The 57,671-nt window shown below is 72.0% G+C and carries 50 protein-coding genes and 1 tRNA gene (2 of these 51 running past the window's edge); 19 read left to right on the top strand and 32 right to left on the bottom strand.

Annotated elements, in window-relative coordinates; all coding sequences use genetic code 11:
• Both ACVKXF_RS11805 and ACVKXF_RS11800 read left to right on the top strand, forming a co-directional pair.
• Positions 1-448, top strand: partial view of an ABC transporter permease gene (locus tag ACVKXF_RS11805; protein ID WP_123313502.1) — the final stretch only. The gene continues 1,109 nt to the left of window position 1, outside the view; only the last 448 of its 1,557 coding nucleotides appear in the window; the start codon falls outside the window, past its left edge; it ends in the stop codon at positions 446-448.
• Between the two features lie 28 nt (positions 449-476).
• Positions 477-767: a hypothetical protein gene (locus tag ACVKXF_RS11800; RefSeq protein ID WP_123313501.1), complete on the top strand. Its 291-nt coding sequence runs from the start codon at positions 477-479 to the stop codon at positions 765-767.
• A gap of 6 nt (positions 768-773) precedes the next feature.
• Here ACVKXF_RS11800 and ACVKXF_RS11795 read toward each other — a convergent pair whose 3' ends face one another.
• Positions 774-1,292 (bottom strand): 8-oxo-dGTP diphosphatase, encoded by a 519-nt coding sequence (locus tag ACVKXF_RS11795; RefSeq protein ID WP_456795817.1) that lies wholly within the window; start codon positions 1,290-1,292, stop codon positions 774-776.
• Between the two features lie 64 nt (positions 1,293-1,356).
• On the opposite strand from ACVKXF_RS11795, the gene ACVKXF_RS11790 reads away from it, so the two are divergent.
• Positions 1,357-1,707 (top strand): tryptophan synthase subunit alpha, encoded by a 351-nt coding sequence (locus ACVKXF_RS11790; protein WP_123313499.1) that lies wholly within the window; start codon positions 1,357-1,359, stop codon positions 1,705-1,707.
• 44 nt (positions 1,708-1,751) lie between these two features.
• Positions 1,752-2,642, top strand: coding sequence for an aminodeoxychorismate lyase (locus ACVKXF_RS11785; RefSeq protein ID WP_456795816.1), 891 nt, complete (start codon positions 1,752-1,754; stop codon positions 2,640-2,642).
• A 110-nt stretch (positions 2,643-2,752) separates the two neighbouring features.
• On the opposite strand, the gene ACVKXF_RS11780 is transcribed toward ACVKXF_RS11785, so the two are convergent.
• The gene (locus ACVKXF_RS11780) at positions 2,753-3,952 is read right to left on the bottom strand and encodes an amidohydrolase (protein WP_456795815.1); all 1,200 of its coding nucleotides are present in this window, start codon (positions 3,950-3,952) and stop codon (positions 2,753-2,755) included.
• A gap of 81 nt (positions 3,953-4,033) precedes the next feature.
• Here ACVKXF_RS11780 and ACVKXF_RS11775 point away from each other — a divergent pair, with 81 nt between their 5' ends.
• Together ACVKXF_RS11775 and ACVKXF_RS11770 are read left to right on the top strand one after the other, a co-directional pair.
• Positions 4,034-5,278, top strand: a complete 1,245-nt coding sequence (locus tag ACVKXF_RS11775; protein ID WP_456795814.1) for a Fic family protein — start codon at positions 4,034-4,036, stop codon at positions 5,276-5,278.
• A 40-nt stretch (positions 5,279-5,318) separates the two neighbouring features.
• A complete protein-coding gene (locus ACVKXF_RS11770; protein ID WP_456795813.1) occupies positions 5,319-7,466 on the top strand; it encodes a S9 family peptidase in 2,148 nt (715 codons plus the stop codon).
• Positions 7,467-7,594: 128 nt separating this feature from the next.
• Here ACVKXF_RS11770 and ACVKXF_RS11765 read toward each other — a convergent pair whose 3' ends face one another.
• The 3 genes from ACVKXF_RS11765 to ACVKXF_RS11755 are packed head-to-tail and all read right to left on the bottom strand — an operon-like array spanning position 7,595 to position 10,301.
• Positions 7,595-9,124, bottom strand: a complete 1,530-nt coding sequence (locus ACVKXF_RS11765) for a CYTH domain-containing protein (RefSeq protein ID WP_340196185.1) — start codon at positions 9,122-9,124, stop codon at positions 7,595-7,597.
• Positions 9,121-9,960: a hypothetical protein gene (locus tag ACVKXF_RS11760; RefSeq protein ID WP_456795812.1), complete on the bottom strand. Its 840-nt coding sequence runs from the start codon at positions 9,958-9,960 to the stop codon at positions 9,121-9,123. Before ACVKXF_RS11760 ends, ACVKXF_RS11765 begins: the two co-directional genes overlap by 4 nt.
• Entirely contained in the window at positions 9,957-10,301 is a 345-nt protein-coding gene (locus ACVKXF_RS11755; protein ID WP_396290689.1) for a PadR family transcriptional regulator, read from the bottom strand. The genes ACVKXF_RS11760 and ACVKXF_RS11755 overlap by 4 nt, the downstream gene beginning before the upstream one ends.
• Before the next feature lie 68 nt (positions 10,302-10,369).
• Between ACVKXF_RS11755 and ACVKXF_RS11750 the strand changes: the two genes are divergently transcribed.
• On the top strand, positions 10,370-10,642 hold the full coding sequence (locus ACVKXF_RS11750) for a mycoredoxin (protein WP_123313492.1): 273 nt from the start codon (positions 10,370-10,372) through the stop codon (positions 10,640-10,642).
• A 130-nt stretch (positions 10,643-10,772) separates the two neighbouring features.
• Here ACVKXF_RS11750 and ACVKXF_RS11745 read toward each other — a convergent pair whose 3' ends face one another.
• Together ACVKXF_RS11745 and ACVKXF_RS11740 are read right to left on the bottom strand one after the other, a co-directional pair.
• Complete coding sequence (locus ACVKXF_RS11745; protein WP_340196182.1) at positions 10,773-12,899, bottom strand: DEAD/DEAH box helicase; 2,127 nt, start codon at positions 12,897-12,899, stop codon at positions 10,773-10,775.
• A 583-nt stretch (positions 12,900-13,482) separates the two neighbouring features.
• Positions 13,483-14,727: a phosphotransferase gene (locus tag ACVKXF_RS11740; RefSeq protein ID WP_456795811.1), complete on the bottom strand. Its 1,245-nt coding sequence runs from the start codon at positions 14,725-14,727 to the stop codon at positions 13,483-13,485.
• An 80-nt stretch (positions 14,728-14,807) separates the two neighbouring features.
• Here ACVKXF_RS11740 and ACVKXF_RS11735 point away from each other — a divergent pair, with 80 nt between their 5' ends.
• Positions 14,808-15,881 (top strand): FUSC family protein, encoded by a 1,074-nt coding sequence (locus tag ACVKXF_RS11735; RefSeq protein WP_456795810.1) that lies wholly within the window; start codon positions 14,808-14,810, stop codon positions 15,879-15,881.
• Positions 15,882-15,894: 13 nt separating this feature from the next.
• On the opposite strand, the gene ACVKXF_RS11730 is transcribed toward ACVKXF_RS11735, so the two are convergent.
• Positions 15,895-16,218 carry a hypothetical protein gene (locus ACVKXF_RS11730; protein WP_456795809.1) on the bottom strand — a complete coding sequence of 108 codons (324 nt, stop codon included), beginning with the start codon at positions 16,216-16,218 and terminating at the stop codon, positions 15,895-15,897.
• 225 nt (positions 16,219-16,443) lie between these two features.
• Between ACVKXF_RS11730 and ACVKXF_RS11725 the strand changes: the two genes are divergently transcribed.
• Together ACVKXF_RS11725 and ACVKXF_RS11720 are read left to right on the top strand one after the other, a co-directional pair.
• On the top strand, positions 16,444-17,121 hold the full coding sequence (locus ACVKXF_RS11725) for a response regulator transcription factor (protein ID WP_123313488.1): 678 nt from the start codon (positions 16,444-16,446) through the stop codon (positions 17,119-17,121).
• Positions 17,118-18,629, top strand: coding sequence for a sensor histidine kinase (locus tag ACVKXF_RS11720; RefSeq protein WP_340196181.1), 1,512 nt, complete (start codon positions 17,118-17,120; stop codon positions 18,627-18,629). Before ACVKXF_RS11725 ends, ACVKXF_RS11720 begins: the two co-directional genes overlap by 4 nt.
• A gap of 34 nt (positions 18,630-18,663) precedes the next feature.
• On the opposite strand, the gene ACVKXF_RS11715 is transcribed toward ACVKXF_RS11720, so the two are convergent.
• The 15 genes from ACVKXF_RS11715 to rplU form a co-directional block, all read right to left on the bottom strand.
• Positions 18,664-22,089 carry an error-prone DNA polymerase gene (locus ACVKXF_RS11715; RefSeq protein WP_456795808.1) on the bottom strand — a complete coding sequence of 1,142 codons (3,426 nt, stop codon included), beginning with the start codon at positions 22,087-22,089 and terminating at the stop codon, positions 18,664-18,666.
• Between the two features lie 22 nt (positions 22,090-22,111).
• On the bottom strand, positions 22,112-23,761 hold the full coding sequence (locus ACVKXF_RS11710; protein WP_340196179.1) for a DNA polymerase Y family protein: 1,650 nt from the start codon (positions 23,759-23,761) through the stop codon (positions 22,112-22,114).
• Between the two features lie 13 nt (positions 23,762-23,774).
• A complete protein-coding gene (locus tag ACVKXF_RS11705; RefSeq protein ID WP_456795807.1) occupies positions 23,775-24,602 on the bottom strand; it encodes a hypothetical protein in 828 nt (275 codons plus the stop codon).
• Positions 24,603-24,668: 66 nt separating this feature from the next.
• On the bottom strand, positions 24,669-26,210 hold the full coding sequence (locus tag ACVKXF_RS11700; RefSeq protein ID WP_456795806.1) for an anthranilate synthase component I family protein: 1,542 nt from the start codon (positions 26,208-26,210) through the stop codon (positions 24,669-24,671).
• Positions 26,189-27,112: an aldose 1-epimerase family protein gene (locus tag ACVKXF_RS11695; RefSeq protein WP_456795805.1), complete on the bottom strand. Its 924-nt coding sequence runs from the start codon at positions 27,110-27,112 to the stop codon at positions 26,189-26,191. Before ACVKXF_RS11695 ends, ACVKXF_RS11700 begins: the two co-directional genes overlap by 22 nt.
• Positions 27,113-27,193: 81 nt before the next feature.
• Positions 27,194-27,266 (bottom strand) — tRNA-Ala (locus ACVKXF_RS11690).
• Positions 27,267-27,373: 107 nt separating this feature from the next.
• Entirely contained in the window at positions 27,374-27,748 is a 375-nt protein-coding gene (gene rsfS, locus ACVKXF_RS11685; RefSeq protein WP_111084542.1) for a ribosome silencing factor, read from the bottom strand.
• 132 nt (positions 27,749-27,880) lie between these two features.
• Positions 27,881-29,368, bottom strand: a complete 1,488-nt coding sequence (locus tag ACVKXF_RS11680; protein ID WP_456795804.1) for a hypothetical protein — start codon at positions 29,366-29,368, stop codon at positions 27,881-27,883.
• Complete coding sequence (gene nadD / locus ACVKXF_RS11675; RefSeq protein WP_111084540.1) at positions 29,365-29,964, bottom strand: nicotinate-nucleotide adenylyltransferase; 600 nt, start codon at positions 29,962-29,964, stop codon at positions 29,365-29,367. The genes ACVKXF_RS11680 and nadD overlap by 4 nt, the downstream gene beginning before the upstream one ends.
• Before the next feature lie 10 nt (positions 29,965-29,974).
• Complete coding sequence (locus tag ACVKXF_RS11670; RefSeq protein WP_111084539.1) at positions 29,975-30,175, bottom strand: hypothetical protein; 201 nt, start codon at positions 30,173-30,175, stop codon at positions 29,975-29,977.
• 41 nt (positions 30,176-30,216) lie between these two features.
• Positions 30,217-31,482 carry a glutamate-5-semialdehyde dehydrogenase gene (locus tag ACVKXF_RS11665; protein ID WP_456795803.1) on the bottom strand — a complete coding sequence of 422 codons (1,266 nt, stop codon included), beginning with the start codon at positions 31,480-31,482 and terminating at the stop codon, positions 30,217-30,219.
• A gap of 76 nt (positions 31,483-31,558) precedes the next feature.
• Positions 31,559-32,377, bottom strand: coding sequence for a glutamate 5-kinase (proB, locus tag ACVKXF_RS11660; protein WP_260233112.1), 819 nt, complete (start codon positions 32,375-32,377; stop codon positions 31,559-31,561).
• Positions 32,378-32,384: 7 nt separating this feature from the next.
• A complete protein-coding gene (obgE, locus tag ACVKXF_RS11655) occupies positions 32,385-33,950 on the bottom strand; it encodes a GTPase ObgE (protein ID WP_123313480.1) in 1,566 nt (521 codons plus the stop codon).
• A 132-nt stretch (positions 33,951-34,082) separates the two neighbouring features.
• Positions 34,083-34,334, bottom strand: a complete 252-nt coding sequence (rpmA, locus tag ACVKXF_RS11650; protein WP_071257351.1) for a 50S ribosomal protein L27 — start codon at positions 34,332-34,334, stop codon at positions 34,083-34,085.
• A gap of 12 nt (positions 34,335-34,346) precedes the next feature.
• Positions 34,347-34,655, bottom strand: a complete 309-nt coding sequence (rplU, locus tag ACVKXF_RS11645) for a 50S ribosomal protein L21 (RefSeq protein ID WP_123313479.1) — start codon at positions 34,653-34,655, stop codon at positions 34,347-34,349.
• A gap of 179 nt (positions 34,656-34,834) precedes the next feature.
• Here rplU and ACVKXF_RS11640 point away from each other — a divergent pair, with 179 nt between their 5' ends.
• Positions 34,835-35,107, top strand: a complete 273-nt coding sequence (locus ACVKXF_RS11640; protein WP_123313478.1) for a DUF4031 domain-containing protein — start codon at positions 34,835-34,837, stop codon at positions 35,105-35,107.
• 301 nt (positions 35,108-35,408) lie between these two features.
• Here ACVKXF_RS11640 and ACVKXF_RS11635 read toward each other — a convergent pair whose 3' ends face one another.
• Positions 35,409-36,359, bottom strand: coding sequence for a hypothetical protein (locus tag ACVKXF_RS11635; protein ID WP_456795802.1), 951 nt, complete (start codon positions 36,357-36,359; stop codon positions 35,409-35,411).
• Between the two features lie 2 nt (positions 36,360-36,361).
• Positions 36,362-39,241: an Rne/Rng family ribonuclease gene (locus ACVKXF_RS11630; RefSeq protein WP_456795801.1), complete on the bottom strand. Its 2,880-nt coding sequence runs from the start codon at positions 39,239-39,241 to the stop codon at positions 36,362-36,364.
• A 349-nt stretch (positions 39,242-39,590) separates the two neighbouring features.
• Here ACVKXF_RS11630 and ACVKXF_RS11625 point away from each other — a divergent pair, with 349 nt between their 5' ends.
• On the top strand, positions 39,591-40,193 hold the full coding sequence (locus ACVKXF_RS11625; RefSeq protein WP_456795800.1) for a vitamin K epoxide reductase family protein: 603 nt from the start codon (positions 39,591-39,593) through the stop codon (positions 40,191-40,193).
• 144 nt (positions 40,194-40,337) lie between these two features.
• Positions 40,338-41,189 carry a DsbA family protein gene (locus ACVKXF_RS11620; RefSeq protein WP_456795799.1) on the top strand — a complete coding sequence of 284 codons (852 nt, stop codon included), beginning with the start codon at positions 40,338-40,340 and terminating at the stop codon, positions 41,187-41,189.
• Positions 41,190-41,263: 74 nt separating this feature from the next.
• On the opposite strand, the gene ACVKXF_RS11615 is transcribed toward ACVKXF_RS11620, so the two are convergent.
• Genes ACVKXF_RS11615 through ileS form a run of 5 tightly spaced genes read right to left on the bottom strand, consistent with a single transcriptional unit; the run spans position 41,264 to position 47,730 of the window.
• Positions 41,264-42,112 carry a DsbA family protein gene (locus tag ACVKXF_RS11615; protein WP_456795798.1) on the bottom strand — a complete coding sequence of 283 codons (849 nt, stop codon included), beginning with the start codon at positions 42,110-42,112 and terminating at the stop codon, positions 41,264-41,266.
• 14 nt (positions 42,113-42,126) lie between these two features.
• Positions 42,127-42,546 carry a nucleoside-diphosphate kinase gene (gene ndk / locus ACVKXF_RS11610; RefSeq protein WP_111084529.1) on the bottom strand — a complete coding sequence of 140 codons (420 nt, stop codon included), beginning with the start codon at positions 42,544-42,546 and terminating at the stop codon, positions 42,127-42,129.
• A gap of 38 nt (positions 42,547-42,584) precedes the next feature.
• Entirely contained in the window at positions 42,585-43,001 is a 417-nt protein-coding gene (locus tag ACVKXF_RS11605; RefSeq protein WP_123313473.1) for a DUF4233 domain-containing protein, read from the bottom strand.
• Positions 42,998-44,464, bottom strand: coding sequence for a bifunctional folylpolyglutamate synthase/dihydrofolate synthase (locus tag ACVKXF_RS11600; protein ID WP_456795797.1), 1,467 nt, complete (start codon positions 44,462-44,464; stop codon positions 42,998-43,000). The genes ACVKXF_RS11605 and ACVKXF_RS11600 overlap by 4 nt, the downstream gene beginning before the upstream one ends.
• A complete protein-coding gene (ileS, locus tag ACVKXF_RS11595; protein ID WP_456795796.1) occupies positions 44,461-47,730 on the bottom strand; it encodes an isoleucine--tRNA ligase in 3,270 nt (1,089 codons plus the stop codon). Before ileS ends, ACVKXF_RS11600 begins: the two co-directional genes overlap by 4 nt.
• Before the next feature lie 249 nt (positions 47,731-47,979).
• Here ileS and ACVKXF_RS11590 point away from each other — a divergent pair, with 249 nt between their 5' ends.
• Positions 47,980-49,014 (top strand): cation diffusion facilitator family transporter, encoded by a 1,035-nt coding sequence (locus ACVKXF_RS11590; protein WP_456795795.1) that lies wholly within the window; start codon positions 47,980-47,982, stop codon positions 49,012-49,014.
• Here the strand turns inward: ACVKXF_RS11590 and ACVKXF_RS11585 are convergent.
• Positions 48,900-49,625, bottom strand: a complete 726-nt coding sequence (locus tag ACVKXF_RS11585; protein WP_456795794.1) for an acyl-CoA-like ligand-binding transcription factor — start codon at positions 49,623-49,625, stop codon at positions 48,900-48,902. The two genes, ACVKXF_RS11590 and ACVKXF_RS11585, sit on opposite strands and share 115 nt — an antisense overlap.
• A gap of 32 nt (positions 49,626-49,657) precedes the next feature.
• Here ACVKXF_RS11585 and ACVKXF_RS11580 point away from each other — a divergent pair, with 32 nt between their 5' ends.
• The 4 genes from ACVKXF_RS11580 to ACVKXF_RS11565 are packed head-to-tail and all read left to right on the top strand — an operon-like array spanning position 49,658 to position 54,913.
• Positions 49,658-51,277: an ABC transporter substrate-binding protein gene (locus tag ACVKXF_RS11580; RefSeq protein ID WP_123313469.1), complete on the top strand. Its 1,620-nt coding sequence runs from the start codon at positions 49,658-49,660 to the stop codon at positions 51,275-51,277.
• Between the two features lie 5 nt (positions 51,278-51,282).
• On the top strand, positions 51,283-52,290 hold the full coding sequence (locus tag ACVKXF_RS11575; protein ID WP_456795793.1) for an ABC transporter permease: 1,008 nt from the start codon (positions 51,283-51,285) through the stop codon (positions 52,288-52,290).
• Entirely contained in the window at positions 52,287-53,186 is a 900-nt protein-coding gene (locus ACVKXF_RS11570; RefSeq protein WP_456795792.1) for an ABC transporter permease, read from the top strand. Before ACVKXF_RS11575 ends, ACVKXF_RS11570 begins: the two co-directional genes overlap by 4 nt.
• A complete protein-coding gene (locus ACVKXF_RS11565; RefSeq protein ID WP_456795791.1) occupies positions 53,183-54,913 on the top strand; it encodes an ATP-binding cassette domain-containing protein in 1,731 nt (576 codons plus the stop codon). The genes ACVKXF_RS11570 and ACVKXF_RS11565 overlap by 4 nt, the downstream gene beginning before the upstream one ends.
• Before the next feature lie 102 nt (positions 54,914-55,015).
• On the opposite strand, the gene proP is transcribed toward ACVKXF_RS11565, so the two are convergent.
• Positions 55,016-56,602, bottom strand: a complete 1,587-nt coding sequence (gene proP, locus ACVKXF_RS11560) for a glycine betaine/L-proline transporter ProP (RefSeq protein WP_260233110.1) — start codon at positions 56,600-56,602, stop codon at positions 55,016-55,018.
• 266 nt (positions 56,603-56,868) lie between these two features.
• Here proP and valS point away from each other — a divergent pair, with 266 nt between their 5' ends.
• Positions 56,869-57,671, top strand: partial view of a valine--tRNA ligase gene (valS, locus tag ACVKXF_RS11555; protein WP_456795790.1) — the beginning only. 1,792 nt of this gene lie beyond the right edge of the window; the window shows 803 of its 2,595 coding nt (coding positions 1-803); its start codon is at positions 56,869-56,871; its stop codon lies off the right edge, out of view.

Genomic DNA, 57,671 nt, shown 5'->3' with positions numbered 1-57,671 from the left:
CTACGCCGCGGCCGGCCTGGTGCTCATGTACTTCGGCAAGAAGTGGTGGGAACGGCGCCGCATCCGCGCCATCGTCACCGGCCGGACCACGATGTTCCAGGACGCCAACACCGCGAACCGCGAGTTCCTCGGCAAGGAGCGCGACGCCGAGCTCGAGCGCCACGGCCTCGAGTCGACGGAGACGGGCACCCTGAGCGTCCTGAGCGACGACGACTGGGAGGACGCCCGCGTCGGCGGCGACGTCTTCACGGGCGGCCGCGACGGCCTCGAGACCGAGACCACCCCCACGGGCCGCATCCCGGTGCAGCGGCCGGGAGGAGCGGGGACCGGACCACGCACCCGTCCCGTCCCACGCACCGAGGGTTCCAGGGCCCCGGTCCGGTCCGACACGTCGGCTCGCGTCGAGGCCACGGACGACCAGCCGCACGGCCGGCACGCCGACCGGTGAGCCACGGCGGCCGGGTATCCTGGGTCGCATGAACCCCCGCATCACCTGGCACCGCGTCCTCGTCACCGTCGTCGTCGTGCTCCTCGTGCTGACGGTCGGCTTCTACGTCGCGAGCATCGTGCTCGCCCCCGCCGACGGCCGGAACACCGCCGGGCTCTTCGTCGGTTGGGCGATGTTCGCCATGGTCGGCGCGATCGTGTTCGGGATCATCGACTTCTTCGTCCGGCCCCTCGGTGGTCGGAGCGGCGACGCCGAGGTCATCGCCGCTGCCGAAGAGGCGCGCACCGGCAGCACCCGCACCCACCAGCAGACCCGCTGACGCGGACTACGCGGGTGTCTCGACGCCCGTCCCGGTGAAGCCCGCGACCGTCGCGTCGTCGTCGGCGAACGTGAAGCGTGCACGCACCGAACCCCCACGCAGCACCCCCGGCAGCCAGTACTTCGCGTCGTCCCACATCGCCCCGAAGGGGACGTCGGCGACGGGGATCCACCGCGGTTCGAGCTCGTCGGAGCCCGACGGGCTGCCCTGCCAGCGGCGGCACACGAAAACGTCCGAGACCTGGGACCAGGACGGTCGGTACGGGAACCGGTAGTCCAACGTGCCACGGGCCTCCAGGTCGACCGCGTCGAGCCGCAGGCCGACCTCTTCACGCACCTCGCGCACGGCGGTCTCGACCGCCGTCTCGCCGGGCTCACGCTTGCCGCCGGGGCCGACCAGTCGGCCCGTGCCGAGGCCGCGGCGCTTCTCGCCCAGCAGCACTTCGGGGCCGTCCGCACCATCACGGAGCAGGTAGACGACGACCACTCGGGGGTGCTGGGACTTGCTCTCGTCGCGCGGGGTCACCCGTCCAGTGTGGCCGAAGAAGTGCCGTACGCTCTTCCCATGGCAGGCGGGCTGCGGGGGCACCATGGCTGAGCCCCGCAGGACCGGGCGCAGCCTCGAAGTGCTGCGCGCCGAGGCGGCCGAGGAGATCTCGATGCTCGTCGAGCACCGGAGCCGACAGGGCGAGGACCCCTGGGAGTTCATGCCCACGCTCCCCACGGTCGACGAGCAGGTCGTGCTGATCCTCCGGGCCGATGCGGTCGACCTCGACGCGGCCATCGGCAAGCGGAACGCGCAGTGGTCGATGCACCCCGCGTCCGGTCAGGGCACGGCCCTCGGCGAGGAGTACCACCGGTTGCGCCGGATCGCGCTGCAGCACCCCGAACTGACGCAGGCGGTGTGGAAGCTCATGGGCGCGCTGCCCGACGCGAGCTGACGGCCGCACACCGCGCACGGACGCCCGTGCGGTTGGATGGGCACATGACCGAAACCGTGCTCGCGATCCTCAACCAGCCCTCCCGCGACGCCGCGCCGCACGACCCCGCAGCGGACGCCTTCACCTGGGCGAAGCCGCTCGAGGAGCACCTGCAGGTCCAGGACCTCGGCATCACCCGGGGCGACGGCGTGTTCGAGACCATCACGGTGGTCGACGGTCGCCCCCAGGCACTCGAGGCGCACCTCGCCCGGTTCGGCCGCTCCGCCGCGATGCTCGACCTGCCCGCGCCGGACCCCGACGCGTGGCGGCAGGCGATCGAGGCCGTCTGCGCCCGGCTCGACCCGGTCCGCGAGGCCTTCGTCAAGACCGTCCTGACCCGTGGTGTCGAGGGCACCGACCGCCCCACCGGGTGGGTGTACGCCGCGCCGTCCGTCGACTCCACCGCGGCGCGCACCGAGGGCATCTCCGTCGTGGTGCTGGACCGCGGGTACCGGCACGACGTCGAGCGCACCTCGCCGTGGCTGCTGCAGGGCGCGAAGACGCTCTCGTACGCCGTCAACATGGCCGCCCTGCGCGAAGCCGCACGCCGCGGGGCCGACGACGCCCTGTTCGTGTCGAGCGACGGCTACGTGCTCGAGGGCACGCGCGCGAACCTGATCCTGAAGGTCGGCGACCGGCTCGTCACGCCGCGCACCGACATCGGGATCCTCGCCGGCACCACGCAGGCCGACGTCTTCCGCTTCGCCGAGCAGGCCGGCATCGAGACCGCCTACGAGCTCGTCACCCTCGCCGACCTGCAGGCCGCCGACGCGCTCTGGCTCGTGTCGAGCGTCCGTCAGGCGGCGCCGATCCGCTCGGTGAACGGCGACACCCGGGCGATCGACGCGGACCTGACGGACCGCATCAACGAGTTCCTGCTGGCGCGCGAGGTCTGAGCCGGCCGGGTCCGCCGACCGTCACCACCCAGCGCCCCGGCGCCACGGACGGGAGGCCCGGATCGCGACGTCCGGGCACGTCGCGATCCGCGCCTCCCGGCTCTCCCCCGCTACCAGCGCGGGGTGGTGACGCCGACGCCGTCCGCCCACTCGAAGACGGGCTCGCCGTCGATCCAGACGCGCGTCGCGCGGCTGGTGGCGTCGAGCGGGTCGCCGTCCCAGAGCACGAGGTCGGCGTCGTAGCCCTCGGCCAGCCGTCCGACGCGGTCGCCGAAGCCCAGGAACTCGGCCGGGTTGACGGTGAGCGCCTCGAGCGCGGTCTGCGCGGGGAGGCCCTCCTTCACCGCGGCCGTCGCCTGGTCGACGAGCATGCCGATCGGCACGACGGGGGCGTCGGTGGTGATCGCGACCCGGACGCCGGCCGCGGCGATGGTGGCGAGGTTCGGGATGCCGCGGTCGCGGAGCTCCACCTTCGATCGGCTCGTGAACAGCGGGCCGTAGATGACCGGGATGTCCTTCTCGGCGAGCAGGCTCGCGATCTTGTGCGCCTCGGTGCCGTGGTTCACGACGAGTCGGTACCCGAACTCCTCGGACAGCCGGATGGCGGTCGCGATGTCGTCGTGGCGGTGGGTGTGCTGGTCCCAGACGAGCTCGCCGTCGAGGACCCGGACCAGGGCCTCCTTCGACAGGTCCCGCGCGAACGGCTCGCCCTTGGCCGCGGCGGCGTCGCGGGCGGCACGGTAGTTCTGCGCCTCGACGAAGGCGTCACGGATGATCTTCGCGACGCCCAGGCGCGTCGACGGCGTCTGGCCCTTGCCGCCGTACACGCGCTTCGGGTTCTCGCCGAGGGCGCTCTTGATGCTCACCGAGTCCGAGATGAGCTGCTCGTCGACGGTCCGGCCGCCCCAGGTCTTGATGGCGACGGTCTGGCCGCCGATCGGGTTGCCCGAGCCGGGCTTCACGACGATGCTCGTGATGCCGCCGGCGAGCGCATCGCGGAAGCCCTCGTCGTCGATGTCGATCGCGTCGATCGCACGGACCCCGGCCATGTTGGGGCCGGTCATCTCGTTCGTGTCGTTGCCGGCCTCGCCGTTCGCCTCCTCGTGGATGCCGACGTGGCCGTGCGACTCGACGAACCCGGGCACGAGCCAGGCGCCGGCTGCGTCCACGACGGTGACTCCCGGTGGCGGTGTGACGTCCGGACCGACCGCCGTGATGCGGCCGTCCTCGACGACGACCGCGCCGCCGTCGAAGGCGGGGGTGGAGACGGGGACGACGTGGGCACCGGTGATCGCGAAGGAGTTGCGCATGCCACCAACGCTACGCGGGCGGCACACACGCGAAATACGAACTCCTGGCGTCGGGCGTCCGGAGGTCTCTACGCTCGCGGCATGGCACATCGGATCGACCCCGCGGACCTCCTCGGCACGTCGCCCGCGCCCGGCAGCTGGCCCGTGCACGGCAGTGCGGAGCGTCCGTGGCGCAGTTCCCGTCGGGGCTCCCGCGACGACCGCATGACGACGTCCGTGCGGGTGTCGCTGCCGCCGCGGATCGCCCGGGTCCGGTGGGTGCCCGGCGATGCCACCGAGGCGCTGCTCGACCGCGCCGCGGCCGCGCTCCGTGCACTCGACGTCCACCACGGTTCCCGACTCACGCCGCTCGGCTCGGTGATCGGCCGGACCGAGGCGGTGGCGTCCTCACGGATCGAGGACGAGTCCGCGTCGCTCGACGACTGCGCGCGAGCGCTCGTGGGCGTCCGCACGAACCCGACTGCGACCGTCGTCGTCCGCGCCGCCGGTGCGATCGAGGGGTTGGTCACAGCAGCGGACACGGGCGTGATCACCGAGGCCGCGCTGCTCGAGGCGCACCGGCTGCTCATGCGCGACGACCCGGTCGACGGGCGGTACGCCGGGCGCTACCGCAGCGTCCAGAACTGGATCGGTGGCGGTGACACCCCGCGGCTGGCGACGTACGTCCCGCCTCCGCCGGAGCTCGTCGCGCCGCTCATGACCGACCTCTTCGCGTTCCTGCACCGGACGGACCTGCACCCGATCGCCCAGGCTGCGATCGGGCACGCCCAGTTCGAGTCGATCCACCCGTTCACCGACGGCAACGGCCGGATCGGACGTGCGTTGATCAGCGCCGTGCTGCGCCGCCGGGGCGTCACGACAACGGTGACGGCACCGATCGCCACCGCGCTCGCAGCGGATCGGGGCCGGTACTTCCGGCACCTCGAGCGGTACCGCGACGGGGTCGTGGACGCCCTCGTGGCAGACGTCGCGATCGCCATCGGTACCGTGTGCGACGAGGCGATCGTGACCGCCCTGCTCCTCGACGAACACGCGGCCGACCGGGCTGCAGGGCCGTGCGCCGACGGGCTGCACGCGGTCGTCGGCCGGGCGCTCTCCGACGATCCGGTCCTGACGGAAGCCCACCTGCACGAGCTCGTCCCGGCCGGGGCCGCTGATGCCGTCGCCGCGGACCTCGTGCGGACCGGGGTGCTGCGTCCGGTCACCGAGCGGCGGCGCGACCGGGCCTGGGTGGTGCCGGCGGTGGTCGACGAGCTCGAGGCCTTCGAGCAGCGCGTGCAGGCTGCGGTCACCGGGCGATCGGACCCGGTCCGTGCGGTGGCATGACGCCCGGCTCGCCGCGGGGCGGTGCGAATAGGGTGGGACGGTGAGCACCGAGCACTCCCAGGCCACCCCTCCCACCGCCGCCAAGCGGCCCGTGACGCGGACCCACCACGGCATCGACTTCGTCGACGACTACGAGTGGCTGCGCGACAAGGAGTCGCCGGACACCCTGGCCTACCTCGAGGCCGAGAACGCGTACACCGACGCCGCGACCGAGCACCTCGCGCCGCTGCGCGACCGCGTCTTCGCCGAGGTCAAGAGCCGCGTCCAGGAGACCGACCTCTCGGTGCCGGTGCGCATGGGCGACTGGTGGTACTTCACCCGCACGGCCGAGGGCAGCCAGTACGGCGTGCACTGCCGCGCGCCGATCGCTGGTCCGGACGACTGGACCCCGCCGGCCGTCGTCGAGGGCGAGTCCACCCTGCCCGGCGAGCAGGTCGTGCTGGACGGCAACGCCCTGGCCGACGGCCACGAGTTCTTCTCGCTCGGCACCTACGACATCAGCGACGACGGCACCCGCCTGGTGTACGGCATCGACGTCGAGGGCGACGAGCGGTACACCCTGCACGTCCGCGACCTGACGACCGGCGCCGACCTCGGCGACGCCATCCCGAACACCGGGGCCGGCGCCACCTTCGACCCCGCCGGCCGGTACGTCTTCTACCCGACGGTCGACGAGTCGTGGCGCCCGGACAAGATCTGGCGGCACGCGGTCGGCGCGGCTGCGTCCGACGACGTCCTGGTGTTCGAGGAACCGGACGACCGCTACTGGGTCGGCGTCGGCGTGACCCGATCGTCGCAGTACATCGTCATCGAGCTCGGGTCGAAGATCACCTCGGAGGCCCTGGTGCTCGACGCAGCCGACCCCACCGGCGAGTTCCAGGTCGTCTGGCCGCGGCGCGACGGTGTCGAGTACGAGATCGAGCACGCCATCGTCGGCGGCAGCGACCGGTTCCTCGTGCTGCACAACGACGGCGCCGAGAACTTCGAGCTCGTCGACGTCCCCGCCGACGACCCGACGTCCGAACGTGATCGCCGCGTGGTCGTGGCGCACGACAGCGAGCGCCGCATCGAGTCCGTCGACGCCTTCGCCGGGCACCTCGCGCTCGAGTACCGATCCGAGGCGCTCCCCCGCATCGCGATCATCCCCATCGAGGGCGACGGGTACGGCGACGCGCACGAGGTCCCGTTCGACGAAGCACTGTTCTCGGCCGGGCTCGGCGGCAACCCCGAGTGGGACCAGCCGACGCTCCGCATCGGGTTCACGTCCTTCGTCACCCCGTCCGAGGTCAGCGACCTCGACCTGGCGACCGGCCAGGTGACGGTCCTCAAGCGCCAGCCCGTGCTCGGCGGCTACGACCCGGCCGACTACGCGCAGGAGCGCGACTGGGCCACCACCTCGGACGGCACCCGCGTCCCGATCTCGCTCGTGTGGCGCCGCGACGCCGTCGACGCGGACACCCCCTCGCCGCTCCACCTGTACGGCTACGGCTCGTACGAGCACTCGATCGACCCCGGCTTCAGCGTCATGCGCCTGTCGATGCTCGACCGCGGTGTCGTCTTCGCGGTCGCCCACGTGCGCGGTGGGGGCGAGATGGGCCGCCACTGGTACGAGAACGGCAAGACCCTGACGAAGAAGAACACGTTCACCGACTTCGTCGCGGTCGCCGACCACCTGATCGCGTCCGGCCGCACCACCGCGGACCGGCTCGTGGCCGAGGGCGGCAGCGCCGGCGGGCTGCTGATGGGTGCGGTGGCGAACATCGCGCCGGACCGGTTCGCCGGGATCGTCGCCGCGGTGCCGTTCGTCGACGCGCTCACGAGCATCCTCGACCCCGACCTGCCGCTGACCGTCATCGAGTGGGACGAGTGGGGCGACCCGCTGCACGACGCCGAGGTCTACCGCTACATGAGCGAGTACACCCCGTACGAGAACGTCCGCGACGACGTGCAGTACCCGCGGATCCTCGCCGTGACGTCGCTCAACGACACCCGTGTGCTGTACGTCGAGCCGGCGAAGTGGACCGCGAAGCTGCGCGAGGTCGGAGCGCCGGTGCTGCTGAAGACCGAGATGTCCGCGGGCCACGGTGGCGTGAGCGGTCGGTACGCCTCGTGGAAGGAGCGGGCGTTCGAGCTGGCCTGGCTGCTGGACGTGCTGGGTCTGGCGGACGAGGCACCTGCCGCGTCCTGACCACTTCGTGAGCAGAAATGGTCGGGTTGCCCGTGGGCACCCGACCATTTCTGCTCACCAAGCGATCCTCCGCGAACGCCCACGGACGCCCGCGAACGCCAGCGGCGCGGCGCGGCGCATCGCACGGCTCACACGCGGTTGAGCGCGTGCACCGCCTCGTCGTAGGACTCCTCGGCCAGCCGCACCCGGTCCCCCGCGAGCACGCCGTACCCGAACGTCCCCTCGCCACCGCGCTCGGCGATCGCCGCGTTGGTCCGCAGTGCGTCGAGGGCGTGCAGCGACCGGACCCGCTCGGTCAGGACGTCGGCCGCGCTGCCGATCCGCTTCCAGAGGGCGTGCGGGAACGCGTCGTCGCCGAGGACGTCCATCGCCATCCGCGCCCGCATCGTGGCCTGCCACGCGGCTTCGGTGGTCGCGCGGTCGGCGGCCTCGCGCTCGGCGGCGGTGTCGGAGGTGTCGTCGGCGACCGCGGCCCGGACGAGCTCCCGGATGTGCGGCTTCACGACCGCCCCGACGTCCTGCGCGACCTTCTTCGGTGAACGGAGCGACCACTCGGTCGGGGCCGGCCGCTCGACCGCGTCGTCGAGCGCGTCGAGCAGCTCGAGGAACGGCTCGCCGTGCACGAACGCGACGACGTCCCGCACCGACTGGTCGCGACGCTCACGGGTCGAGGCCAGGATGCGTTCGCGGGTCATCGAGTCGACGAGGTCGTCCTGCGCCGGGGTCGACGCGCGCGGCAGCCGGTCGATCAGGTACTCGTTCAGGGCGGCACGCGCCGTGACGGCGGCCAGCCCGTCCGCTGCCTCGGCGGCGCGGTCGACGGCGTCGCCGGCGGGGAACGCCGGCCGGTAGGCGCTCAGGATCGCAGCGACCTCGAGGGCGGTCTCGGCCGTCTGACGCAGGTCGGCCGCATCGCCGGAGCGGAGGCGCGATTCCTGGCCGAGCAGCGCAGCGCGCAGCTTCCGCAGCCGCTTCGCCAGGACGCGGGCGGTCGTGCCCTTGTCCGGCTTCTCCTCGGTCTGGAGGCGCGGTGCCGGTGCTCCTGCCAGCCCGCGTGCCAGCTTGGACGCGACGGCGGCGGGGCCGGCGCCGACGGCCGCGAAGCGCCCGTCGAGGGCGGTGAAGAGTTCGTGTGCGACCTGCGGGTCGACACCCGCGACGGCCTCGACCTCGACCTCGCGCCAGGTGCGTGGCGTCTCCGGTGCGTCGTCGTCGAGGCGCTGGGCGGTGACCTGGTCGTCGGCGAGCTCGGCGACCTGGTCGCCGTCCTCGTCGAGCAGGCGGGTGACGGTGCGGGTGGTGGTGATGCGGACCACGGGTCGCAGGCCGCGGCCGCGGCGCTCGGTGAAGAGCGCGGCGAGGACCTCGGTCGGCACCGCGTCGGCGTCGTCGGTCAGCGGGAAGTGCTGCTCGTGGCGGACGGTGTCCGACTCGGAGCGCTTGATGTGCCACCCGGCGTCGGGGCCACCGGTGCGGCGGCGGACCGTGACCCGCGCCGCCACCAGGTCGTACCGTTCGGTGTCCCAGTACGTCGCATCGAGCTCGAACGGCTCCTGGTGCTCGGTGCGGAGGATGCCCCCGGCGCCGACGAGGTCGGGCAGGGCACCGCCCTCTGGCAGGTCGTAGGTGCGCTCGATCTCGAGGTGGGTGTCGCTCACGGGGTCTTGTCTACCAGGGCTTCGCCGTGCGCCTCGACCACCGCGGGCGCATCTGTGGAGAACCGTGACGCCACCACGGCTCCGACGACGGCGACCAGGAACGGGACGAGCTGCCCGGCCCACGACACCAGCGCCATGACGGAGTACGGGATGCCCGTGCCGTTCGCTGCTTCCGTGAGCGGGAACACCAGGATGGCAGCGACGACGGGCAGGAGGAGGAGCGAGTACGTCCATCCCGGCCGGTGGAGCACCACGAGCCAGACCGCGAGCAGCCCAGCCGCGATGACGCCGACCTGGACCGGGGCGTACACGGGGACGTTGAGCGAACCGTTCGTGATCGCCCACCACACGGCGGCGACGGCGAACACGGCGACAGCGCCGAGGACCCGGCGGCGGCGTGCGACGTCCGACACCAGCAGGACACTCGTCGCGACGGCGACTCCCGGCACCACCGCGAGCCCGATCCCCACCATGTCGAAGACAGGACGCGCCTCCGGCAGGCCGTTGTACCGCTGCAGGAGTGCGAGGACGCCCACCGAGACGACGAAGGACAGCACCGCGAACGCGACGAGCACCGGGATCGTGCGGATGGTGTGCGGTGCGGAACGGACGGGCGTCGGCAGTGCGGTCATGGTGTCCTCCCAGGTGGAACGGTGGCCGGCGCGTCGGTGGAACAGCGCCGTGGTGAACGCGCCGAACGCGAGTGCGGTCGGCGAGAGGTCGAGTTCGTGGGCATCGCGGACGTCGGCGAGCCACTGCTCGCGGCGGGCGGCGCGGTGTGCCGCGGGTGAGACCGCGACGGCGACCCCCACGAGCACCCGGTCGAGCGCGCTCACGAGGTCACCGGCCGGGCCGAGCGAGCCGGACGCGCGGGCGTCGCGGCGGACGGCGCGGGCGTCGCGGCGGACGGACGCGCGGCGACGAGGTCGCGTGCGGCGTCGACCCCGTCGGGCGTGAACTCGTAGAGCCGACGACGCGGACCCGGTCGATCGGTCTCGTCGTCCCACGACGACGTGATCCACCCCTGCCGCTCGAGTCGTTCGAGGATCGGGTAGACGGTGCCGGCCTGGCGCCCGGTGGCCTTGATGACGAGCAGCCCCCATGCCGGGCCGTCGACGGTCAGCAGTGCGTCGAGCACGTCGAGCGTCGGGGCGGTGATGCGTTGGATCGGATCCATGCGGCTTAACCTAGCTATATCGGATAAGCGCGTCAAGGGCGTCCAGAAAGCGGGGTTAGCCTGGCGCCATGAGCGACACGATCACGCGCGAGCAGTTCACCCCCGGAGCCGGCGGCGTCACGATGTTCACGACCACGTGGTGCGGCTACTGTGCCCGCCTGAAGAACCAGATGACGAAGGCCGGTGTGCCCTTCACCGAGGTCGACATCGAGCAGACCCCGGGTACGGCGGAACTCGTCGCCGAGGTCAACGGCGGCAACCAGACCGTGCCGACGCTGGTGTTCCCCGACGGCAGCACGGCGACGAACCCGTCCCTGGCCGAGGTGCAGTCCCGCATCTGAGCAGCGGCGCCCCGGCGCCCCCCGGCGCGAAGCCCCACGCAACCAAAGTCCGTCCGAACCGCGTGGTTCGGACGGACTTTGGTTGTGCGAGACGAACTCGCGCCGCGACTCGCGCCGCCGGACCCGGTCGCTAGCCGCCGAGCGCCTCGGTCAGCAGTGCGGCCATCGCGTCGAGCTGGATGTCGCCGGAGTCGACGAGTTCCTCGTCCGACCCGTCGAGCGCGCGGGCGGCCAGGGACGCCTTCGAGTCGATGAGTTCGGCGATCTTCGTGTCGATCGTCTGTGCGGCGATGATGCGCCACGCGGTGACGGGCTCCTCCTGCCCGATGCGGTGCACGCGGTCGATCGCCTGGGTCTGCTCGGCGCTCGTCCACGACAGCTCGGCGAGCACGACGTTGGACGCGACCTGCAGGTTCAGGCCCACGCCGGCCGCGGTGAGCGAGCAGACGATCACGGCGACGTCGGGGTCGTTCACGAACGAGTCGATCTGCGCCGTGCGCTGCGTGGCCGTCTGGTCGCCACGGATCGTGGCGGTGCGCAGGCCCCGACGCGCGAAGACCTCTTCCGCCTGGTCCATGACGTCGAGGTGCTTGGCGAAGAACACGACCTTGCCGACGTTCGACGCGAGCTGCGCGGCGTAGTCCGCGGCGAGCTGGGCCTTGGCACGACCGATGCGGCGGACCATCGAGAACACGTTCTCGCCGGTCGACGAGGCGTCCTGGTCCTCGAGCTCCCAGCGGGCGACCTGCCGCACGAGCTTGTGGTCGATGCCGACGACCGGGTCCTGCCCGGTGCGGGCGTCGAGCGCCTGGTGGTACCGGCGCACCAGCTTCGCGGTGAGCTCCCGCTCGGCGTCGCGGATGGAGCGCCCCTCGTCGCCGTCGAGCTCGACGGGGATGTCGGCGATCCGGCGGGCAGGGATGTCCGCGGCGACGTCGACCTTGCGGCGTCGGACGATGCCCTGGTCGATCACGGCACGACGGGCCTCGACGAAGAAGCCCTGGTCGGCCGGGGTCAGCCCGATCTCCTCGAGCTCGTTCATGAGCTTCGCGCGGGGCTTCTTGTCGTCGATCCAGCCGAGGTACTCCCAGATGGTGCGGAAGTCCTCGACCGAGTTGATCAGCGGGGTACCCGTCAGCGCCATGAGCAGCGGCGCTGCGGTGCGCTGTCGGATGCGGTCGGCGATCTGCAGCACGAACCGGGCGCGCTGCGAGTCCTTGTTCTTGATGAAGTGCGCCTCGTCGACGACCATGCCCTTGAAGCCGAAGCTCCCGAGCCAGCCGGCGTGCCGGTCGAGGATCTCGTAGTTCACGATGATGATGTCGGCGAACCCGTCGAGGTCGTTGCCGTCGCCGTGGATGACGGTGGCGCGGTGGTTCGGCACCCAGCGCTCGGCCTCGCGCGCCCAGTTCGTCTTGACGACGTTCGGCACGACCACGAGCAGCGGGAACGCGTTCGCGGCGTCGGCGGCGAGCAGCGACTGCGCCGTCTTGCCCAGACCCGGCTCGTCGGCGAGCAGGAACGTGCGGTGCCCCTGCGACGCGGCGGCGACCAGTTCGGCTTGGTGCTTCATGAGGGTGGTGCCCGAGCGCGAGTGCAGCGACGTGGGCTCGGGCAACGGCATCGTCGCCGCTCCCCCGCCTGCGCCGTACTCGAACGACTTGAACAGCGGGCCGAAGAGCTCCCAGTTCGCCAGGCGGCGCGGATGCGCGACGGGCTGGTCGGCGAGCGCGAAGTCCGGCGGCAGGAACGGGTTCGCGAGCTGGCGCTGCACGACCGCCTGCGGGGTGACCGCGCGCACCGGGGTCTCGGCGACCGGGGCGGGTTCCGTCGCGATGACGAGGTCCTCCGGCTGCAGCTCCATGCCGCCGGCGATCATCATGTCGCGCTTGACGGCTCGGGTCGCCTCGGAGACCTGGACCTCTTCGGCGAGCAGCTGGATCACGCTGGTGTCGCGCGCCGCCGTCTTCGCCAGGATCGTCGCGACGCCGTCGAGCCGTTTGAGCTGCTCGGCGCGCTGCGAGTCGGTGAGTTCGGTGTCGCCCTTCACCCGTGCGCGCTCTTCGCGCATGAGCAGTGCGACGGCCTGGAACTTCGTCCGGTTCGTCGCCTTGAGCGGTCCACGCTGCGCCGCCGCCTCGACCTCGCGCACTGCGCGGGCGAGGACGGGGATCACGCCATCGTTGTCCAGCGGCCTCGTCCGACGTGACGCGGTCCGCGTCCCGCCGGCAGCTCGCCGGGTGCCTGATCGAGCCAACGCTCCTCCTGTTCCGCCCACGCATCGGGGCGAGCCGCCCGTGGGGCGGAAGTCCTGCACCGGGTCCTGACACGGCTCCGGTTCGGCTGCGGGCCACCGTGGCCCACCGCATCGCCGGTCCCCGCTTCGGGACGTCCGGTGGAGTCCCGCGGTCCGTTCCACCACGAGCGCCTGCTCGGCGCCGGGTGCGACGGTCCGCGCCGGGATCCGGCGTCGTCACACGCACGTGACGCCCCCGCGGGGCGGTCACGGCCCGGTTCCCGCGTCGATCAAGTGATCGACGGCTGCGTCCGGAATCGACGCGGCACGCGGGAACGCGGTGCGTGCGGGGTCAGTTTACTCCCCGACCCCCGACAGCGGCGACTCCGCGTCGCCCGCGCGCGTCGCGTGCCCTGGATCCTGCTGCAGGACGGCCGGGAGGCACGGTGCGGGCCCGCCACGCGCCTCCCGTCCGACGCCGGGCGCGTCCACCCCGCGAAAGCGACAGATCCCGGATCCCCACGCCGACCACCCCGCGAAAGCGACAGATCCACGCCGACCGTCCGCGCAGATGTGTCGCTTTCGCGACCGGGGACGCGAGCCGTCAGACGCGGGGTGCGGACCGCGGGCGGACCAGGCCGGCCGCCGGCGGGACCGGTGCGGCGTCCGCCAGCGCGGCCCGCGTCGCCGCGAGGAGCTGCTCGGCGGTCTGGATCCCGTTCGCGGAGCCGGTGGTCGCCTGGCCACCGGCGTGTGCCAGCAGCTGGGCGCCGATGGCCGGTCCGATGCGGTCGGCCTCGCCGTGGTTGCGGGCGACCCAGTCGCGGGCGATCCCGTCGGCGAGGCGCTCGGCCGCCGCACCCCGCTCGGCGTCGCCGCGCGATCGGTGCCAGAGACCGGTCACGACCAGGTGCGCGACGACCGCGCCGATGTCGCGCACCGGGAAGCCCCAGCCGGCGGTGTCGATGTCCAGGAGCCCGGAGATCCGCCACGGCTCGTCCTCGTCGACGAAGACCTGCTCGAGGTGCAGGTCGCCGTGCACGACCTGCTTCGTCGCGCTCGTCCACCCGATCGACCGCCGGCCGATGGCGTCGTACAGGCGGTCGATCTCCTCGGCGTCCTGGGGCAGCGCGGCGACGAGTGTGCGCCGGTGCCAGTCGGCGTGGTCCATCGCGTCGGCACGAGCCTGCTGGGTCATCGGCACGGTGGCGACCCGACCGCTCAGGGCGGCCAGCGACGCGACGAACCGGGGGTCGTCGGCGATGTCGAGGATGCGGCTGCCGGCCGGCACACCACGGATCCGCTCGAGCACGAGGAGTCCGTCGCCGCGGCTGGACAGCACGCGGGGCACGGGAAGGCCCGCCGCCACGAACTGCTCGTGCGACGTCACGATCGGCGCGACCCGGTGCGGGCGGACGATCTTCAGGAACAGGGTGCGCTCCGGGGCGTCGACGCGCACGACCGCGCGCTTGCCGGGTCGGTAGGCGGCGACCGTGAGCACCGGGTCGGTGACGGGCATGCCGAGCGTCGTCAGGAGCTCGGCGACCGCATCGCGGTAGGTCACCTGCGGCAGCACCGGCAGGCCGGGGTCGTTCGGGTAGGCCCACACCGAGACCGGCTCGCCGGTCGCGGGATCGGTGACGATCGCACTGTTCTGGTCGTGCGTGCCGCCGGTGTCGACGTAGGTCAGGACGGTGGCACGCTGGCCGTTCCGGTCGACCGTGTCGACCTCGTAGCCGTACAGGTAGCCGTTGCCCGAGGGCTCGACGGAGTGCGCCCGTGCGGCCACGACGGAGGTCCCGGAGCCGGCGAAGGCCTGCGGGATGACGCGCTCATGGTTGGGCCACACGACATCAGTCAACCGTGTCCGGGCGTTTTCGTCGCGTTCGTGCACGGCTCGGCGTGCGGGCGATGGCTAGCGTGGTCCGGGTGAACCCGGTCGCGCGTCTCCGCAGCTCGAGTCGCACGCCGTTCCTGCAGGTCGTGAAGACCGCGGTCGCGGTCGTGGCGGCGGTGCTGCTGTGCCGGCTGCTGATCCAGGGGCCGTTCCCGACCTTCGCCGCGATCGCCGCGCTGCTCGTCGTGCAGCCGAGCATCAACCAGTCGTTCGTGAAGGGCCTCGAACGGAGCGCCGGCGTCGTGCTCGGGGTGCTGCTGGCCACCGGGTTCCACCTGTTGCTCGGCGACTCCGTGTGGGTCGTGCTGCTCGTGGTCGTGCTCGCGATCCTGATCGCCTGGGCGCTTCGTCTGACCCCGACCTCGGCCACCCAGGTCAGCATCAGCGGGATGCTCGTGCTCACCGCCGGGGTCGTCACGCCGAACTACTCGGCGGACCGGATCCTCGAGACGGTGATCGGTGCGGTCGTCGCCCTCGTCGTGAACGCGTTGATCATCCCGCCGGTGCTGCTCGAGCCGGCACACCTGGCCGTCGCGCGACTCGCCCGCGACACCGCCGTGGCGTTCGAACGGGTCGCGATCGGCCTGACCGAGGGCTGGGACCACGACCGCTGGCAGGACGCCCTGGTCCGCGCCCGCGCACTCCGGGCGCAGCACGCGAAGACCGAGGCGTCCCTCAACGCGGCCCGCGAGTCCCTGACGATGAACCCGCGCGGCGGACGGCACCGCACGATCCTCGACCGTGACGACGCCATCACCGAGCACCTGCGGGTCCTGGTCACGCGCGTGACCGGCATGACCCGGGCGATCCGCGACAACACCGCGCCCGACCTGCGCGCCGACCCCGTGGTCGGCGGCATCGCGACGGAGGTGGCCCGGATCGGCGCGGACGTCCGCGCCCTGAGCGCCCGGGTCGAGTCGACGCGGCTGGACCCGTCGTCCACCGCGGGTGCCGGCGGCGGCGATGCCGAGGTGTCGACCACCGAACCCGCACTGACCGCGCCGATGGAGATCGTCCGACCGAACTCACGGCACTGGGTGCTCATCGGCGCCCTGCTCGAGGACGTCCGGCGTGTGCGCGAGGAGCTGCTCGGCGAGGACGACTGACGCGGTCCTCGGATCAGCGCGTGGCGCGGGCCGCTTCTGCGGCGGTCTGCACGACGTCCTCCCAGATCACCGCGGCCGGCACGGCGGGGTCCGTCCCGGGCACACCGGCGTCGGCGAACCGGTCGATCTCCGCCACGACGGCTTCGGTGCCGACCTCGCGCGCCGCACGGCTCGCCACGTCGGGCACGGCCGTCCGCAGCTCGGCGACCACGCGGTCGCGGCTGACGACCTCCATCTGGCCGAGGGCACCGATGCCCTTCCACGCGGCATCGAGCTCCGCGCGGAGACGGACGATGGCCGGATGGTCGACAGACGGGTGGTCGGACGGGTCGTTCATGGTGCCCCCTGGTGCAACGGACCGCGCTTCGGGTAAGCGCTGTCCGCTCCGGGAGCCTAGCAACGACGCAAGAAGTCCTCATGTCCCTAGAACGCGGGACAGACCGTTCTGCCCCGTGGACTCGCAGCAGCGGTACCCGCTCCTGTGACGAGATTCAGTGAGTTCGGCCCCGGCATCGGCCCACGGCGCCGGTTCGATGCCACGATGGGTCCGAGGAGGTCCACTATGCGGCTGTTGGTGGTCGAGGACGACGACGAGATGCGTGCCCTGATGGAGCGCGGTCTCGCTGCCGAGGGGTACCGCGTGACGGCGGTGGAGAACGGGGTCGAGGCGCTCATCGCCCTCGGCGAGCAGGCGTTCGACCTGGCCGTCGTGGACGTCATGATGCCCGGCATGTCCGGGTTCGAGCTCGCACGCCGGATCCGCGAACGCGAGGACCCCGTGCGGATCCTGCTCGTCACCGCGCGCGACGCCGTGGACGACCGCGTGTTCGGGCTCGATGCCGGCGCCGACGACTACCTCACCAAGCCGTTCGCGTTCGCCGAGCTCACCGCCCGGCTCCGCGCCCTCGGTCGCCGCGAGTCCGCCGGGGCGCCGCGCACGATCGAGGTCGGCGACGTCTCGATCGACTCCGAGGCCCGCCGCATCTCGATCAAGGGTCAGCGCGTCGCCGTCAGCCCGACCGAGTTCGCGCTGCTCCGACTGCTGGCACGCTCCGCCGGCAGCGTGGTGGACCGTCCGAAGATCCTCGAGGAGGTCTGGGACGGCTCGCAGCACGTCGACCCGAACGTCGTCGAGCAGTACATCTCGTACCTCCGCAAGAAGCTGACCTCGCACGAGGCCACCGTGGCGATCGCCACCGTCCGCGGCCGCGGGTACCGCCTGGATCTGCTCGGGGCGTGAGCAGGGCGTCCGCTCGCCCCGATCCGGACCGCCCACGACGCGGTCTGGTCCGGCCCCTGCGCCTGCTGTCCCTGCGAGCACGGATCACGATCGGTTCGACGGCGATCGCGGCGGTCGTGATCGTGCTGCTGGTGCTGGTGATGCGGTTCCAGGTGGTCAGCGTCGTCGCCAGTGCGACCCGGACCCTGCTCGACGCCGACGCCGACCCGTACGTCGCCACGCTCGAGGTCGACAGCGACCCCGACCTGTCCCCACCGGGCAACGCCCAGCTCGTCGCCGTGGTCTCCCCGTCCGGCGACATCGTGCTGTCGACGATGCCCACCCGGGTGGAGAGCGCCCTCGGCAGCCTGACCTCGACCGCTGCCGGCACCTCGATCATCCGGGTGTCCGGGTCCGAGTACCGCGTGGTCGTCGAACACCCCGTGAACCAGGCCGGACGGTGGACGGTGGTCGCCGCCCGGAACTCGCAGGCCGAGGCGATCGTGGTCGACGACCTCACCTCGACGCTGTCGCTCACGGGCGTCGCGATCCTGCTGGCGTTCGGGATCGCGTCCTGGATCCTGGCGACCGCGGCGCTCCGCCCCGTCAACCGGATGCGCCGCGAAGCCGAGCGGCTGTCCGTCGCGCCCGAACGCGCCGAGCTGCCCGTCGGCCCCGCCCAGGACGAACTCGCGTCCCTCGCCACGACCCTCAACGCGTTCCTCGCCCGCACGCGGCAGGCCACCGAGCGAGAGCGGCAGATGGTGTCGGACGCCAGTCACGAGCTCCGCACCCCGCTCGCCATCCTCACCACGCAGCTCGACCTGGCATCGCTCGACGGTGACGACGCCGCTGCGCTGGCCGCCCACATCGAGCGCGCCAAGCACAGCGTCGCCCGCCTCTCGCGGCTGGCGAACGACCTGCTGGCGCTGTCGCGGATCGAGGAGTCCGAGCGACGGGAGCAGGACGGCGACCAGCGGCCGGAGACCGGCTGGTCCGACCTGGGCGACGAGGTCATGGCCGCCGTCGACCGGGTGCGACTCATCGCGTCGGCCAAGGACGTCACGGTCGACTTCGACCTCGAGGCCCCCGTGGCCGTCGGCGGCTCCGGGCCGGGCATCGGCGGCGGGACCCACGAGCCCCGCTACCGGTTGGACACCGGCGGCATGGCGCAGCTCGTGACGAACATCGCGGGCAACGCGGTGTCGGCGCTCCCCCGCGGTGGCGGCATCTTCGTGTCCTGGCGCAGCACCGGGGGCGAGGGCGTCCTGCAGATCACCGACGACGGCCCCGGTGTCCCCGAGTCGTTCATCCCGGTCGCGTTCGACCGGTTCACCCGACCGGACGAAGCCCGGAAGTCACGCCCGAGCCCCGATCCGGCCACCGGCGCGATCGCGCTGCCCGGCGGGTCCGGACTCGGGCTCGCGATCGTGCGCGCGGTGGCCGAGCGCGCCGGTGGCACGGCGTCGCTGCGGAACGTGCGCTCCGGTGGGCTCGAGGTCACGGTGCGACTGCCCGAGGTCGAGTAGCCGCGCCCGTTCCGCGCCCTTCACCTGCGACCACTCACTGGAAGTCCCGCGACCGCGTGCGCACGGACAGCGACAGGTGCTCGATCCGGTCCGCCACCAGGTTGACCACGCCGTCGGGCGACCGTTCGAGGATGCCCCGGACGATCACCGCCGGGGACTCGCGGGCGACCCGCCGGTAGCGTCCCCAGACGCCGACGCTGCAGATCACGTTGACCAGCCCGGTCTCGTCCTCGACGTTCAGGAACGTGATCCCCGACGCCGTCGCCGGACGCTGCCGGTGCGTGACGATCCCGCCGATCTCGACCCGCCGCCCCGTCTCGGCGGTCGCGGTGTCCTGCACGCTGAGCACCCGGCGGGCGGCGAGCCGGTCGCGCACGTGCCGCACGGGGTGGTCGTCGGTCGTCATCCCCGTCGACCACATGTCGGCGATCAGGACGTCGCCGCTCGTCATCTGCCCGAACAGCGGCGGCTGGACGACGACCTGCGTGTCCGGCAACTGGTCGGCGCGCTCCGCCGCAGCCTGGGCCGCCGACCACATCGCGCCGCGGCGGTCGATGTCGAACGGGGCGAAGGCGTCGGCCGCGGCGAGTGCCTCGAGCTGCGCCGTCGTCAGGCCCACCCGGCGGGCGAGGTCGGACATGTCGGTGAACGGGCCGTTCGCGTCGCGCTCGGCGACGATCTTCTCGGCGCTCTTCCGACTGAGCGAGGCGACCTCGGCCAGCCCGAGCCGGACCGCGAAGGCGCCGTCGCGGCGGTGCCTGGCGGTGTCGTCGGGCAGTGCCTTGTCGAAGGGCAGCACCGGCGGCTGCTCCGTGACCAGGCAGGCGTCGTCGCCGCACGGTGGCAGCACCTGGTCGTCGCCGAGCGGCTCGAGCGTCGCGTCGACGCCCGACCGCAGGATGTCCGGCCGGAGCACCTGGACGCCGTGCCGCCGGGCGTCGGCGACCAGGGTCTGCGGCGAGTAGAACCCCATCGGCTGCGCCCGGAGCAGCGCGGCCAGGAACGCCCCCGGGTAGTGCAGCCGCATCCAGGCACTCGCGTAGACGATCAGGGCGAAGCTGATCGAGTGGCTCTCCGCGAAGCCGAAGTTCGCGAACGCCTGGATCTTCGCGTAGATCGCGTCGGCGTCCTCGCCGTGGATGCCGTTGTCGGACATGCCGGCGTAGAGCTTGTCGCGCAGCCGGTCGATCTTCTCGTGGCCGCGCTTCGAGCCCATCGCCCGCCGCAGCAGGTCGGCGTCGTCGCCCGAGCAGTTGCCGACCGCGATCGCCATCTGCATGAGCTGCTCCTGGAACAGCGGCACCCCGAGGGTCCGTTCGAGCACCGGCTCGAGCGACGGGTGGATGTACGTGATCGGTTCCTCGCCGGTGCGCCGTCGGATGTACGGGTGCACGGCGCCGCCCTGGATCGGACCGGGGCGGACGAGGGCGACCTCGATCACCAGGTCGTAGAAGCGCCGCGGGAGCAGCCGGGGCAGCGTGCCCATCTGCGCGCGGGACTCCACCTGGAACACCCCGATCGTGTCCGCACGGCAGAGCTGGTCGTAGACGCCCTGTTCCTCCTTCGGCATGGAGTGCATCTCCCAGCGCTCCCCGCAGTGTTCCGCCGCCAGGTCGAACGAGTACTGCAGCGCCGCGAGCATGCCGAGGCCGAGCATGTCGAACTTCACGAGCCCCATGAAGGCGCAGTCGTCCTTGTCCCACTGCAGCACCGTGCGGCCGTCCATCCGCGCGTGCTCGATCGGCACGACCTCGCCCACCGGCCGGTCGGTGAGCACCATGCCACCCGAGTGGATCCCTAGGTGGCGCGGGAACCCCAGGACGTCGCTCGCCAACCCGACGACCGCCGGCGGGATGTCGTGGTCCTGGCTCTCGGTCACCGAGCCCCACCGTTCGACCTGCTTCGACCAGGCGTCCTGCTGCCCCGGGCTGTGGCCGAGGGCCTTCGCCATGTCGCGGACGGCGCCCTTCGGCCGGTACGTGATGACGTTCGCGACCTGGGCGGCGTTGTACCGGCCGTACTTCTCGTAGACGTACTGGATCACCTCTTCGCGGCGGTCCGAGTCGAAGTCGACGTCGATGTCGGGTTCCTCGTCACGCATCGCCGACAGGAACCGCTCGAACGGCAGACCGTAGCGGATCGAGTCCACCGCGGTGATCTCGAGCAGGTAGCAGACCGCGGAGTTCGCGGCGGAGCCCCGCCCCTGGCAGAGGATCCCCCGACCACGGGCGTACTGCACCATGTCGCGCACGATCAGGAAGTAGCCGGGGAAGTTCTTGTCCTCGATCACCGCCAGCTCGCGTTCGATGCGCTCGCGCTTCTGCGGGTCCACCCCGTCGGCGCTGCCCGGGTAGAGCCGGCGGGCTCCGGTCCAGGTGAGTTCCCGCAACCAGGACATCGCGGTGTGCCCGTCCGGCACGTCGAGGTCCGGCAGCCCGGGCTTGACCGTACGCAGCCGGAACCCGAGTTCGTCGGCCAGCGTGACGGTGTTCTCGATCGCTCCGGGGTAGCGCCCGAACCGCCGTGTCATCTCGACACCGGAACGCAGGTGCGCGGTGTCGGCGGCCGGCAGCCACCCGTCGATCTCGTCGAGACTGCGCCGGGCTCGGACCGCGGCCAGCGCCGTCGCCACCGGGAACCGGTCCGGGGTGGCGTAGTGGACGTTGCCGGTCGCGACCAGGGGCAGCGCGTACCGCTCGGCGAGGGTCGCGAGCACGTCGTTCCGTGCGCTGTCGAGCGGATCGCCGTGGTCGAGGAGCTCCACCACGACGTTGCCGCGGCCGAAGCGGTCGAGCAGCACGCGCAGGGCGGTCTCCGCCGCGGACTCCCCACCCTGCTCGAGCGCCTGTCGGACGGCGCCCTTCCGGCACCCGGTGAGCACCCGCCAGTGTCCGTCGGCCCGCGCCGCGAGCTCGTCGAGGTCGTAGCGCGGGCTGCCCTTCTCGGACCCGGCCGCGAGGTGCGCGCTCGTCACCGCGCCCGCGAGCCGGTGGTAGCCGTCCTGCCCGTCGGCGAGCAGGAGCAGGTGGGAGCCCTCGGGGTCGGGAACGCCGTTCTGCGGTTCGGTGAGTCCCAGCGAGAGCTCGGTGCCGTAGACGGTCCCGACCTGCGGGTACGCCTCGGCCACCTCGGCCATCCGGGCAGCACCGTAGAAGCCGTCGTGGTCGGTGAGGGCGAGGGCGTGCAGGCGCAGCCGTGCGGCTTCCTCGAACAGCTGCTCGGGCTGGCTCGCACCGTCGAGGAAGCTGAAGGCCGAGTGCGCGTGCAGCTCGGCGTACGGCACCACCGGAGGGCCGTCGTCCGTGGACGCCGGCGGATCCGTGGGGACGTACGGCTCGCGCTTCCGCGACCACGCCGGGCTGTCCCCGCCGTCGCCCGCGTTGCCCGATCCGGGGCTCCGCTTGTCCGACAGGGCGCGCTCGAACTGCGACCACGGGATGGGTGGGTTGCTGTAGCCCATCAGCTCCTGCTCCTGGATCGGTTCACGTGGCGATCGCCTCCGCCCACCACCGGTGGTCGGCCAGCACCAGGTACCAGGCACGGCCCTCGGCGTCGACGAGCTGCAGCCGGTGCAGCCGTCGACCGCCGGACTCCCACCACCGCACGACGAGCGGCCACGGACCGGCCCAGGCGGTGACGGGCGCGAACCCGCCGCCCCGGTCCCCCTCGGCGCGGAAGCCTTCGGGTGCGCCGGACAGCACGCCGCGGTCGTCGACGTCGACGCTCGCGCCGTCGCCGGAGACCACGTCGACGGGACGGGGACGCTCGAGGACGGTGGCGGGCGGCGGCCCGGGCAGCTTGCCGGGCCACGGTCGGTCGCGCACGGTGGCCAGGGCACGTTCGCCGCCGGGCGGGGCGTCGCCCCATGGCACGAGCACCACCCGCTCGGACAGGGTCCGACCACCACCGACGCGCGGGCTCACCACACCGTCGTGTCCGACCATGCCCTGGATCCGCGCCAGCCCGTGGTGCACGCGCTCGTCCGGCCCGGAGCCCCAGAGCCCGCGCTCGTGGTTCGCCATGTCGTCGACGGCGACCGGTTCGAGCACGACCGACGTGACCGGGGCCTCGAGCCCGGTCGGGTCGACCCCGCCGGCGAGCTGCCACCGCACCCGGTCGACGACGTCGGCGGCGTCGAACCAGCGGGGGTGCGCCCACGTGCGTTCGAGCAGGATGTCCCGCTCGTCGACGATCCCCACCCGGATGGTCGTCGCGACCAGCCCGGCAGCGCGGAGGCGTGCGGCGAAGTCGTCGGCGGAGCGCCGGAACGCGAACGCGATCTGGTCGGCGCGGTCGAGCGGGGGCTCGAAGGCGGCCTCGATCCGGAGTTCGGGCGGGATCGCGCGCGCCGAGATCTCCCGCGGGTCGCGGCCGCCCGCCAGCCGGTGCAGGAACGCCCCGGCGACCCCGAACCGGTCGCGGACCTGCTCGTCGCTGAGCGATGCGAACGCGCCCAGCGTGGTGATGCCGAGCCGGTCGAGGACGGTCGCGAGCTCGGGGTCGCCGAGCACACCGAGGGGCAGGTCCGCCAGGAAGTCCGACGAGCCGGAGACCGGCACGATCCGCACCCGTTCACCGGGACGCACCGGCCGGGCCCGTGCTGCCTGCTCCGCCGCGAACGGGGTGTCCGCCACACCGGCCCGCACCGCCGGGGCACCGTGGTCGGCCGCGATCCCCGCCAGGGTCGCCGCGGCTGCCCGCTCGCCGCCGTAGTACCGCGCCGGCCCCCGGGCACGCAGGGCGAGGGTGCCGGGCCGGAGCACCTCGACCCCGGGGACTGCCGCCTCGACCGCGCGGATGACGGGTTCGAACGCACGGTGGTCGAGCGCGTCGTCGTAGGGCTGCACGACGAGCTCCGGACAGCGCGCCTGCGCCTCGCGCACCCGGAGGCCCCGGACGACGCCGTGCTGCCGTGCGGACGCGGAGCTCGCGAACACCAGGCCCTTCGCGACCACGGCGAAGGGCTGCTCCGGCGGCGCACCGGCTGCGCGGGCTGCCGCGATCACCGGCCAGTCCGGGCACCAGAGCACGATGGTGCGGGTCGGTGGCGGCTCGGGCAGCGCACCGCCGCGGGCGATCGCGTCGGCCCGGACACGCCCCGGCGCGATCACGACGCCACCGCCGCGCACCACGACACCACGGCGATCACGACGCCACCGCCACGGGCCGCAGCACCCGGGTGTCGCCGGAGCCCACCTTCGGCACCGGGGCGGCTGCCCGGACCGAGCCGTCGGCCGCCGGCAGCAGCAGCTCGGTGCTCGTGGGGCGCACCGCACCCGCACGACCGGTCGCCGTGACGGTGGCGCGACGCTCGGTCAGGTGCCCGTGGCCCTGTCCGATGCCGCTCCACACCGACGACGTGATCCGCAGCGTGACGTCCGCGCCCGGCCAGGAGCCGAGCGCGACGAGGGCGCCACCGCGTTGCCGGAGCCGTGCCGACAGCCGGGCGACGTCACCCGGCACGACCCGGCCGAGCGGTCGGGTGAGGACGATCTGGGCGACGTCGGCCATCGCCGCGGTCACCGCGAGCCACTGGTCGCCCGGGTCGGGGACGAGCACGAGCCGCTCGAGGTCGATGCCCGCGGCGGCGGCCGCCTCGATCCCGAAGGACGGCACCCCGATGACCGCGCACCACGCACCGGACGCCGAGGCAGCCTGCAGCATGGTGATCGCGAGCAGCACCGACTCGGGGACGGCGTAGGTGCCGCCGACCCGGATCGCCCCGCCGGGCAACAGGGGCTCGAGGGCGGAGGCGGTCGGGAGCCCCGCGGTGTCGACGCGGGTGGACTCCATGTCGGTGACCCGGGACCGCAGGGACGTGATGCGGTCGAGCGCCGCCCGGGCGTCGCCGAGGTGGTCGGCGGCTCCGGCGCCACGCGCAGCACCCCCACGCGCAGCACCGCTCCGCCCGACCCGGTCCGGGCCGGGCGACCGGAGTGCCGCCGCCGTCTGCATGCCCTCATATTCGAACATGTGTTCGATGATGTCAATCGCGTCCGACATCGGTGGACAATCCGATCGAAGACGTGTTCGGTCAGCTCACCACCGGGCCACCGCACCCACCGCCCCGAGCACCGACCGCGTCTTCGTCACGACCTCGTCCGCCTCGTCCGCCGCCACCGACGACCACGTCACCGCTCCCCCGGCCCCGAGCGTCCGCGACCGGACCCGACCCGAGGCGTCCACCACCGTCACCAGTGTCCGGATCACCACCGACAGGTCGACCGCTCCACTCGCCGAGAAGTACCCGATCACGCCCGAGTACACCCCGCGCGGCACTCCCTCGAGCCGGTCGGCGATCGCCATCGCGCTGGTCTTCGGCGCCCCGGTCATCGACCCCGGAGGGAACGCCGCCCGCACCACGTCCGCTCGTGACGTCCCCGACGGCAGCACGGCACCGATCGTGGACACCATCTGGTGCACGCTCGCGTAGGTCTCGACCGCGCACAGCCGGTCGACGTGCACCGACCCGGGGACCGCTGTCCGCAGCAGGTCGTTCCGCAGCAGGTCGACGATCATCACGTTCTCGGCACGGTCCTTGGCGCTCAGCGCGAGTTCGGCCCGCACGGCCGCGTCGGCGGCAGCGTCGGCGAGGCGGCGCCGCGTGCCCTTGATCGGCTCCGCGAGCACGCTCCCGTCCGCGTCGATCCGCAGGAACCGCTCCGGCGACCGGCTCGCCACGCGCAGCGTGCCGAGCCGCAGGTACGCACCGAACGGGACCGGGTCCGACGCCCGCATCCGCATGTAGTCGTACAGGTGCGGGTCGTCCAGGTGCGGATCACTGCCGGGGCCGACCCGGGCCTCCCGGTCCCCGCCCGGCACGGAGAAGGAGGTGGTGAGGCAGACCTGGAACGCGTTCCCCTCGCGGATCTCGGCGCGGCACGCGTCGACCGCGCGTTCGTGGTCGGCACGCGACACGCGTCCGACCGCTGACGACACCCCGGCCGGGAGGCCCGTGGCCGCGTCCGCCACGGCGGCCTGCGACGGAACCCCGGTCACCGTCTCGAGCCACACCCGGTTCCGCGCGCTGGCCGCCGGTTCGGTGTCGGCGACGAGCGTCAGCGCCCAGGCACCGCCGGTGTGGTCGAGGACCACGGCGCGGTCCACGAACCGCAGGTCGGCGTCGGCGTGGCCGTCGGCGGTGCGGTCCGGGCCGTCGGACTCGCGACCGAGCTCGTACCCGAGGAACCCGACCCAGCCGAGCGCGAAGCCGCAGCCGACGATCGGCTCGGGCAGGGGCGGCGTCCGGTCCAGCAGCTCCGCCAGCACGGCGAAGGCCGGACGGCCATCGGTGGACGACGGACCGAACCACCCGGCGGCGGGCGCGGCGACGTCGACGGACGCCTGCCGGTCCTCGTGCCGGAACCGCGCTCGGAACGGCCCGTCCGTCCATGCCAGGACCGACCACCGCGCGCGTGCTCGAGCGGTGTCCGGCGCGCCGTCCGGCAACGCGGAGTCGAGCCACACCAGGTCGCCGCCGGCCTGTGCGGCCAGCACGCCGAGGTCGGGGGCCGGGTCGAGCCGACGGACCTCGATGCGCACGCCGGCCGACGGACCGGTCAGATCGCGGAGATCGTCCATGCGGCGGCGTGGGACGCACCCGGGGCGAGCACCACGAGACCACGGTCGACCCCGTCGTTGAACGCGTCGGGCGCGCACGTCATCGGTTCGACCGCCAGCCCGGCGCGGTGGTACTCGGGGACCACGTGGTCGGCCGTGTGCACCTGCGCCCACGGGCACTCCGGCCCGAAGGCCACGCGGACACCACGGCCGTCCGCGGCGGTCAGCGCGATGGTCGCGGTCCCGTCGGCGTCGCGGTCGAAGCCCGTGAAGGCGTGGTCGATGAACCGGTCGCCGATGAGCGTGGGTGTGCGCAGGTCGAACTCGTCGTGCACGGGGACCAGGTCGGTCGGGACGAGCCGGTCCGGGGTGACCTCGAGCACTTCGGCCGCGGGCAGGGTGAGGGTCCAGTCGTCGACCGTGCCGGTGCCCGCGACCAGGTACGGGTGCGGGCCGGTCCCCCACGGGGCGTCGTCGGCACCGGAGTTCGTGCCGGTGATCGTCGTGTGCAGCCCGGTGGTGTCGAGCCGGTACTCGACCAGCACCTCGACGCGGTACGGGTAGCCCGCCTGGGCCTGCACGGTGGTGGTGAGTGCGACGCGGTCGGGCTCCTGGGCATCGACCCGGAAGTCGGTCCAGGCGACCAGTCCGTGCAGGGCGTGGTGCCGTGCCGGCTCGGTGAGCGCGAGCTCGTGGTCGACGCCCCCGAAGGTGTACTCGCCGTCGACGACGCGGTTCGGCCACGGGGCGAGGACCGCACCGCGGAAGGCCGGGCGGACCTCGTCGGCGTCGAACGGCACGACCAGGTCGCGGCCCTCGTGGCGGAGCGTCCGCAGCGTCGCTCCGACCGTGGCGATGTCGGCCGTGTACCCGGCGGCGGAGATCGTCAGCGGGGTCCCGGACAGCGGCGCATCGTTGCTCATGCGCTCAGCGTATCGGGCGCGTGCGGCCACACGCACCACGAGGAAACCCCCGCCGTTCCGGGGAACGACGGGGGTTGAGGGTGGATCTGAGGGGACTCGAACCCCTGACCCCCTGCATGCCATGCAGGTGCGCTACCAGCTGCGCCACAGACCCAGATGTCTTGCTTTCGTGCTGTCCGGTTCCCCGGAGGCACCATAGAAGCGTACACCATGCGAACGCCGGGCAACGAAATCGAAGCCGTCACCCGGGCGCGTCGCTGATCAGGCGGTGTGGTCCACCGGGAGCTCGAGCGGGATGGTCGGGCAGTCGGCCCAGAGACGCTCGAGCGAGTAGTACTGGCGGTCTTCGTCGTGGAAGACGTGCACCACGATGTCGCCGACGTCGATGAGGACCCAGCGGCCCTCGCTCCGGCCTTCGCGGCGGAGGGTCTTGGCGCCGAGCTCGAGGAGGCGCTCCTCGACCGCATCGGCGATGGACTGCACGTTGCGCTCGTTCCGACCGGTTGCGAGCAGGAACACGTCCGTGAGCTGCAACGGCCCGGTCACATCGAGCGCGACGAGGTCCTCGGCCTGCTTGGCGTCGGCCGCGAGAGCGGCGGCCTGCACGAGTTCCAGTGCGCGAGTGGAGGCGGTCACGGATTCCTTCCGGTCGTCGACCCGGCAGGGAGCCGGATCGCTTGGTGGGTCACGATCATAAGCCACCCCGCCGACAGCGGCCAGGCCAGGGGCGGCGGGGTGGTGCACGACGGACGTCGGGGAGGGCGGCGGTCAGCCGCCCATGTGGGTGGTGAGGAGGGCGGTGATGATGACACCGGCCGCTGCCAGTCCGACCGCACCCACCGTGACACCGAGGATGAGCGGCGTGCGCGACTCCTTCGGCTTCGCGGCGGCGAGGACGACCTGGCGGGTCGAGGTGTGGCTGGACACGGCACGGCTGGCGCGCACCGGGCTGGCGTCGGTCTCCGGCTGCTCGTCGTGCTGCTCGAGCAGGCGGTCGACCTCGGCGCCGTCGATCGGCCGGTGCGACCCGGTCGACGAGAGCGACGCGGGCAGGTCGATCGATCCGGTGAGGATCACCTCGCCCGTCGCGTTCAGCGCACCGGTCGGGTCGGCGAGGGCCGAGTTCGGCAGGATGATCGCGTTGGTGTCGGTGACCGCGATCCGGCGGGTGCCGGTCGAGTCGTCGTGCACCTCGGCGTCGTTCGAGCCGTGCGCCTGCTGCGACCAGTGCCCGACGGGCGGCTCGAAGGCCGTCGTCACGGGCTTCGGCTCGGACGGCCGCTGGAAGGACGCGGGGACCTTCGGGGGCTCGGTCCGTGCGGGTTCCGGGATCGGGACCTCGTTGGTGTCGTCGTCCTCTGGGTCGAGGGACAGCGGGAACACCGCCGGGGTCGACGGCGCGCCGTCCGGGATCCCCGGGAGCGGCGTGGCCGAGGGGTGCTCGAGCGGGGCGACGTCGGCCGGTGTCTCCGCGTCGGTCTGCGCCTCGTCGGCGCCCGTCTCGTCAGAGCCCGTCTCGTCGATGCCCGTCTGGTCGGTGTTCGACTGGTCGCTGGGCGTCCCTGCGGCAACCTCGTCCGTGGACCCAGCTGCGGGCTGTGCGTCGGAAGCGTCGTCGGCGGGCGGTGACCAGGTCGACCGGTGGCGCCGGGGCTCCTCGGCGTGCGCAGCGGCTTCGTCGAGCGGCTCGAGGGCGTCGGGCGACCCGTCGGCCTCGGTGGCCTGGGCGACCGCAGCCTCGTCGAGGACCGTGGGGCCCTCGGGACCGGACGGCTCGTCCGCGGCGCGCGGCGCCGAGGTCGGCTCGATGGTGTCGACGGAGCCGAGGACGTCCTCGACGGTGCGGTCGGAGGACTGCGGCGTCGGGTTCTGCAGCGGTACCGGCAGGACCGCCTGGTTCTCGGCGGCGCGCTGCTGGCGGATCTGGCGGCGGGTCAGACCACCGCTGCCGGGGATGATCTCGGTCGCGGAGGCCGGCGGGAACGGCGACACCCCGGCCGCGGGCACGGAGGTCACCGGCACGGAGGGCGCCGAGGCCGGCGTGCCCGTCGCGGCGGATGCCGGGGCAGCGGACTGGGTCGGACCGCCGGGAGCGGGTGCCACGTGCGAACCGGGCCGAGGACGGGGTTCCGTCGACTCGGCGGGTGCGGCGACGGTCGGTGGCGGCGTCGCGGGCTGCGAACCGGCTGCTGCGGCACGCTCCCGCTCGCGCGCCTGGCGCCGCGACAGGGGCGGCTGCGCGTCGGACGAACTCATGCAACGCTCCGATACAGGTGGTGCTTGGAGATGTACTGGACGACCCCGTCGGGGACCAGGTACCAGACGGGGGAACCACGTCTCACCCGGTCGCGGCAGTCGGTCGACGAGATGGCCAGTGCGGGGACTTCGAGCAAGCTTACGTCTCGCTCGGGGAGTCCACTGATGCTCAGGTCGTGTCCCGGACGCGTCACAGCGACGAAGTGCGCGAGGTCCCAAAGACCATCATGGTCTTTCCAGTCGACAATCTGCTGAACGGCGTCTGCGCCCGAGATGAAGACGAGCTGCGCGTCGGGCCGCTGTTCGTGCAGGTCGCGGAGCGTGTCGACCGTGTACGTCGGGCCGGGGCGGTCGATGTCGACGCGGCTCACCGTGAACATCGGGTTCGATGCGGTCGCGATGACCGTCATCAGGTAGCGGTGCTCGGCATCCGTGACGCCGGACTTCATGTACGGCTGCCCCGTGGGGACGAACACGACCTCGTCGAGGTCGAACGCCCGAGCCACCTCGGACGCCGCGACGAGGTGACCGTGGTGGATGGGGTCGAACGTGCCGCCCATCACCCCGATGCGCGGTCGTCCGGTGCTCTCGAGCATCGAGTGCAGATCAGATCTTGGTGTGGCCGAACTCGTCGACACCCGTCTCGTGGTGGCGGGTCGCCTCGAACTTCTGCGAGTGGCGGTACGCCACGTCGCGGAAGCTCCAGGTGACGAAGCCCAGGAAGACGAAGAACAGCGCACCGACGAGCGGGAACACGAACGCCGGGGCCCCGGAGGCGTGCTCAGCAGCTTCTGCGAGGAAGGTCATCGTTCGGTGCTCCGTTCGGTCGGGGAAAGACGCCGTTCAGTCTAGCCGCGGATCTGGCCGTTCCCGCGCACGATCCACTTGGTGCTCGTGAGCTCCGGCAACCCCATCGGACCACGGGCGTGCAGCTTCTGCGTCGAGATGCCCACCTCGGCGCCGAAGCCGAACTCGCCGCCGTCGGTGAAGCGTGTCGAGGCGTTCACCATCACGACCGCCGAGTCCACCGTCGCCAGGAACCGCTCGGCCGTGTCGACGTCGTTCGTCACGATCGACTCGGTGTGGTGGGTGGACCAGCGCGCGATGTGCGCCATCGCGGCGTCGACGTCCGGCACGACGCGGATCGACAGGTCGAGGTCCATCGACTCGGTCGCCCAGTCCTCGTCGGTGGCGCGGACCACGCCTGGCACGATCGCCCGGGTGGCGTCGTCGCCGCGCAGCGTGACCCCGGAGGCGCGGAGCCGGTCCGCCAGCACGGGCAGGAGCCGCTCGGCCGCCTGCTCGTGCACCAGCAGGGTCTCGAGGGCGTTGCACACGCTCGGCCGCTGCACCTTGCTGTTCAGGACGATGTCGACGGCGCGCTGCTCGGGGGCGGACGCATCGAGGAACACGTGCACGACGCCGGCACCCGTCTCGATCACGGGGACCTGCGACTCGGTGACGACGGTCTGGATGAGCGAGGCGCTGCCACGCGGGATGAGGACGTCGACCAGGCCCCGGGCGCGCATCAGCTCCGTGGCGCCGGCGCGGCCGAACTCGTCGATGGTCTGCACGAGCTCGCGCGGCAGGCCGACCGACTCCACCGCGTCCTGGATGCGGGCCACGAGCACGGCGTTCGTCCGCTGGGCCGCCGATCCACCGCGGAGCACGACGGCGTTGCCGGACTTCAGCGCGAGCGAGGCGATGTCGACCGTGACGTTCGGGCGTGCTTCGTAGATGGCACCGACGACCCCGAACGGTACCCGCACCTGCGTCAGCTGCAGGCCGTTCGGCAGCAGCGAGCCGCGGAGGTGCTCCCCCACCGGGTCCTGCAGACCGACGACGTCCTCGACCGCCCTGGCCAGCGCCTCGATGCGTGCGGGGTCGAGCCGGAGACGGTCGACGAGCCCGGACGACAGGCCGCTCTCCTCGCCCGCGACCAGGTCACCGTGGTTCGCGGCGACGATCTCGTCGGTGGCGGCGCGGACGCCGGCGGCGATCGCCACGAGGGCGGCGTCCTTGACCGCCGTCGTCGCGGTCGCGAGGGCCGACGAAGCGGTGCGGGCCGCCACGAGCGTGTCGGTCAGGGTCGGGGCGGGCGCGATCGACGACATGGACCGATCCTAGGCCCGACGCGATCCCGTGTGACGGACGCGACCCCGGCCTCCCGACCGCTGTGGACGACGCGTGTCAGGAACGGGGCGCCGCGTGGAACCAGGTGCCCACGTGCTCGCCCGACAGGGCGCGGTCGACGAGCGCCGTGGCGGTCACCAGGACCGACGTGCCCGCCTCGGCCGCGAGCCGTGCGGCCGCGACCTTCGTGCCGGCACCCCCGGTCCCCACGCCGGACTTGCCGACGGAGCCGAAGGTGACGCCGGCGAGCTCGTCGCCGAACGGGACCTCGTCGATGCGCTCGGCACCGGGCTGCTCGGGGGGCTTCGTGTACAGGGCCTCGACGTCGGACAGCAGCACCAGGGCGTCCGCACCGAGCAGCCGCGCCACCAGGGCAGCGAGCCGGTCGTTGTCGCCGAAGCGGATCTCGTGCGTGGCGACGGTGTCGTTCTCGTTCACGATCGGCAGCACCCGCAGGGCGAGCAGGCGGTCGACGGCGCGCTGCGCGTTCACCCGGTGCGTCGGGTTCTGCAGGTCACCGGCGGTCAACAGGATCTGCGCCGCGACGACCCGGTGCCGGTCGAGTTCCTTCTGGTACCGGAACATCAGGACGTTCTGGCCGGTGGCCGCGGCGGCCTGCTGCGTGGCGAGGTCGTCCGGACGGCCCTCGAGCCCGAGGAACGGGAACCCGGTGGCGATCGCGCCGGACGACACGAGCACGACCTCGGTGCCCCGGCCGTACGCCGCGGACAGGGCGTCCACCAGTGGTCCGATCTGACCGGCGGCGTCACCACTGACCGACGACGAGCCGACCTTCACCACGATCCGCCGCGCACGCGGGATGTCCTCGCGCCGGGTGACGGGTCCGAGGTCGGTGCGGGCGGTCGTGTCGGTCATGCCGCGGTCAGTCCTTCTGGTCGCTGGTCGTCTCGAGGTCGTCGCTCGTCTCGAGGTCGTCGCTGGTCACGACGTCGTCGTTCACCCAGAGGCCGGCGACGCGCTCCTGCTCGAGCTCGGCACGGGCGGCCGCCTTGGCGTCCATCCGCTCGAAGTACTCCTCGCGACGCTCGTTGCGGGTCGGACGCGACGTCGCGCCGATGCGGGCGTCGGTGCCTCGGGCACTCGTGATGAGCTCCGCCGTCGAGGTGAGCGTCGGCTCCCAGTCGAAGACCATGCCGCCGTCGCCGCCGATCACGACGGTCGAGCCGGCGACGGCGCCGGCCTTGAACAGGCCGTCCTCGACACCGAGCTTCGCGAGCCGGTCGGCCAGGAAGCCGATCGCCTCTTCGTTGGTGAAGTCGGTCTGCTGCACCCACCGCTCGGGCTTCGCACCGCGCACGCGGTAGAAGCGGTGCTCCTCGCCGCCCTCGGCACGGACCGTGAAGCCCTGGTCGTTGACCGCGCGGGGGCGGATGACGATGCGCTCGACGACCGGCTCGGCCGCGCGCTTCGCACGACCCTGCTCGACGACCTCGGCCAGCGCGAACGTCAGCTCACGCAGGCCCTTGTGCGACGCGGTGGAGATCGGGAACACGCGGTAGCCGCGGCCCTCGAGCTCGGCGGTGACGAACTCGGCGAGCTCGGCGGCGTCCGGCACGTCGATCTTGTTGAGCGCGATGAGCTGCGGACGCTCGAGCAGCGGCACCTGGCCCTCGGGGACCGGGTAGCGCTCGAGCTCACCGAGGATGACGTCGAGGTCGCTGATCGGGTCGCGACCCGGGTCCATCGTCGCGCAGTCGATGACGTGCAGCAGGGCTTCGCAGCGCTCGACGTGCCGCAGGAACTCGAGGCCGAGGCCCTTGCCCTCCGACGCGCCCTCGATCAGACCGGGGACGTCGGCGACCGTGAAGCGGCTCTCGCCCGACTCGACGACGCCGAGGTTGGGGGTGAGCGTGGTGAAGGGGTAGTCGGCGATCTTCGGCTTCGCGGCCGAGATCGCCGCGATGAGCGAGGACTTGCCGGCGCTCGGGAACCCGACGAGGGCGACGTCGGCGATGGTCTTCAGCTCGAGGCTGATGTCACCCGCCCAGCCCTCGGTGCCGAGGAGCGCGAAGCCGGGGGCCTTGCGCTTCGTGGTGGAGAGCGCCGCGTTGCCGAGACCGCCCTGCCCACCGGGGGCCACGACGACGCGCATCCCGGGTTCGGTCAGGTCGGCGATGACCTCGCCGGCCTCGTCGTACACGACGGTGCCGATCGGGAGCGGGAGCTCCTGGACCTCGCCGCTCACACCACTGCGGTGGTCACCCATGCCGGGCTGACCGTTCTTGGACGAACGGTGCGGCGAGCGGTGGTAGCCGAGCAGCGTGGTGACCTGCGGGTCGGCCACGAGCACGATGTCGCCGCCGTCACCGCCGTTGCCACCGTCGGGCCCGGCGAGGGGCTTGAACTTCTCACGGCGGACCGAGACGCAACCGTTGCCGCCCTTCCCCGCGCTGAGGTGCAGGGTCACGCGGTCGACGAAGGTCGCCATGGTTCCACTCCTGGAAGGTCGTTGTGCCGACGGGATCCGTCAGCGCGTTGTGCCGACGGCATCCGTCGGCGGGAAAAGCGAAGGAGGGGCGGGCACTCGGCCCGCCCCTCCCGCTGAAGCTGATCGTCGCGACTACGCGTTGACGATGTTGATGACCTTGCGGCCACCCTTGGTGCCGAACTCGACCGAACCGGCCGAGAGGGCGAACAGCGTGTCGTCGCCACCGCGGCCGACGTTGGCGCCCGGGTGGAAGTGGGTCCCACGCTGGCGGATGATGATCTCGCCGGCGTTGACGACCTCGCCACCGAAGCGCTTCACGCCGAGGCGCTGTGCGTTCGAGTCACGACCGTTGCGAGTGGAACTCGCACCCTTCTTGTGTGCCATGAGCTGACTCCCTTACGCGATCTTGGTGATCTTGACGCGGGTCAGTTCAGCGCGGAAACCCTGGCGCTTCTTGTACCCGGTCTTGTTCTTGAACTTCTGGATGATGACCTTCGGACCGCGCAGGTCGTCGAGCACCTCGGCGGTGACGGTCACGTTGGCGAGCTCGGAAGCCGCCGACGTGATCTTGTCACCGTCCACGAGGAGCACGGGGGCGAGGTCGATGTTGCCCTTGTCGTCCGCCTTGACACGGTCGACGGTCAGGATGGTGCCGACCTCGACCTTTTCCTGACGGCCGCCGGCGCGCACTACTGCGTAAACCACGTGGAAATCCTTACGTAACTCTGCTTGAGGGAAGTCTCGGGTGCCCACTTCTGCACGAGCGGCTCCCGGGAGGCCGGGCCCGATCGGCGACGCAGGCAGAACGGCCCGCTGACACCAGGGATCGAGAATACTCGATCCCCATGGGTCCGGTCAAACGGCGACACACGTACGATTGCACGGTGACCGTGTTGATCGACCCACCGACGTGGCCCGCTCACGACACTCTGTGGTCGCACCTCGTCAGTGATGAATCCTACGCGGAACTCCACGCGTTCGCTGCACGTGCCGGTGTGCCGCGTCGTGCGTTCGACCACGACCACTACGACGTGCCGCTCGCGAAGTACGACGAACTCGTCGCCGCGGGGGCGTCGGCGGTGTCCGGACGCGAGCTCGTGCTGCGGCTGATCCGCAGCGGGCTGCGCGTGGCGCAGCGCGACAAGCGCGCGCACTGACGCGGGCCACGTGCGTCCGGCACGCACGGTGCGAGGTTCCCGACTCGGTGCGGCGTGTGGCGGCTCGCACGGTGTCCGGAACCTCGCACGGTGCGCACGTGCCCTGGACGTGGCGCCGCACCGTGCGAGGTGAGGCGCGTGGCGGGCGCACACCGGGCCTCCCGGCCGCACCGTGCGAGGTTCCCCGCAGCGTGCGAGGTTGGTGGCTCGGTGCGGCGCCGGAGGCTTGCACCGAGCCGCGAACGCCGCACCGCCCGGAGAAACTCGCACCGTGCAGCGACCGCGCGTCGACGACCGGGGGTCAGCGGGGCGCTGGACCACCCCACGGCGCGGCCGGTGGCCGCTGCTGGTCCGGACGGGGCTGTGCGCCGTACTGACCGCCGTACTGCCCGTGGGGGTCCGGCTGGACCAGACCCTGTCCGTACGGGCCCTGCTGCGGCTGCTGCGGCCCCGGCTGCACCGTCGCGGGCGGGACGGCGTCTGCGGGCCGCACCGTGCCCGGCAGGCCGGAGGTCGGCGCTGCACCGCGGTTCCGTCGCGGGCGGCCGAGCCAGAGCCACGCGGCGGTGGCGGTCGCCAGGAGCATCACCGTGTACGGCACCCCGTTGCGGAGCGGGTTCGTGACGACGTCGATGACCAGGCGGGACCCGCCCGAGGTGATCGCGCCGAACGCGCCGGTGAAGACCCCGACGAGGGCGAGTGCGATCGTCCCCGCGGCGCCGGCGAGCACCGCTCGGAGCAGCACCGTCGGCAGCGGGCTGCGACGGGCGATCGGCGTCAGGAACGCCAGCGCCAGGAAGGCCCCGGCGTAGAACGGGAACGGCGCGAGGAAGACCCCGGCGATGAAGCTGCCGACGAGGCTCGCACCGGCACCGTAGTGCGCGAACGGGCTGACGACGAGCGACGTCCCGATCAGGCCGACGACGCCGGACACGAACTCGACGAGCACGAGCGACACCACGGCGATGAGCGCCCCGGCCGTGTTGTTCACCGAGGCGCCGGGCGCGAAGGCCCGACGCGGGTCGGCCGGCGTGCGCGGCGGCCGTGGCGGGGCGTACGGCACCCCGGCGGTCGGCTGCGCGCCGTGCGGCGGCTGCCCACCAGGCTGCCCACCGCGCAGCGGCTGCCCTCCAGGCTGCCCACCGTACGGCGGCACGGGACCGGCGGCTCCCCCGGGTCCGGGCGGTGCAGGCTGCTGCCAGCCCGCACCGTAGTACCCACGATCCTGCTGCGGGTCACCGGGGTTCGCCACGCTCAGTTCCCCAGGATGACGGAGCCGTCGGTGTCGTCGCCGGATGCGTCCTCGGTCGTGGCCGGAGCACTGATGCTCGGCGACGACACGCGGCGGGACCGCGAACGGCCCTGGCCCGGCTGCTTCGGCTCCGGCAGCGCCTGGAGCACGGAGTCCAACAGCGACTCGGCGTCCGGGGCGACCTGGCGGGGCTCGCGCTTCGGTGCGGCGTTCAGCGGGATGTCCAGGATCGCGACCGTGTTCTCGGTCGGGGTCACCGTCGCGCTGGAGCTGACCCGACGGCGGGCCGGGGCCTTGGCCTTCGGCTCAGCAGCAGGAGTGGCAGCCGCCGACTGGTCGAGAGCCTGACTCCGCGCGGCCTGCTTCGGCTCGTCGCGCTTCGGCTCGACGACGGGCTCCGGCTCGACCGCGGCGGATGCCGACTCGGTGGATGCCGACTCGGTGGCTTCGGTCGTGGCAGCGTTCGACTGCTCACCGCTCCGTCCGCCACGGCCGCCACGGCGCCGACGCTTCGAGCCGCTGGGCTGTTCGCCGGCGTCTGCGGACTCGGCGGTCCCCGCCGGCGCGTCGGCCGAGGTCGGGGCCGCTGCCGAGGTCGGCGATGCCGGCGACTCCTCGTGCGGGATCGTCGAGGCCGCGATCCGGGACAGCGCGTTCTTCACGTCGTCCGTGATCTGGTGCGCCTGGCTCGACTGCCCGTTCGACGAACCCGAGCCACCGCCGGAGTTGCCCCCGCCGTTGCCGTGCCCGTTGCCGCCGTTGCCGCCGTTCCCGTTGCCGCCGTTGCCGCCGTTCCCGGCCGCACCGCTGCGCCCCTTGCGACGCCCCTTGCTCGGGCCCGGGTCGGCGTTGTTGTCGTTGACCTTCGCGTTGACCTCGTCGAGCGACTCGCGCAGGCCGACACCGATCTTCTTGCGGGTCATCTGCACGAGGCCGAGCGAGGTGACCTCGGCGACCTGGTGCTTCGTGCGGTCGCGGCTCAGGCACTCGATCAGGCGACGGAGCACGAGGTCGCGGTTCTCCTCGAGCACCATGTCGATGAAGTCGACGACGATGATGCCGCCGATGTCGCGCAGGCGGAGCTGGCGGACGAGTTCCTCGGCGGCCTCGAGGTTGTTCTTCGTGACGGTCTCCTCGAGGTTGCCCCCGGAGCCGACGAACTTGCCGGTGTTGACGTCGACGACCGTCATGGCCTCGGTGCGGTCGATCACGAGCGAACCACCGGAGGGCAGCCAGACCTTGCGGTCGAGCGCCTTGTCGATCTGCTCGTTCAGGCGGTACTCCTCGAAGGAGTCCGGGCCCTCGTAGCGGACGACGCGGTCCTTCAGGTCGGGTGCGACGGCCGACAGGTACTCGTCGATGGTGCCGCCGGCAGCCTCGCCGTCGATGATGAGCTTCGTGAAGTCCTCGTTGAAGACGTCGCGCACGATCTTGACGAGCAGGTCGGGCTCCGAGTGCAGCATGACCGGGGCCTGGCCACCGGCGACCTTCTTCTGGATGGCCTCCCACTGGCTGGTCAGGCGCTGCACGTCGCGGGTGAGCTGCTCCTCGGTCGCACCTTCGGCAGCGGTGCGCACGATGACGCCCGCGTGCTCCGGCAGGACCTCCTTCAGGATCTTCTTGAGGCGCGCGCGCTCGGTGTCGGGCAGCTTGCGCGAGATGCCGTTCATGGAGCCGTTCGGCACGTAGACCAGGTAGCGACCGGGCAGCGAGACCTGGCTCGTCAGACGGGCGCCCTTGTGGCCGACCGGGTCCTTGGTGACCTGGACCAGGACCTTGTCGCCCGGCTTGAGCGCGGCCTCGATGCGACGGCCGTGGCTGGTGTCGACGGAGTTCCAGTCGACCTCGCCGGCGTAGAGCACGGCGTTGCGGCCGCGGCCGATGTCGACGAAGGCTGCCTCCATCGAGGGCAGCACGTTCTGCACCTTGCCGAGGTACACGTTGCCGATGAGCGACACGTTCTCGGACTTGGTGATGTAGTGCTCGGCGAGGATGCCGTCCTCGAGCACGCCGATCTCGATCGTCGACGAGCTGGAGCGGACGATCATCTGACGGTCGACGCTCTCGCGGCGGGCGAGGAACTCGTCCTCGCTCACGACCTGGCGACGACGTCCGGCGTCACGGCCGTCGCGGCGACGCTGCTTCTTCGCCTCGAGCCGGGTCGAACCCTTGATGCGCTGCGGCTCGGTGATCAGCTCGGGTTCGCGACGGCGGGGCTCCTGGTGGTCGCGCGGCTCGCGCGGCGCACGGGACTCGCGGTCGGCGCTGCTCCCCCGACGACGCGAACGACGGCGGGAGCCGCCAGGCTCCTCGTCGTGGTCCTCGCGGTCGAACCGGTCCTCGCGCTCGGAACGGTCGAAGCGGTCGTCACGGTCGTCCTCGTCACGCTCGTACCGCGCGGCGCGGCGCGGCAGCTCCGGCAGGACGGGGGCGTGGAAGATCAGGCTGAGCGTGCTCGTCGCCTTCGGGACGAACGGCTCGGCCGGGGCGGCGGGTTCGCTCGCCTCGGTCGTCGGCTCGGTCTCGGTCGGACGGGAGGCACCACTCGCCTCCGTCACGTCGGTCGCGGGCTCGGTCGGCTCGGCCGTGACCACCGGCAGGTCGCCGGTCAGCGTGCTCACGTCGTCCGGCTCGGCGCTCTGGGCGGCGACGGCTTCGACCGCGACGGAGACCGTCTCGGCTCCGGTCGGCTCGGCCGCGTCCGCTGCGTCGGCGGACGAACCGTCCGTCAGCGCGGAGGCCTCGTCGACGGCCGGCACCTGCACGGCACCGGCCTGACCCTGCAGGCCGGACGACCGGGCGCGGCGTCCGCCGAACAGGCGGGTCCGACGCTTCGGGGCGTTCTCGTCGTTGGTCGTGTTGTCGTTGTTCTGCTCCACCATGGACTGGCGCACTCCTCGGCCCCACTCGCACCCTTGTCAGGCGGCGGGAATTCTTTGGTTGTGGCGGTGGCGTCGACGCCCCGCGCTCGCTGTCTTCGTGACCGGTCTGCGTCAACTTCTCGTTGCGTCCGCGGCCGTTCCGGTCCGGGCACCCGGCCCGGGTCGGCTCGGCGTCGGAGTGACGCTGTCCCGACCACGGTGCGCTCTCACCGCACCTGATCGTCCGGACACTGCCCCGTGGGGCACCGCCCGGAAAGCTCTCTTCGGTCTGCGGTTGCCCGCACGACCTCCGGCCAGTATCGCACGCCGCTCCCGGAAAGGACCGGAACCCGCGTGCGATGATGACGGCGTGAGCACGTCAGCGCCTGCCCCCCGTCGTCCGGTCGCGATGGCCGTCTTCCTCTTGATCACCGGGTTCGTCGGCCTCTTCGGGTCGTTCTCCCTGGTGCTCGACGAGTTCAAGAAGTACGCAGACCCGGACACCGTGCTGTCGTGCGACGTGAACCCGTTCATCAGCTGCTCGGACGTCATGGCCAGTTGGCAGGGCCACCTGTTCGGGTTCCCGAACCCGCTGCTCGGCGTGATGGGCTTCGTCGCGCCGATCGCCGTCGCCGCGCTGATGCTCGCGGGCTTCCGGAACGGTTCGCGGTGGTTCTGGATCGCGTTCAACGCCGGCGTGTTCCTGGCGTGGGTCTTCGTGACGTGGCTCTTCACCCAGACCGTGTGGTTCATCGGCGCGCTCTGCCCCTGGTGCATGCTCGTGTGGTCGATGACGATCCCGATGTTCTGGGTGTTCACGATCTGGAACGCCGCGCAGGGTCGCTTCGGTGCGAAGACCCAGCGCGTCGGCCGGGTGCTGCTCCCCTTCTGCTGGGCGTTCCCGCTGGCGAACTACCTGTTCATCATCGTGACGATCATCATCAAGTTCCCGACCATCCTCACGGTCTTCTGATCCACTGCTGGACGTTCCCGATGCGGCGACGATGACGCCTCGATGACGTGTCGATGACGTGTCGATGACGCGTCACCGAATTCCTGGGCGCTTCCCAGGCAGGACGCCCGATCGGCGTCCGGGCAGCACCTACGCTCGATCTCGATGAGCGAGAACGAGAGCAAGAAGGTCCGTCGCGACGCCGCCCGAGAGCGCGCGCGCGAAGCCCGGGTGAAGGAACGGGCGCGACGCCGCCGCAACAAGACGCTCGGCATCAGCGGCATCATCGTCGGCAGCCTGGCGGTCGTCGCCGTGGTCGTCCTGGTGATCGCGAACTCGGTGCAACCCGCCGGGCCGGGGCCGCGCAACATGGCGAGCGACGGCATCCTGTTCACCGGCCAGAGCGGCAAGATCGTGCCCGTCGAGACGAAGGCGACGCCCGACGGCGGCACCCCGACGGCGACGAAGCAGGACGACTCGGTGGCGAACATCACCGTGTACTCGGACTACATGTGCCCGTACTGCAACCAGTTCGAGACGGCGCAGATGGACCAGATCCAGCAATGGGTCGAGGACGGCTCGGCGACCCTCGAACTACACCCGTTCAACCTGCTCGACCGAGTGTCCCTCGGGTCGAAGTACTCGACGCGCTCCGCGGCAGCGGCCGCCTGTGTCGCGAACGACGACCCGGACGCCTTCCTGGCCTACAACACGTCGCTCTACGAGAACCAGCCGTCCGAGAGCACCAAGGGGCTCACGAACGACGAGCTGGCGTCCCTGGCGAAGAAGGCCGGCGCGACGAGCAGCAAGGTCGCCTCGTGCATCACCGGGCAGCACTTCGCCGGGTGGGTCGCCGACGCCACGAACCGGGTGATGAACGACCCGATCCCGAACTCGTCGCTCGACAAGGTGACGAGCACCCCCACGATCATCGTGAACGGGAAGCAGTTCACCGGCTCCCTGACCGACACCGACGCCTTCGCGTCCTTCGTCGAGCAGAACGGTGGCGCCGCCTGACCCGAAGGCGCCCGACACGAGCGAAGGCCCCCGCTTCCGGATGGAAGCGGGGGCCTTCGCTCGTGCGGGTGGCGCTACTTCGCCGCGGCGTCGATCGCGGTGATGACCGTGCTGAGGTTGTCCAGGCGCTTGCCGTTCACGACCACGGTCGGCGTGCCGAAGCCCTGCGTGCCCTGCAGTGCCTCGTCCGCGGTGACGAGCTTCGTGGACTTGGTCACCCAGCCCTTGAACTGCTCGGTCGACAGGCACTCGGAGACGTTCGACCCGGTCGCGCCCCCGGCCTTGACGAGCTTCGCGATCTCGGCGTTCGTCAGGCCCGAGGTGCCTTCGGCGGGCTGGTTGTCGAAGAACTGCGTCTGGACGTCCAGGAACTTGTCCGGCGCGTAGTTCGCGACGCACATCGCGGCGTTCGCGGCCCGGCTGGCGTAGCGCGAGCTCTGGTAGCTGCGGTCGAGGATCGACACCGGCTGGATGGCCAGCGTCGCGTCGCCCGACTTCACCTTGTCCAGGATCTGGTCGGCGTAGGCGGCCTCGAACTGCTTGCAGACCGGGCAGGCCCAGTCGACGTACTCGGTGACCGCCACGGCGCCGTCGGTGTTCGACGTCGGGACCGCCGACGGGGTGCCCTTCGCGGTGACGGCCTTCGTGGTCACCGGGGTGACCTCGCCGCCCTCGCCGGTGAACTGGATCGCACCGGTGGCCATGTTCTTCGGCCCGGCAGCGGACACGGCGGGCGCGTTGTTCACGTTCACCACGACGAGCGTGATGATCGCGGCGATCGCGATGATCCCCAGGCCGATGCCGCCCTGCAGGAACCACTTGTTGCGGCGCTTGCGGCGCTTCTCGGCGTCGGCGCGCTGTCGCGAGACCTCGCGCGCGTGCTGACGACGTTCGTTCTTGGTGGGTCGGTCGTTGTTCGTCATGCTCTCCCCGTCGCTCAGGCGAACCAGAGCGCGAGCTCGCGCGCCGACGACTCGGTGCTGTCGGATCCGTGCACCAGGTTCTGCTGCACCTTGAGACCCCAGTCGCGACCGAGGTCGCCACGGATGGTCCCGGGTGCGGCGCTGGTCGGGTCGGTGGTGCCGGCGAGCGACCGGAAGCCGGCGATCACGCCGTTGCCGGCGACGCGCACGGCGACGACCGGACCGGACTGCATGAACTCGACGAGCGGCTCGAAGAACGGCTTGCCCTGGTGCTCCTCGTAGTGCGCGTCCAGCAGGTCGCGCGGCGCGGTGAGCATCTTCAGGTCGACGATCTCGTAGCCCTTCGACTCGATGCGGCGGAGGATCTCACCGGTGAGCTGGCGGGCGACGCCGTCGGGCTTGACGAGGACGAGGGTCTCTTCGAGGTCGGACACGCAGTACTCCTAGTGTGTTCGCGGGATCGGAGGGGTGGTCAGTCCTCGCCCATGGCGGCCCGGCGCGCGGCGTTCTGACGGTCGAGCTGACCGCCCTTGACGAAGCAGAAGACCCACAGCGCCAGGAACACCACGGCGACCGCGAACATGAACGGTTCGATGAACCCGGTGGCGAGGATGGCCGCCTGCAGCAGCCACCCGAACCATACACCGGCGGGGTTGCCGGTCAGGCGTGAGGCCAGTGCCAGCACGACCATCGCACCGATGCCGCCGCCGAACGCCAGGGCCGGCGGCAGGGTCCCCTTGCCGAACACGACGAGCATCGGGAAGAAGAACATGATCGCCTCGAGCACGAGCGCGATCGACAGCAGGCTCTCCTGTGCCCCGCGGTCGCGTCGCGGCTTCCGGGTGCGCGGTGGACGCCCCGGCCGGGAGGCACGTGGTGCGTCCGTCACTTCGTCTCGCCTTCCCGGTGGACCAGGTCCATGACCGCACCCACCATCACGATGGAGCCCGCGACGAGCACGAGGGCGTCCTCGGCGTCCGCCTCGTCCGCCAGGTCGCGTGCCTGCTGCAGCGCGGCGGCCAGCGACGGTTCGACGACGACACGGTCCGCGCCGATCTCGTCCACGACGACCTTCGCGAAGGCGTCCGCGTCGAGCGCACGGTCCCCCGGCGGCTGCGTGACGACGAAGGTCTCGACGGTGCCCTTCAGCGCGCGGACGAACCCGCGGGCGTCCTTGTCGCCGAGGATCCCCACGACGCCGACGACGTGCTCGGACGGGAACGCCACCGGCAGGGCCTCGGCCAGGGCCTTGGCGCCGTGCGGGTTGTGCGCCGCGTCGACCACGACGGTCGGCTCGGTGGCGATCGGCTGCAGGCGGCCGGGGCTCGTGGCACCGGCGAGGCCCTCGGACAGGACGTCCTCGTCGAGCGCCTGGGTGCCCCGACCGAGGAACGACTCGACAGCGGCGATCGCGACGGCCGCGTTGTGCGCCTGGTGCCGGCCGAACAGCGGCAGGAACAGGTCGTCGTAGCGGCCGGCGATCCCCTGCACGGTGATGAGCTGACCGCCCACGGCCGGGGTGACGTCCACGACGCTGAATCCGGCGCCCTCGACGGCCAGGGTCGACTCGGTCAGCTCGGCGGCCCGCTCGAGTTCGACGAGGGCCTCGGGGACCTGCTCGCTCGACACCACGGCGGACGACGGCTTGATGATCCCGGACTTGGTGCGAGCGATCTCCGCCACGGTGCTGCCGAGCTGCTTCGCGTGGTCGATGGCGATCGGGGTGAACACCGCGACCTGGCTCTGCACGACGTTCGTGGAGTCCCACTCGCCGCCCATGCCGACCTCGATCACGGCGACGTCGACCGGGGCCTCGGCGAAGCAGGCCAGGGCCAGCACGGTCAGTGCCTCGAAGAAGGTGAGCGGGAGCTCGCCCCTGTCGGTGAGCTCCTGGTCGGTCAGCTCGAGGACCGGGGCGATGTCGTCCCAGTTCTCGACGAACCGCTCGGCGGCGATCGGCTGACCGTCGATGACGATGCGCTCCCGGATCGACACCAGGTGCGGGCTCGTCATCAGGCCGGTGCGCAGACCGTGCGCGCGGACGATGCTCTCGGTCGTCCGAGCCGTCGAGGTCTTGCCGTTCGTGCCGGTGATGTGGATCACCGGGTACGCCAGGTGCGGGTCGCCCAGCAGCTCGACGGCGCGACGGGTCGCGGTCAGGCGGTGCTCGGGCGACTGCTCGCCGATCCGGGCGTACAGGGCGGCCTCGACGCGCTTGACCTCGTCGTCGTCACCGCCGTACGGCACGGCCTCTACCGGGGCGTCACCGGACGGACCCACCGGGATCCGGATGCCGTCCTCGTCGTGCTGGTCGTGCTGGTCGTGCTCGTCGTACTGGTCGTCGTCGCTCATGCGCGTGACACCTCCACGGTCACCTTCGCGCCGTCACCGACATCGGTGGTGGCGCCTGCCCCGAGGGGCACGATCTCGACGCTCGTCGCCAGGGTCTCCCCCGCGATGAGCTGCTGGTGAGTGCGCACCGACGCGTCGGCGGCCTCGTCGACCCCGAGGGTGAGGACGATGCGGTCGCTGACGTCCAGGTCGGCGTCGCGTCGTGCCTGCTGGACGGCGCGGACGACGTCGCGGGCGAGCCCCTCGGCCTCGAGCTCGGGCGTGGTCACGGTGTCGAGCACCACGAAACCGCCCTCGTCGAGGAACGCCACGGCGACCGACGGGTCGGCGACGGTGAGGTCGAGCGTGTACTCCCCCTCGACCAGGTCGACACCGCCGACGGTGACGCCGGACTCGGTCGCGGTCCAGTCGCCCTTCTTGGCGGCCGGGATCACCTGCTGCACCTGCTTGCCGATCCGGGGACCGGCGACACGGGCGTTGACGGTGAGCTTCCGCTCGATGCCGTACTGCGCCAGGGATTCCTCGGCCTGCGCCTCGAGCACGACCCGCTTGACGTTCAGCTCGTCGCGCAGGATGTCGGCGAACGGTTCGACCGCCGCCGGGTCCGGCACCACGAGGGTGAGCGTGGCGAGCGGCAGCCGGACGCGCTTGCCGGTCGCCTTGCGGAGCGCGAGGCCCTTCGAGGCGACGTCGCGCACGCGGTCCATCGCCGCGACGAGGGCGTCGTCGGCGGGGAACTCGGCCGCGTCCGGGAAGTCCGTCAGGTGCACACTCCGACCGCCGGTCAGGCCCTTCCAGATCTCCTCGGTGACGAGCGGGGCGAGCGGGGCCGCCACACGGGTCAGGGTCTCGAGCACGGTGTACAGCGTGTCGAACGCGGCACGGGCGTCGTCCGCTGCCACGCCGTCGGCTCCGGTCCAGAACTTGTCGCGCGACCGGCGGACGTACCAGTTCGTCAGCACGTCGGCGAAGTCGCGGACGGCCTGCGCCGCGAGCGGGGTGTCGAGCGCGTCGAGGTGCTGCTGCACGTCGGACACGAGCACCCGGGTCTTCGCGAGCAGGTAGCGGTCGAGCACGTCGGTGCTGTCCGTCCGGCGGGTGGCCTGGTAGCCGTCCGGCCCGGAGGCGTTCGCGTACAGGGTGAAGAAGTAGTACGTCGACCACAGCGGGAGCATGAACTCGCGGACGCCCTGGCGGATGCCTTCCTCGGTGACGACGAGGTTGCCGCCGCGGATCACCGACGAGGACATCAGGAACCAGCGCATGGCATCGGCACCGTCGCGGTCGAACACCTCGGAGACGTCCGGGTAGTTCCGCAGCGACTTCGACATCTTCTGGCCGTCCGAGCCGAGGACGATGCCGTGGCTGATGACGTTCTTGAAGGCCGGCCGGTCGAACAGCGCCGTGGACAGCACGTGCATGACGTAGAACCAGCCACGGGTCTGCCCGATGTACTCGACGATGAAGTCGGCGGGGTTGTGCGACTCGAACCACTCGCGGTTCTCGAACGGGTAGTGCACCTGGGCGTACGGCATCGACCCGGAGTCGAACCAGACGTCGAACACGTCGGTGATCCGGCGCATCGTCGAGTTCCCCGTGGGGTCGTCGGGGTTCGGACGGGTCAGGTCGTCGATGAACGGGCGGTGCAGGTCGACCTCGCCGTCGGCGTTCAGCGGCAGGCGACCGAAGTCGCGTTCGATGTCGGCGAGCGAGCCGTACACGTCGGTGCGGGGGTACTCGGGGTCGTCCGACTGCCACACCGGGATCGGCGTACCGAAGTAGCGGTTGCGCGAGACCGACCAGTCGATGGCGTTGCCGACCCACTTGCCGAACTGGCCGTCCTTGACGTTGTCCGGCACCCAGTTGATGTCCTGGTTCAGCTGGCCCATGCGGTCGCGGAGCTCCGTGACCCGGACGAACCACGACGACACGGCCTTGTAGATGAGGGGCTTCCGGCAGCGCCAGCAGTGCGGGTAGCTGTGCTCGTAGGACGCCTGGCGGAGCAGGCGTCCGGCGTCGCGCACGGCCTTGGTGAGCGGCTTGTTCGCGTCGGACCAGAGCATGCCGGCGACCTCGCCGAACTGCGAGGTGAACACCCCGCCCTCGTCCAGCGACAGCACGACGGGGATACCGGCTGCGGCGCAGACCTCCTGGTCGTCGGCGCCGTAGGCCGGCGCCTGGTGCACGATGCCGGTGCCCTCGCCGGTCTCGACGTAGTCGGCGACCAGGATGCGCCAGGCGTGCTCCATGCCCTCGGCATCGGCCAGGAAGTCGAACAGGCGCTCGTACTCCACGCCGTCGAGCTCCGCGCCCGTCAGGGTGCGGACGACCGCGGCAGCGGCGTCCTCGGCGCTCTCGTAGCCGAGGTCCTTCGCGTAGGCGGCCACGGTGTCCGAAGCCAGCAGGTAGTGGACGGAACCGGCGTCGGCACCGTCAGCCGCGCCTCCCGGTCCGGCCGGCAGCACCACGTACGAGACCGCAGGCCCGACGGCCAACGCGGCGTTCGTCGGCAGCGTCCAGGGGGTCGTCGTCCAGGCGAGCGCGCGGACACCCGTCAGGTCGAGCGCGGCAGCGCGGTCGCCGTGCAGCGGGAACGACACCGTGACGGACTGGTCCTGGCGCATCTTGTAGACGTCGTCGTCCATGCGCAGCTCGTGGTTCGACAGCGGCGTCTGGTCGTTCCAGCAGTACGGCAGGACCCGGAAGCCCTCGTACGCCAGGCCCTTGTCCCAGAGCTGCTTCCACGCCCACAGCACGCTCTCCATGAACGTGGTGTCGAGCGTCTTGTAGTCGTCCTCGAAGTCGACCCAGCGCGCCTGGCGGGTGACGTACTGCTGCCACTCGTCGGTGTACTGCAGGACGGACTTCTTGGCGGCGGCGTTGAACACGTCGATGCCCATGGCGTCGATCTCGTGCTTCTCGGTGATGCCGAGCTGGCGCATCGCCTCGAGCTCGGCGGGCAGGCCGTGGGTGTCCCAGCCGAAGCGGCGGTGCACCTGCTTGCCGCGCATGGTCTGGTAGCGCGGGAAGACGTCCTTCGCGTACCCGGTCAGCAGGTGGCCGTAGTGCGGCAGGCCGTTCGCGAACGGGGGGCCGTCGTAGAAGGTCCACTCGTCGCAGCCCTGGCGCTGGTCGATGGACGCCTGGAACGTGTCGTCGCGCTTCCAGAAGGCGAGGATCCCCCGCTCGACGGCGGGGAAGGACGGCGAGGGGACGACGCCTGCGGCGCCGTCGTGCTCGTCGGGACGGTTCAAGGGGTAGCGCACCGCGGGGCTCCTGTGGGTTGCCGGTTCTCGGACCACGAGGACGGAGCGGACTCCGCGGTACCACCTCGCTTGCCGCGGCGCGCTGTTCGGCGCGACGCGACCGCTCGTGTTCGGGTTCGGCGCGGCCCGGTCCGCCCGGTTCTACTGACGAGCCGCTCGCGCGGACCGCGTTCTTCCGGGAGCTCCCCGGTGATGGCCGGATCGACGCTCGTGTGACACGAGTTTAGCGGACGGGAGCATGCTGGAGGGATGCCCGACGACTCTGCCTCCGGCGAACGCCCGGAGTCCTCCCTCACCGTCATCATCGCCTTCGGCGCGAACCTGCTCGTGGCGATCGCGAAGACCATCGCATCGCTCCTCTCGGGCTCGGCATCGATGGTGGCCGAGGCGGCACACTCGTGGGCGGACACCGGCAACGAGGTCTTCCTGCTCGTCGCCGAACGACGGGGCGCGCGGAAGCGCGACACCGCACACCCGCTCGGCTACGGGCGCGAGACGTACATCTGGTCGATGTTCGCCGCGTTCGGCCTGTTCACCGCCGGCGCCATCGTGTCGATCTACCACGGCATCTCGGAGCTCGGGGACACCGGCCCGGCCGAGGACGTCCTGCTCAACTACATCGTGCTGGCGCTGTCGTTCTGCCTCGAGGGCACGAGCTTCCTGCAGGCGTACCGCCAGGCGCACGGTGCCGCGACGAAGCGCAAGGTGCCGGTGCTGCGCCACGTGCTGCAGTCCTCGAACCCGACGCTGCGAGCCGTGTTCGCCGAGGACGCCGCCGCGCTCATCGGCCTCGTCGTCGCGTTCCTCGGGGTGTTCCTGCACCAGGTCACCGGCCTGGCGGTCTTCGACGCGATCGGGTCCATCGCGATCGGCGTGCTGCTCGGCGTCGTGGCGATCGTCCTCATCGACCGCAACCGCCGCTTCCTGCTCGGCGAGAGCACGTCGCCGGAGCTCGAGAACGCCGTGCTCGTCGAGCTGCTCGGCCGCTCGCAGGTCGAACGCGTCACTTACCTGCACCTGGAGTTCGTCGGACCGTCGCGGGTGTACCTCGTCGCCGCCGTCGACCTGACCGGCAACGAGAACGAGGAGCACGTCGCGGTGCGGTTGCGCGACGTCGAGAAGTCGCTCGAGGACAGCCCCTACATCGAGGAGGCCGTCCTCACCCTGAGCTACCCGGGTGACGAGTCCCTGGTGCCGACCGACGACGACGTACCCGAGGTCGTGCGGGACGGCACCGTGGAGGACGTGGCGTCCGGCGGTGCGGGGACCCTGCGCACGGAGTGAGCGTCCGCGCGTCGGCGCGCGTCGAGGCCCGCGACCACCGGCGTCAACGCGGCGGCGACGTACTCGACGAGCGGCCGGCGCGCCACACCGTCGGCGACCCACACCCCGAACGCCGCCGCGGCGGCACCGAGCATCGCCCCCGACACGGTCTGCGGCCAGAGCGACCCCGGCTGCTCCCCCGTGCGCCCCGCCACGAAGGCGGCGACGGCCCCGTGCTGCGCCATCACCCGGACGGCGACGCCGGCGACGAGCTCGGATCCGATGCCCATCACCTCGGCCTGCGCGACCGCCCACGGCACCCGCTCGGGGTCGTGGTCCCGGGCCGCGGCGAGCAGGGCCTGCTCCACCGCACGCACCGCACTCGCCTCGGTCGAGGACGCCAGGTACCCGGGCAGCCCCGCCACCGCGGCGTCGAGCTCGAGCCACATGACGTCGGACTTCGCCGTGAAGTAGTTGAAGAACGTCGCTCGGCTGACCCCGGCACGCACGGCGATCTGGTCGACCGTGGTGCGTCCGTACCCCTGCTCGAGGAACAGCTCGGCAGCGGCGTCCGCGAGGACCTCGGCGCTCGAGCGTCGGGGCCGCCCACCGCGGCGGATCGGTTCGTCCATGGGCCCCAGTAAACCGCTAGACTCGTCCAGCCATGATCTTGGACTCAGTACAGAAAACCGTCGCCGCCGTCGCGAGCGCCACCGCCGTCGTCCTCGTCCTCGCCGCCTGCAGCGGCGCGGGGACGAGCACCACGAGCAGCAAGCCGGTGAGCGGCGGGACCCTGACGTACGCGTCCGGCGACGCCGAGCCCACCTGCCTCGACCCGCACGTCGGCGGCAACTACCCGCAGGCGCTCCTGGCGACGCAGTACATCGAGGAGCTCGTCGGGCTCGAGGACGGCGAGCCGACGCCCGAGCTCGCGACGAAGTGGACCACGAGCGACGACGGCAAGACCCTCACCTTCACGCTGCGCGACGACGTCACCTTCACCGACGGCACCCCGTTCGACGCCGCCGCCGTCGTGGCGAACATCGAGCACGTGCAGGACCCGGCCACCGCGTCGAGCACCGGCTACCTCGCGCTGCAGTCGATCACGAAGGCGACCGCCACCGACGACCACACCGTGACGCTCTCGCTGAGCCGTCCGGACAGCGCGCTGCTCGAGTCGTTCTCGCAGCCCTGGGTCGGCATGGAGTCCCCGAAGGCACTCGAGCGCAAGCAGGCGACGAACTGCGAGTCCCCCGTCGGCACCGGGCCCTTCGAAGTGACCGGCTGGAAGCACGGCGACCGCGTCACCCTGACGAAGAACACCGACTACTGGGGGAAGACGAAGCCGCGCCTGTCCGGCATCACGTGGCGGTTCCTGCCCGACTCCACCTCGCGCTACGCCGCGCTGCAGTCCGGCCAGGTCGACGTCATCGACAACGCGCAGCCCGACCAGCTCAAGGCCGCGTCGGCGAAGGGCGCGATCCGTGACCTCGACGCCCCACGCCCCGGCGCCTCGAACCGTCTCGAGCTGAACTCCGGGCACGGGGTGTTCCGCGACGAGGCCGTGCGCCAGGCCTTCATCGCCGGCGCGGAGATCGACCCGGGCCTGCAGTCGCTGTTCCTCGGTACCGCGAAGCGCTCGTACTCGGTGCTCTCGAGCGCCGAGCCCCTGGCGTACTCGGAGAAGAGCCGGTTCGACTACTCCCCCACCAAGGCAAAGCAGCTGCTCGACGACGCCGGCTGGACGGTCGGGTCGGACGGCATCCGGCAGAAGGACGGCCAGCAGCTCACCGTGACGTTCCCGGTGTCGACGAACCAGTCGGTGCCGGCCGAGCGCAGCCTGTTCCAGCAGATCCAGGCGTCCGAGAAGGCCGTCGGGTTCAAGGTCGTGCTGGACGAGCTCGACCTGTCCAGCTGGTACGCGGCCCTCGCGGCGAACGAGTACGACGTGGTCAGCGCCCCGTACACGAAGGTCGGCCCCGACGTCCTGCGCATCCTGTACGACAGCGCGAGCATCGAACCCGCACCGTCCGGCTACTTCGCGAACCTGGCCCAGCTCGACGACCCCGCGCTCGACACCCTGCTCGAGCAGGCGGCCCGCACCTCGGACGCCGACGAGCGCGCCGACCTGTACGAGCAGGCCCAGAAGGCGATCCTCGCGAGCGACACCGTGCTCCCCCTGTACGACCAGCAGAACCACTTCCTGGTGCGCTCGGCCGTGCACGGCATCCAGACGACCTCCGTCTCGACGCCCTGGTTCGGCACCGCCTGGATCGACCGCTGACACGGATGCGATGGGTCTGGTGGGCCGTCCGGCGGCTCGCCGGGGGCATCGGTGTGCTCTGGGCCGTCGCGACGATCGTCTTCGGCGCGATCCGGCTCATCCCCGGCGACCCCGCACTCGCGATCCTCGGGGGTCCGGGTTCGCAGGCCTCCGCCGAGGCCGTCGCCCGGGTCCGCCACGAGTACGGCCTCGACCAGCCCGTGCTCGTGCAGTACGCGGTGTTCCTCGGTCGCCTCGCCACCCTGCAGCTCGGTGACTCCTACGCCTTCCGCACCCCCGTCGCCACCCTGCTCGGCCAGCAGCTCCCGGTCACGCTGACCCTGGCGGTGGCCGGGCTCGTCGTCGCGTGGGTCCTGGCGATCGTCGCGGCCTGGTGGTCGACGCAGCGCGGCCGGTTCGCGGCCGGACTGACGAGCGCGTTGAGTGTCACCGCGAGCGTGATGCCGCACTTCTGGCTCGGCAGCGTGCTCATCGTGGTGTTCGCGAGCGCCCTCGGCTGGGTGCCCGCGGTGAGCGACGGCACTGCCCGCGGCTGGGTGCTCCCGGTGCTGACGGTGGCCGTCCCGGTCGCCGGGTACCTGGCCGAGACCGTCCGCGACGGGGTCGTCGACGCGCAACGGTCCGCCTTCGCGCTCGCCGCCCGTGGCCGTGGCGAGACCCGCCTCGGGCTGTTCTCCCGGCACCTGCTCCGCCACGCGGCGCTGCCCGGGATCGCCCTGTCCGCCTGGGCCTTCGGATCGCTGGTGTCCGGGGCCGTGGTCGTCGAGTCCGTCTTCGCCCTGCCCGGCATCGGCCGCGCCCTCGTGACCGCCGTCACGCAGCGGGACATGCCGCTCGTCGCCGGGATCGCGCTGGTGTCCGCAGCCGCGTACGTCGTGGTGCTGGCCGTCGCCGACCTGGTCGAGCGCGTCGTCGACCCGCGCACGTCGGCGAGTCGTGGTGCGCGGAACGGCGGCGCACGCGGCGGCACCGCGCGACGCCGTGGACCCGGCCGACCGGCGGACGCGCGGTGAGCGGGATCGCCGACCCGGGCCTCCAGACCGGAGCGCCCGGCCGCCAGACCGCCGCCGGCACCGAGCGCGTCCGTGGGGGGACGCTCGGCGTCGGCGGCACCGCCGCGGCGGTGGTCGTCCTCGTCGCCGTCGTGGCGGCGGCCTGGCCGGCGCTGCTCGGCGGCGGCGACCCGCTCGCGGTGCACCCCACGGACGCCCTGGCCGCCCCGAGCGGCGTCCACCCGTTCGGCACCGACGAGTCCGGTCGCGACGTCCTGGCACGGGTGGTCGCGGGGACCCGCGCATCGCTCGTCGTGGGCGTCGCCGCGACCCTGATCGGGGGCGGAGTGGGCGTCCTGCTCGGCGTCGTCGCCGGGCTCGGTGCCGGGGCGGGACGGCTCGGCCGCCTGCTCGACGCCGTGATCGGCCGCGTGACCGAGGTGGCGTTCGCCCTGCCGCTGCTGCTCGTCGCCCTGGTGGTGATCGCGGTCACCGGACCCGGCCCGGTCCCCGCCGTGCTCGCCGTCGGCTTCGCCACCGCCCCCGGCTACGCCCGCATCGTCCGTGGACTGGTCCGTGCCGCCCGGTCGTCGCAGGTGGTCGAGACGGCGGTGCTGCTCGGTCGCTCCCCCGTCCGCATCGTGGTCCGGCACGTCCTGCCGACCGCACTCTGGCCCGTCGTCGCCGTCGCCACGCTCGGCGTCGGTCAGGCGATCGTCTGGGCCTCGGCACTGAGCTACCTCGGCGTCGGCACACCGCCCCCGGCTCCGGAGTGGGGCGCGATGCTCGCCGACGGCCGGACCTACCTGCAGACCGCGCCGTGGATGAGCACCTTCCCCGGACTCGCCATCGTGGTGCTCGCGACCGCCGTCACCGTGCTCGGTCGCGCGATCCGCCGAACAGGAGTCGTCCGATGACCACCGTCCTCGAGGTCCAGGGGCTGCACGTCGCCATCGCGGGCACGCCGATCGTGCACGACGTCGCCCTGCGGGTGGACGCCGGCGAGTGCGTCGCGCTGGTCGGCGCATCCGGCTCCGGCAAGACCGTCACCGCGCGCGCCGCACTCGGCCTGTCCGCGCCCGGCTCCGCCGTCCGCGCCGACGCCTTCACCGTCGCCGGTCTCGACGTCCGGGCGTTCTCCGACCGGCGGTGGCGCCAGGTGCGCGGGTCGCGGGTCGGCTACGTCGGCCAGGAGGCCCTGGGCGCGTTGGACCCGCTGCGACCGGTCGGGCGCGAGGTCGCCGACAGCCTCCGCCTGCACACCGAGATGGGTGCGGCCGAGCGCGTGGACGCCGTGCGCGATGCCCTGCGAGCGGTCGGCCTCGATCCGGACATCGCGACCGACGGCCGACTCGCCGGCACGCTGTCGGGCGGGATGCGGCAGCGGGCCCTCATCGCCGCGGCCACCATCGGGTCGCCCGCGCTCGTGGTCGCCGACGAACCCACGACCGCACTGGACGCCGGGGTCGCGGTCACCGTGATGGAACAACTGCGGGCGGCGCAGCAGCGCGGGGCGGGGCTGCTCGTGATCACACACGACCTCGGGCTCGTCGCGGGGTGGGCCGACCGCGTGGCCGTCATGCACGAGGGGCGGATCGTCGAGCAGGGTCCGGTCGCCTCGGTGTTGCAGGATCCGCAGCACGCCGCGACGCAGGCCCTGGTGCGCGCTGCCTCGCACGGTGCCGATCTGGTCGACCGGTGCGAGGTTGATGGCTCCGTGCAGTCCTCTGACGACGCACCGAGCGGGCAACCTCGCACCGAGCGCACCACCACGCACCGTGCGCCGACCGGCGACCGCGGCACCCAGCGCGCAACCTCGCACGGTGCGAGGGGCGTCCTCGTCGCCGAGGGCCTCGCGCGCGACTTCGACGGCGTCCGCGCGGTCGACGACGTGTCGTTCGGACTCGACCGCGGACGGGTGCTCGGCGTGATCGGCGCCTCGGGGTCGGGCAAGACGACCCTCGCGCGCGTGCTGCTCGGGCTCGAGACACCCGACGCCGGCACCGTCGGACTCGACGGCGAACCGTGGGTGCCGCTCCCCGAGCACGACCGACGCCCTCGGCGACACCGGGTGTCGGCCGTCGTGCAGGACCCCGGAGCCACCTTCGACGAGCGGTGGTCGGTCGAGCGGGTCCTCGCCGACGCGTTCTCGCGGGGCGGCGCTCGACGTGCCCAGGGTCCGCTCGCCGCCCGGGTGGACGCAGCCCTGCGGCAGGTCGACCTCGACCCGGCGCTCCGACCGCGCTCCCCGCGCACGCTGTCCGGCGGGCAACGGCAGCGCCTGGCGATCGCCCGGGCGCTGGCGACCGACCCCGAGGTGATCGTCCTCGACGAGCCGGTGACCGCCCTCGACGCCACCGTGCAGGACGCCGTGCTCACCCTGCTCGAACGGCTCCGCGACGACACCGGGGTCGCGATGGTGTTCGTGTCGCACGACCTGCTGGCGGTCCGGCGGATGGCGGACGACGTGCTCGTCGTGCACGAGGGCGCGGTCGTCGAGCACGGCCCCGCCGCGACGGTGTTCGCGCGCCCGGCGCACCCGGTGACCGCGCACCTGCTGCACGCCGCGGAGCGGCTGGCAGCAGGCCCGAGTCTCGCGCAGGGCGACCCGACTCGGGCCGCAGGCCCCGAGTCGGGTCGCTGACGCCGAGTCTCGGGGCCGCACCACGGCCCTGGACGTGACCGGAGGCCCGGTGCGCGTCCGTGACGGACGTGCACCGGGCCTCCAGGGCGGGTCTGACCGGGGTCAGGAGTCCGCGGACTCCTTCTTCGGCGTGTCACCCGAGATGATCGGGATCTCACTCGTCGCGAACTCCTTCGCCCAGTCGGACTGCGCGAACTCCGAGTTCGGGTCGTTGTAGTCGTCGATCACGCCGGCGACCTCGTCCTCGGAACCGACCGTCGGACCGGAGCCCATGAGCGGCGTGGCCGCGGTCTCCTTCGTGAAGTACACCGCGACGAGCCCGATGACGGCGGCCAGCATCAGGTAGAAGGCCGGGATGTCCTCGGCCCAGCCGTAGCCGGCGTCCTTCGCGGCGTTGATGAGCGCGGACGTCGCGAGCGGGGTCGTCCCACCGAACAGCGAGACGGACACGTTGAACGCGATGGCGAGGGCGCCGTAGCGGATGATCGTCGGGAACAGCGCGGGCAGCGTCGACGGCATGGTCGAGGTGAACGTGACGAGCACGACACCGAGGATCAGCAGGCCGGAGAACACCCCGACGCCCGTGCCGGTCTGGACGAGCTTGAGCGCCGGCCAGGACAGCAGGATGAAGCCGATGCAGCCGGCAGCGAGCACCGGACGACGGCCGAACTTGTCGGACAGCCGGCCACCAAAGGTGATGACGACCATCATGAGCAGCATCACGACGACGATCAGGATGAGGCCGAACGTGGCGTTCTGGCCGAGGTTCTGCTCGAGGTAGGTCGGCATGTACGACAGCAGCATGTAGTCGGTCACGTTGAAGACCAGGACCAGGCCGATGCAGATGATGAGCGAGCGCCAGTTCTCGGCGAAGAGCTTGAGGAACGGCGTCTTCTGCCCCTCGCGCTCGGCGGCCTGCTCCTGCTGCTTCTGGAAGGCCGGCGTCTCCTCCAGCTTGAGGCGCAGGTAGAGCCCGATCAGACCGAGCGGGCCCGCGATGATGAACGGGATGCGCCAGCCCCAGCTGAGCAGGGCGTCCTCGGACAGGCCGAACTGCAGGCCGGTGACGATCGACGCACCGAGCACGTAGCCGGCGAGGGTGCCGAACTCGAGCCACGAACCCATGAACCCGCGGCGCTTGTCGGGCGAGTACTCGGCGATGAAGGTCGCGGCGCCGCCGTACTCACCACCGGTCGAGAAGCCCTGCACGAAGCGCGCCACGAGCAGCAGGACCGGAGCCCAGAAGCCGATCGAGTCGTACGACGGGATCAGGCCGATCATCAGCGTGCCGGCGGCCATCAGGATCATCGTCAGTGCGAGGACCTTCTGCCGACCGATCTTGTCGCCGATCGGGCCGAACACGGCGCCACCGATCGGTCGGACGATGAACGCCGCGGCGAAGAACCCGAAGGTCGCGACGATGTTCGCGGCCGGGTCGCCCTGCGGCAGGAAGACCTGCGAGATCGTGACGGTCAGGTACGCGAAGATGCCGAAGTCGAACCACTCCATCGCGTTGCCGAGGGCGGCGGCCGCCACGGCGCGCTTGAGCAGCGACTCCTCGACGACGGTGACGTCGTCCTTCGTGAGCTTGCGCCGAGCGCGCTTCGCAGCGCCCTTCGAGCGCAGCGGTCGGTCGCCGTGCGGCAACGGCCGATCGCCGTGCGGGTGGGGTGCGTCGTTCGGTGCCAAGTCGTTCCTCCGGTGTGCGGTGCGTCCTTCGGGCGTCCGGCGGACGGCAACGGTGCAGTTCCTGCGAACCCGCGCTCGCCGGACAAACTCCGACAGACTACCAGGTGTCCGGCGTGTCCGACAGGTCCGTGTGGTAATCACCGCTCCGACCGCCCGCGAGCGGCGTCGGCCCCGCCCGCTACGATTGGGACACCTCGCATCGCGCGGGGACACTCAGGCACCTCATCACGGACTCGGTGCCGCACACACGTACGGAAGGCGCAGCCATGACCAAGCCCATGCCCGAGAAGCCCAGCGTCGACGGACTCGAGCAGGTCTGGGGGCCGGTCTGGGAGCAGGACGGCACGTACCGCTTCGACCGTGACGCCGCCGGCCACCGCGACGCCGTGTACTCGATCGACACCCCGCCGCCGACCGCCTCCGGGTCGCTGCACATCGGCCACGTGTTCTCGTACACGCACACCGACCTCAAGGCGCGGTTCGAGCGCATGCGGGGCAAGCACGTGTTCTACCCGATGGGCTGGGACGACAACGGCCTGCCGACCGAGCGACGCGTGCAGAACTACTACGGCGTCCGCTGCGACCCGACCCTGCCCTACGACCCCGACTTCACGCCGCCGTTCGAGGGCGGCGACGGCAAGTCGTCGAAGGCCGCCGACCAGCTGCCGATCTCGCGCCGCAACTTCATCGAGCTGTGCGACCAGCTGACCGTGCAGGACGAGCAGCAGTTCGAGGAGCTCTTCCGCACCCTCGGGCTGTCGGTGGACTGGACGCAGTCGTACCGCACCATCGACGAGACCTCGCGGGCGAGCGCCCAGCGTGCCTTCCTCCGCAACCTCGAGCGCGGCGAGGCCTACCAGGCCGACGCCCCGACCCTGTGGGACGTCACGTTCCGCACCGCGGTCGCGCAGGCCGAGCTCGAGGACAAGGAGATGCCCGGCGCCTACCACGGCATCGCGTTCCACCGTGCGGACGGCGGCGACGACGTCGTGATCCAGACGACCCGCCCCGAGCTGCTGCCGGCGTGCGTCGCCCTCGTCGCGCACCCGGACGACGAGCGGTTCCAGGA

The organism is Curtobacterium sp. PvP017 (assembly GCF_054060195.1).
The sequence above is the reverse complement of the archived record's forward strand: the minus strand, read 5'-3'. Positions and strand labels throughout refer to the sequence as shown.

What these genes read in the sequence shown, in the direction of transcription:
- ACVKXF_RS11600 (WP_456795797.1), bottom strand. Translation starts at nt 44,464, where the DNA reads ATGAGCGACGACGACCAGTACGACGAGCACGACCAGCACGACCAGCAC.
- proB (WP_260233112.1), bottom strand. Translation starts at nt 32,377, where the DNA reads ATGACCGACACGACCGCCCGCACCGACCTCGGACCCGTCACCCGGCGC.
- ACVKXF_RS11630 (WP_456795801.1), bottom strand. Translation starts at nt 39,241, where the DNA reads ATGGTGGAGCAGAACAACGACAACACGACCAACGACGAGAACGCCCCG.
- ACVKXF_RS11785 (WP_456795816.1), top strand. Translation starts at nt 1,752, where the DNA reads ATGACCGAAACCGTGCTCGCGATCCTCAACCAGCCCTCCCGCGACGCC.
- ACVKXF_RS11615 (WP_456795798.1), bottom strand. Translation starts at nt 42,112, where the DNA reads ATGACGAACAACGACCGACCCACCAAGAACGAACGTCGTCAGCACGCG.
- ACVKXF_RS11780 (WP_456795815.1), bottom strand. Translation starts at nt 3,952, where the DNA reads ATGCGCAACTCCTTCGCGATCACCGGTGCCCACGTCGTCCCCGTCTCC.
- ACVKXF_RS11695 (WP_456795805.1), bottom strand. Translation starts at nt 27,112, where the DNA reads ATGAGCAACGATGCGCCGCTGTCCGGGACCCCGCTGACGATCTCCGCC.
- ACVKXF_RS11725 (WP_123313488.1), top strand. Translation starts at nt 16,444, where the DNA reads ATGCGGCTGTTGGTGGTCGAGGACGACGACGAGATGCGTGCCCTGATG.
- ACVKXF_RS11715 (WP_456795808.1), bottom strand. Translation starts at nt 22,089, where the DNA reads ATGGGCTACAGCAACCCACCCATCCCGTGGTCGCAGTTCGAGCGCGCC.
- ACVKXF_RS11620 (WP_456795799.1), top strand. Translation starts at nt 40,338, where the DNA reads ATGAGCGAGAACGAGAGCAAGAAGGTCCGTCGCGACGCCGCCCGAGAG.
- ACVKXF_RS11575 (WP_456795793.1), top strand. Translation starts at nt 51,283, where the DNA reads ATGCGATGGGTCTGGTGGGCCGTCCGGCGGCTCGCCGGGGGCATCGGT.
- ACVKXF_RS11775 (WP_456795814.1), top strand. Translation starts at nt 4,034, where the DNA reads ATGGCACATCGGATCGACCCCGCGGACCTCCTCGGCACGTCGCCCGCG.
- obgE (WP_123313480.1), bottom strand. Translation starts at nt 33,950, where the DNA reads ATGGCGACCTTCGTCGACCGCGTGACCCTGCACCTCAGCGCGGGGAAG.
- ACVKXF_RS11730 (WP_456795809.1), bottom strand. Translation starts at nt 16,218, where the DNA reads ATGAACGACCCGTCCGACCACCCGTCTGTCGACCATCCGGCCATCGTC.
- ACVKXF_RS11590 (WP_456795795.1), top strand. Translation starts at nt 47,980, where the DNA reads ATGCCCGACGACTCTGCCTCCGGCGAACGCCCGGAGTCCTCCCTCACC.
- ACVKXF_RS11670 (WP_111084539.1), bottom strand. Translation starts at nt 30,175, where the DNA reads ATGACCTTCCTCGCAGAAGCTGCTGAGCACGCCTCCGGGGCCCCGGCG.
- ACVKXF_RS11565 (WP_456795791.1), top strand. Translation starts at nt 53,183, where the DNA reads ATGACCACCGTCCTCGAGGTCCAGGGGCTGCACGTCGCCATCGCGGGC.
- ACVKXF_RS11665 (WP_456795803.1), bottom strand. Translation starts at nt 31,482, where the DNA reads ATGTCGTCGATCGCGCCCGCCCCGACCCTGACCGACACGCTCGTGGCG.
- nadD (WP_111084540.1), bottom strand. Translation starts at nt 29,964, where the DNA reads ATGCTCGAGAGCACCGGACGACCGCGCATCGGGGTGATGGGCGGCACG.
- ACVKXF_RS11800 (WP_123313501.1), top strand. Translation starts at nt 477, where the DNA reads ATGAACCCCCGCATCACCTGGCACCGCGTCCTCGTCACCGTCGTCGTC.
- ACVKXF_RS11705 (WP_456795807.1), bottom strand. Translation starts at nt 24,602, where the DNA reads ATGTTCGAATATGAGGGCATGCAGACGGCGGCGGCACTCCGGTCGCCC.
- ACVKXF_RS11755 (WP_396290689.1), bottom strand. Translation starts at nt 10,301, where the DNA reads ATGGATCCGATCCAACGCATCACCGCCCCGACGCTCGACGTGCTCGAC.
- rpmA (WP_071257351.1), bottom strand. Translation starts at nt 34,334, where the DNA reads ATGGCACACAAGAAGGGTGCGAGTTCCACTCGCAACGGTCGTGACTCG.
- ACVKXF_RS11580 (WP_123313469.1), top strand. Translation starts at nt 49,658, where the DNA reads ATGATCTTGGACTCAGTACAGAAAACCGTCGCCGCCGTCGCGAGCGCC.
- ACVKXF_RS11790 (WP_123313499.1), top strand. Translation starts at nt 1,357, where the DNA reads ATGGCTGAGCCCCGCAGGACCGGGCGCAGCCTCGAAGTGCTGCGCGCC.
- ACVKXF_RS11750 (WP_123313492.1), top strand. Translation starts at nt 10,370, where the DNA reads ATGAGCGACACGATCACGCGCGAGCAGTTCACCCCCGGAGCCGGCGGC.
- ACVKXF_RS11700 (WP_456795806.1), bottom strand. Translation starts at nt 26,210, where the DNA reads ATGGACGATCTCCGCGATCTGACCGGTCCGTCGGCCGGCGTGCGCATC.
- ACVKXF_RS11680 (WP_456795804.1), bottom strand. Translation starts at nt 29,368, where the DNA reads ATGAGTTCGTCCGACGCGCAGCCGCCCCTGTCGCGGCGCCAGGCGCGC.
- ACVKXF_RS11585 (WP_456795794.1), bottom strand. Translation starts at nt 49,625, where the DNA reads ATGGACGAACCGATCCGCCGCGGTGGGCGGCCCCGACGCTCGAGCGCC.